The sequence below is a fragment of the Salinivibrio sp. PR5 genome, from assembly GCF_001996085.1.
Classification (GTDB): Bacteria; Pseudomonadota; Gammaproteobacteria; order Enterobacterales; family Vibrionaceae; genus Salinivibrio; species Salinivibrio proteolyticus.
In genome coordinates this window covers 1-57,671 of sequence record NZ_MUFK01000017.1, presented here as the reverse complement: position 1 = coordinate 57,671, position 57,671 = coordinate 1, and the positions used below count along the sequence as shown (strand labels likewise).

General features: G+C 50.0%; 42 protein-coding genes, 1 pseudogene and 1 riboswitch (1 of these 44 running past the window's edge). Of the genes and pseudogenes, 16 read left to right on the top strand and 27 right to left on the bottom strand.

All coding sequences use genetic code 11. The annotated features are described in order from the left end of the window. Window positions 1-2,434: the 3' portion of a type I restriction endonuclease subunit R gene (locus BZG82_RS08290; RefSeq protein WP_077765578.1), read on the top strand. Its footprint begins 791 nt before the window's first position; 2,434 of the gene's 3,225 nt are visible here — the last part of the coding sequence; its start codon lies beyond the left edge, outside the window; it ends in the stop codon at window positions 2,432-2,434. A gap of 100 nt (window positions 2,435-2,534) precedes the next feature. On the opposite strand, the gene BZG82_RS08285 is transcribed toward BZG82_RS08290, so the two are convergent. The 3 genes and pseudogenes from BZG82_RS08285 to BZG82_RS16730 all read right to left on the bottom strand — a co-directional run. Next, window positions 2,535-3,437 carry a homocysteine S-methyltransferase family protein gene (locus BZG82_RS08285; protein WP_077765577.1) on the bottom strand — a complete coding sequence of 301 codons (903 nt, stop codon included), beginning with the start codon at window positions 3,435-3,437 and terminating at the stop codon, window positions 2,535-2,537. Window positions 3,438-3,518: 81 nt separating this feature from the next. Next, the gene (locus BZG82_RS16735) at window positions 3,519-3,938 is read right to left on the bottom strand and encodes a CZB domain-containing protein (RefSeq protein ID WP_443216479.1); all 420 of its coding nucleotides are present in this window, start codon (window positions 3,936-3,938) and stop codon (window positions 3,519-3,521) included. A gap of 21 nt (window positions 3,939-3,959) precedes the next feature. Then, a pseudogene (locus tag BZG82_RS16730) lies at window positions 3,960-4,349 on the bottom strand (methyl-accepting chemotaxis protein); the annotation flags it as partial. A gap of 437 nt (window positions 4,350-4,786) precedes the next feature. Between BZG82_RS16730 and BZG82_RS08275 the strand changes: the two are divergent. Beyond that, on the top strand, window positions 4,787-5,812 hold the full coding sequence (locus tag BZG82_RS08275; RefSeq protein ID WP_077662693.1) for a potassium channel family protein: 1,026 nt from the start codon (window positions 4,787-4,789) through the stop codon (window positions 5,810-5,812). Window positions 5,813-5,895: 83 nt separating this feature from the next. Here BZG82_RS08275 and thiD read toward each other — a convergent pair whose 3' ends face one another. From thiD to BZG82_RS08250, 5 genes are all read right to left on the bottom strand, one after another. Further along, a complete protein-coding gene (thiD, locus tag BZG82_RS08270; RefSeq protein WP_077765575.1) occupies window positions 5,896-6,753 on the bottom strand; it encodes a bifunctional hydroxymethylpyrimidine kinase/phosphomethylpyrimidine kinase in 858 nt (285 codons plus the stop codon). Window positions 6,754-6,814: 61 nt separating this feature from the next. Next, a riboswitch (TPP riboswitch) is annotated at window positions 6,815-6,915 on the bottom strand. 62 nt (window positions 6,916-6,977) lie between these two features. After that, entirely contained in the window at window positions 6,978-8,738 is a 1,761-nt protein-coding gene (locus tag BZG82_RS08265) for a putative bifunctional diguanylate cyclase/phosphodiesterase (protein WP_077765574.1), read from the bottom strand. Continuing rightward, window positions 8,735-10,630, bottom strand: coding sequence for a PAS domain-containing sensor histidine kinase (locus BZG82_RS08260; RefSeq protein WP_077765573.1), 1,896 nt, complete (start codon window positions 10,628-10,630; stop codon window positions 8,735-8,737). The genes BZG82_RS08265 and BZG82_RS08260 overlap by 4 nt, the downstream gene beginning before the upstream one ends. Before the next feature lie 62 nt (window positions 10,631-10,692). Further along, a complete protein-coding gene (locus BZG82_RS08255) occupies window positions 10,693-10,959 on the bottom strand; it encodes a DUF3081 domain-containing protein (protein ID WP_069586758.1) in 267 nt (88 codons plus the stop codon). Between the two features lie 17 nt (window positions 10,960-10,976). Further along, the gene (locus BZG82_RS08250) at window positions 10,977-11,765 is read right to left on the bottom strand and encodes an HAD family hydrolase (RefSeq protein WP_077674454.1); all 789 of its coding nucleotides are present in this window, start codon (window positions 11,763-11,765) and stop codon (window positions 10,977-10,979) included. Window positions 11,766-12,227: 462 nt separating this feature from the next. On the opposite strand from BZG82_RS08250, the gene BZG82_RS08245 reads away from it, so the two are divergent. After that, window positions 12,228-14,495, top strand: coding sequence for a bifunctional diguanylate cyclase/phosphodiesterase (locus BZG82_RS08245; protein WP_158075988.1), 2,268 nt, complete (start codon window positions 12,228-12,230; stop codon window positions 14,493-14,495). On the opposite strand, the gene BZG82_RS08240 is transcribed toward BZG82_RS08245, so the two are convergent. The 3 genes from BZG82_RS08240 to BZG82_RS08230 all read right to left on the bottom strand — a co-directional run bounded on the left by BZG82_RS08240 (window position 14,463) and on the right by BZG82_RS08230 (window position 18,424). After that, window positions 14,463-15,107 carry a GNAT family N-acetyltransferase gene (locus BZG82_RS08240; protein ID WP_241837358.1) on the bottom strand — a complete coding sequence of 215 codons (645 nt, stop codon included), beginning with the start codon at window positions 15,105-15,107 and terminating at the stop codon, window positions 14,463-14,465. The genes BZG82_RS08245 and BZG82_RS08240 overlap by 33 nt on opposite strands. Before the next feature lie 185 nt (window positions 15,108-15,292). After that, a complete protein-coding gene (locus tag BZG82_RS08235) occupies window positions 15,293-16,162 on the bottom strand; it encodes a DMT family transporter (protein WP_077678359.1) in 870 nt (289 codons plus the stop codon). A gap of 285 nt (window positions 16,163-16,447) precedes the next feature. Then, window positions 16,448-18,424 (bottom strand): replication initiator protein RctB domain-containing protein, encoded by a 1,977-nt coding sequence (locus BZG82_RS08230; protein WP_077765571.1) that lies wholly within the window; start codon window positions 18,422-18,424, stop codon window positions 16,448-16,450. A gap of 1,341 nt (window positions 18,425-19,765) precedes the next feature. Between BZG82_RS08230 and BZG82_RS08225 the strand changes: the two genes are divergently transcribed. The 4 genes from BZG82_RS08225 to BZG82_RS08210 all read left to right on the top strand — a co-directional run bounded on the left by BZG82_RS08225 (window position 19,766) and on the right by BZG82_RS08210 (window position 26,165). Next, complete coding sequence (locus BZG82_RS08225) at window positions 19,766-20,974, top strand: ParA family protein (protein ID WP_069586764.1); 1,209 nt, start codon at window positions 19,766-19,768, stop codon at window positions 20,972-20,974. Between the two features lie 9 nt (window positions 20,975-20,983). Beyond that, the gene (locus tag BZG82_RS08220; protein WP_077674460.1) at window positions 20,984-21,958 is read left to right on the top strand and encodes a ParB/RepB/Spo0J family partition protein; all 975 of its coding nucleotides are present in this window, start codon (window positions 20,984-20,986) and stop codon (window positions 21,956-21,958) included. A gap of 98 nt (window positions 21,959-22,056) precedes the next feature. After that, window positions 22,057-24,081, top strand: coding sequence for a tRNA(Met) cytidine acetyltransferase TmcA (locus BZG82_RS08215; RefSeq protein ID WP_077765570.1), 2,025 nt, complete (start codon window positions 22,057-22,059; stop codon window positions 24,079-24,081). A 422-nt stretch (window positions 24,082-24,503) separates the two neighbouring features. Beyond that, on the top strand, window positions 24,504-26,165 hold the full coding sequence (locus tag BZG82_RS08210) for a DUF342 domain-containing protein (RefSeq protein ID WP_077765569.1): 1,662 nt from the start codon (window positions 24,504-24,506) through the stop codon (window positions 26,163-26,165). 24 nt (window positions 26,166-26,189) lie between these two features. Here BZG82_RS08210 and BZG82_RS08205 read toward each other — a convergent pair whose 3' ends face one another. The 8 genes from BZG82_RS08205 to BZG82_RS08170 all read right to left on the bottom strand — a co-directional run bounded on the left by BZG82_RS08205 (window position 26,190) and on the right by BZG82_RS08170 (window position 37,528). Then, window positions 26,190-28,307, bottom strand: coding sequence for a type I secretion system permease/ATPase (locus BZG82_RS08205; RefSeq protein ID WP_077765568.1), 2,118 nt, complete (start codon window positions 28,305-28,307; stop codon window positions 26,190-26,192). Beyond that, entirely contained in the window at window positions 28,300-30,234 is a 1,935-nt protein-coding gene (locus tag BZG82_RS08200; RefSeq protein ID WP_077765567.1) for a bifunctional diguanylate cyclase/phosphodiesterase, read from the bottom strand. The genes BZG82_RS08205 and BZG82_RS08200 overlap by 8 nt, the downstream gene beginning before the upstream one ends. A 6-nt stretch (window positions 30,235-30,240) precedes the next feature. Continuing rightward, entirely contained in the window at window positions 30,241-30,906 is a 666-nt protein-coding gene (locus BZG82_RS08195) for a transglutaminase-like cysteine peptidase (RefSeq protein WP_077765566.1), read from the bottom strand. 19 nt (window positions 30,907-30,925) lie between these two features. Continuing rightward, a complete protein-coding gene (locus BZG82_RS08190) occupies window positions 30,926-31,534 on the bottom strand; it encodes an OmpA family protein (protein ID WP_158075987.1) in 609 nt (202 codons plus the stop codon). Continuing rightward, entirely contained in the window at window positions 31,531-32,835 is a 1,305-nt protein-coding gene (locus BZG82_RS08185) for a TolC family outer membrane protein (RefSeq protein ID WP_077765581.1), read from the bottom strand. The genes BZG82_RS08190 and BZG82_RS08185 overlap by 4 nt, the downstream gene beginning before the upstream one ends. A 34-nt stretch (window positions 32,836-32,869) precedes the next feature. Further along, on the bottom strand, window positions 32,870-34,270 hold the full coding sequence (locus tag BZG82_RS08180) for an HlyD family type I secretion periplasmic adaptor subunit (RefSeq protein WP_077765564.1): 1,401 nt from the start codon (window positions 34,268-34,270) through the stop codon (window positions 32,870-32,872). A 121-nt stretch (window positions 34,271-34,391) separates the two neighbouring features. Then, a complete protein-coding gene (locus tag BZG82_RS08175; protein ID WP_077765563.1) occupies window positions 34,392-35,723 on the bottom strand; it encodes a sigma-54-dependent transcriptional regulator in 1,332 nt (443 codons plus the stop codon). Continuing rightward, window positions 35,723-37,528, bottom strand: coding sequence for a sensor histidine kinase (locus BZG82_RS08170; RefSeq protein WP_077765562.1), 1,806 nt, complete (start codon window positions 37,526-37,528; stop codon window positions 35,723-35,725). The genes BZG82_RS08175 and BZG82_RS08170 overlap by 1 nt, the downstream gene beginning before the upstream one ends. A 115-nt stretch (window positions 37,529-37,643) precedes the next feature. Here BZG82_RS08170 and pdxH point away from each other — a divergent pair, with 115 nt between their 5' ends. Further along, on the top strand, window positions 37,644-38,282 hold the full coding sequence (gene pdxH, locus BZG82_RS08165) for a pyridoxamine 5'-phosphate oxidase (protein ID WP_077479657.1): 639 nt from the start codon (window positions 37,644-37,646) through the stop codon (window positions 38,280-38,282). A 71-nt stretch (window positions 38,283-38,353) separates the two neighbouring features. Here pdxH and BZG82_RS08160 read toward each other — a convergent pair whose 3' ends face one another. Both BZG82_RS08160 and BZG82_RS08155 read right to left on the bottom strand, forming a co-directional pair. Further along, window positions 38,354-39,064, bottom strand: a complete 711-nt coding sequence (locus BZG82_RS08160; RefSeq protein WP_077479656.1) for a helix-turn-helix transcriptional regulator — start codon at window positions 39,062-39,064, stop codon at window positions 38,354-38,356. Window positions 39,065-39,638: 574 nt separating this feature from the next. Then, window positions 39,639-41,483: an SUMF1/EgtB/PvdO family nonheme iron enzyme gene (locus BZG82_RS08155; RefSeq protein WP_077479655.1), complete on the bottom strand. Its 1,845-nt coding sequence runs from the start codon at window positions 41,481-41,483 to the stop codon at window positions 39,639-39,641. Between the two features lie 540 nt (window positions 41,484-42,023). On the opposite strand from BZG82_RS08155, the gene BZG82_RS08150 reads away from it, so the two are divergent. From BZG82_RS08150 to putP, 4 genes are all read left to right on the top strand, one after another. Then, window positions 42,024-42,797 carry a helix-turn-helix transcriptional regulator gene (locus BZG82_RS08150; protein ID WP_069586778.1) on the top strand — a complete coding sequence of 258 codons (774 nt, stop codon included), beginning with the start codon at window positions 42,024-42,026 and terminating at the stop codon, window positions 42,795-42,797. Between the two features lie 232 nt (window positions 42,798-43,029). Continuing rightward, window positions 43,030-46,143: a bifunctional proline dehydrogenase/L-glutamate gamma-semialdehyde dehydrogenase PutA gene (gene putA / locus BZG82_RS08145; protein ID WP_077479654.1), complete on the top strand. Its 3,114-nt coding sequence runs from the start codon at window positions 43,030-43,032 to the stop codon at window positions 46,141-46,143. Between the two features lie 27 nt (window positions 46,144-46,170). After that, a complete protein-coding gene (locus BZG82_RS08140; RefSeq protein ID WP_077479653.1) occupies window positions 46,171-46,881 on the top strand; it encodes an aldehyde dehydrogenase family protein in 711 nt (236 codons plus the stop codon). A 47-nt stretch (window positions 46,882-46,928) separates the two neighbouring features. Further along, complete coding sequence (gene putP / locus BZG82_RS08135; protein WP_077662713.1) at window positions 46,929-48,425, top strand: sodium/proline symporter PutP; 1,497 nt, start codon at window positions 46,929-46,931, stop codon at window positions 48,423-48,425. Between the two features lie 73 nt (window positions 48,426-48,498). Here putP and BZG82_RS08130 read toward each other — a convergent pair whose 3' ends face one another. After that, window positions 48,499-51,339, bottom strand: coding sequence for a ligand-binding sensor domain-containing protein (locus BZG82_RS08130; protein ID WP_077765580.1), 2,841 nt, complete (start codon window positions 51,337-51,339; stop codon window positions 48,499-48,501). 241 nt (window positions 51,340-51,580) lie between these two features. On the opposite strand from BZG82_RS08130, the gene BZG82_RS08125 reads away from it, so the two are divergent. Further along, window positions 51,581-52,264: a GntR family transcriptional regulator gene (locus tag BZG82_RS08125; RefSeq protein ID WP_077479651.1), complete on the top strand. Its 684-nt coding sequence runs from the start codon at window positions 51,581-51,583 to the stop codon at window positions 52,262-52,264. Here BZG82_RS08125 and BZG82_RS08120 read toward each other — a convergent pair. Next, entirely contained in the window at window positions 52,256-52,948 is a 693-nt protein-coding gene (locus BZG82_RS08120; RefSeq protein WP_077765561.1) for an HAD-IA family hydrolase, read from the bottom strand. The two genes, BZG82_RS08125 and BZG82_RS08120, sit on opposite strands and share 9 nt — an antisense overlap. A gap of 157 nt (window positions 52,949-53,105) precedes the next feature. Here BZG82_RS08120 and BZG82_RS08115 point away from each other — a divergent pair, with 157 nt between their 5' ends. Then, window positions 53,106-53,807, top strand: a complete 702-nt coding sequence (locus BZG82_RS08115; protein ID WP_077765560.1) for a fumarylacetoacetate hydrolase family protein — start codon at window positions 53,106-53,108, stop codon at window positions 53,805-53,807. Here BZG82_RS08115 and BZG82_RS08110 read toward each other — a convergent pair. The 4 genes from BZG82_RS08110 to BZG82_RS08095 all read right to left on the bottom strand — a co-directional run bounded on the left by BZG82_RS08110 (window position 53,759) and on the right by BZG82_RS08095 (window position 56,126). Next, complete coding sequence (locus tag BZG82_RS08110) at window positions 53,759-54,325, bottom strand: DUF1415 domain-containing protein (RefSeq protein ID WP_108742971.1); 567 nt, start codon at window positions 54,323-54,325, stop codon at window positions 53,759-53,761. The two genes, BZG82_RS08115 and BZG82_RS08110, sit on opposite strands and share 49 nt — an antisense overlap. Window positions 54,326-54,371: 46 nt before the next feature. After that, window positions 54,372-54,839 (bottom strand): CreA family protein, encoded by a 468-nt coding sequence (locus BZG82_RS08105; RefSeq protein WP_077662717.1) that lies wholly within the window; start codon window positions 54,837-54,839, stop codon window positions 54,372-54,374. Between the two features lie 101 nt (window positions 54,840-54,940). Beyond that, entirely contained in the window at window positions 54,941-55,276 is a 336-nt protein-coding gene (locus BZG82_RS08100; RefSeq protein WP_077479646.1) for a hypothetical protein, read from the bottom strand. Between the two features lie 172 nt (window positions 55,277-55,448). Further along, window positions 55,449-56,126 carry a hypothetical protein gene (locus BZG82_RS08095; RefSeq protein WP_077765558.1) on the bottom strand — a complete coding sequence of 226 codons (678 nt, stop codon included), beginning with the start codon at window positions 56,124-56,126 and terminating at the stop codon, window positions 55,449-55,451. A 345-nt stretch (window positions 56,127-56,471) separates the two neighbouring features. Between BZG82_RS08095 and BZG82_RS08090 the strand changes: the two genes are divergently transcribed. Further along, the gene (locus BZG82_RS08090) at window positions 56,472-56,873 is read left to right on the top strand and encodes a GFA family protein (RefSeq protein WP_077479644.1); all 402 of its coding nucleotides are present in this window, start codon (window positions 56,472-56,474) and stop codon (window positions 56,871-56,873) included. Between the two features lie 11 nt (window positions 56,874-56,884). Further along, on the top strand, window positions 56,885-57,397 hold the full coding sequence (locus BZG82_RS08085) for a GNAT family N-acetyltransferase (RefSeq protein ID WP_158075986.1): 513 nt from the start codon (window positions 56,885-56,887) through the stop codon (window positions 57,395-57,397). The last annotated feature ends 274 nt before the right edge of the window (window positions 57,398-57,671 follow it).

The window sequence follows — 57,671 nt, the reverse complement described above, 5'->3', positions numbered from 1 at the left end:
TAAGAAAATTGCCGGTTATCATCAATTCCATGCCGTGCGCGAGGCCGTCAAAGCAACAGTTATTGCCGCCAACACCGCCAACCAAGTGGCAGAGCCGCGCGCCAACTATGCCAATACCGTTAAGCCTGGCAGTAAAAAGGCGGGTGTGGTGTGGCATACCCAAGGTAGCGGGAAAAGCATCTCGATGGTGTGTTATGCCAGCAAGCTGTTACAACAGCCAGAGATGAACAACCCAACCTTGGTGGTGGTCACCGACCGTAACGATCTGGACGGTCAGCTGTTTAACACCTTTACCATGGCGCAAGACACCCTCAAGCAGTTGCCACAGCAAGCCGAGGATCGAGAGTCCCTGCGCGATTTACTCGCCAGTTGCCAATCAGGCGGGATCATTTTCACCACCGTACAAAAGTTTTCGTTGCAAAACGACGAGTCGTTTCATCCTCAGTTATCGCAGCGTGGCAATATTGTGGTGGTCTCTGATGAAGCGCACCGCAGCCAATACGGCAACAAAGCAAAACTTCGCGAAGTAAGAGACGCTAATGGGCAAGTGGTAGATCACCGCTATGTGTATGGCTACTCACAATACATGCGCGATGCGCTGCCGAATGCCTCTTTTATTGGCTTTACCGGCACGCCTATTTCGCAAGACGACAAAGACACCCGTGGTGTGTTTGGCGATTATGTCTCCATTTATGATATTCAAGATGCGGTCGAAGATGGCGCTACCGTGCCCATTTATTACGAATCTCGCCTTGCCAAACTAGACATTAACCAAGACGACATCGAAGCGCTGAATGAGCAAGTCGATGAAGAAATCGGCGAAGACGAAGAGATCAGCACCCGCGAGAAGCTAAAATCTACGTGGTCAGCACTAGAAAAACTGGTAGGTGCCGCGCCCCGCATTGAACAAGTGGCCGCCGATTTGGTCGAGCACTTTACCACCCGCACCGCGACCTTCCCCGGTAAAGCGATGATCGTAGGGATGAGCCGCGAAATCTGTGTTGATCTTTACAACGCGATTGTTGCAAACAAGCCCGAGTGGCATGACCCTGACCCGCACAAGGGCGCGATAAAAATTGTGATGACGGGCAGCGCGTCAGATAAAGAAAAGATGCAGCCCCACATTTACGATAAGAAAACCAAGAAGCTATTTGAGAAGCGCTTTAAAGACGTGGACGATGAGCTGCAATTGGTGATCGTACGCGATATGTGGCTGACCGGCTTTGATGCGCCCTGCTGCCATACCATGTATGTCGATAAACCGATGAAAGGCCACAACCTGATGCAGGCGATCGCGCGCGTCAATCGGGTGTTTAAAGACAAACCCGGCGGGCTGGTCGTGGACTATATCGGTATTGCTAACGAACTGAAAAACGCACTAAAAACCTATACCAATAGCCAAGGTAAGGGCAAACCCACCGTCGATACCGCCGAAGCCTTCGCGGTGTTGATGGAAAAAATCGATGTGGTCAGAGGCATGTTTGCCACCCCCGTTGATGGTGAGGTGTTCCACTACCGCCCAGATTTTGAAACCCAAGCTATTCGCCTACTGCCCGGCGCGCTGAACCATATCGCGGGCCTGTCGCACCGTAACAGCAAAGGGGAAGAGGTGCGCGACGGCAAACGCCGCTATCTCGATACCATGGCCGCGCTGATGAAGGCGTATTCCCTGTGTAATACGCTGGATGAAGTAGAGGGGTATAAAAACGAAATCGCCTTTTACGGTGCTATCAAGACGGCCTTTTTGAAGCACTCCACCGTGGATAAGAAGCGCAGCGACGAAAGCCGCAACTCCGCGCTGCGTCAGATCCTTGATAACGCCATTGTTGCAGACGGGGTCGATGACATATTCAGCACCGTGGGGCTGGAAAAGCCCAATATTGGCCTGCTGTCGGAAGAGTTCTTGGAAGAGGTGAAAGATCTCAAAGAGAAGAACCTTGCGGTTGATCTGCTAGAGCGGCTATTACGCGATGAAGTGAAAGCGCGGATGAAAAACGATGTGGTACAAGAGAAAAAGTACTCCGACCACATTATGTCAACGCTGCAAAAGTACCATAACCGCAGCATTGAAACCGCGCAGGTGATTGAAGAGCTGATCCGCTGGGCCAAAGAGATGCAAGCCGACGCCAGCATGATGGACGAGCTGGATCTTAATGTAGACGAAATCGCTTTCTATCGCGCACTGGTCGTGAACGAGTCATCGGTGCGTGAGCTAGGCAATGATACGCTCCGGAAATTAGCAATTGAGCTAACCCGCCAGTTACGAAAATCAGCAACGGTTGATTGGCAAAAGCGCGACAGCGTACGCGCACGTATGCGCAATATTGTCCGACGCTTACTCCGCCGCTGGAAGTATCCGCCCGATAAAGCCGAAGAAGCTACCAAGCTGGTATTGGAGCAAGCCGAGGCATTAGCAGACGGTTGGTATAGTTAACGGAAGAGAAACCGGCCAATATGCATTCCCACGCCGGAGCGTGGGAACGAGTGGTGCGTCGGCTTCCGTATGCATTCCCACGCAGGAGCGTGGGAATGAGTTAATCTGCTAACTGCGAAAACTTGATGATCTCGTGAGACTGTTCAAGGGTTTGCGCGAGGTGTTGGATATGGGCGGGGGGGATTTCGCAGCAGCCGCCGACCACGAGGGCACCGTCGGCGATCCATTGTTGTACGCGTTCGGTGTGCACTAGCGGAGAGAGATCTTCACGGGCCTCTAGCGCATCGGCTTTGCTGCCTTTGGCCATATCATCCACAGATTTAAAGGCATTGGCATAGCCACCCACGGTGTGATAGTTCCGTGCCATGTGTGGCATTGCAGTGGTCAATACGGCTGGATCACAGCAATTAAGCATCACCGCTGTGGGGGCGTAGTCGGCCACGGCGCGCATTGCCTCGTTGAGTGACTCGCCAGAGCGCAAGTTACCATCAGCCTCGAGACGAAATGCAACGCCATAAGGCTTACCTTGCTCGCGAGCGGCGGCACAGGCTGCGCGCGCTTCGAGTGTGTTGCTCATGGTTTCGATAAGAAAGACGTCCACGTCAGGCTGTAGGCGCGCAATATGAGCAAACTCCGCTTTCATGTCTTCAAAGCTACGCTGGGGCTGACCAAGATAGCTGCCGACTAGAGGGGGTAAGCAACCGGCAATATCAACGTCCTCGCCGGTTTCGTCGATAGCTTGTTGCAATGCAAAAAAGGCCTGCCGATAGATGGTGTCAATGCTATCGAGCAACCCCGCCTTCGCCAAGCGTGTTGGAGTGGCCGGATAGGTATTGAGAGTATGCGTTTTTGCGCCTGCCCGGATAAAGTCTTTGTGTACGTCTTTAACAATATCCGGATGCTCTAACATTACCGCCACCGACCAAAGCCGTGAGCTCACTTGTGGCGCTCGCTGATAAATTTCTTGCCCTAGGCCACCATCGAGTAATGCAATCGACGTCATGGTAACTTCAGCCTCCTTCGGCTTTTTATCCTTGATTTAGGATGAGATTACCATCTGTGTCGCTATTTCACACTCATCGCGTTACGCGACTTCTTCGCTGCCTTCAATCGCCAGATGTTCAAGTTTATCAATCACCGTCATACTGGCATTCTCCATCCCTGTTAGCGCCGCGATCATCTGCTCGGGTTGCTGTGCATGAAACGCTGCTACCGCCGCTTTCGCGTGAGTGTGTACTTGCTCATGAGGGGCGGCGATAGCTTTAAAACTTTGTAACTGGTCGAAGTACTGTCGTCCTTCGCCGCGGTCGTACCACTGCCCTAAGCGGCACTGGGTATGGTCGGTCACGTCATCGGCGTTCATGCTATCTTCACCGAGCACCACACGATAAATCGCAAACTTAAAACTGATATGGTCGAGTTTTGCCAGTTCACAAAAGGCACGCAATGCCGATGCTTTAATGGTGGTTCGACTGTGCTGCGCCTGCTCACTTTGCGTCGCCATCGCATCTGCCACCTGTTGGCCTTGCTCGCTATATTTGATCGCTTCACTGGCAAGCTGATCGGTTAGCGTACACGCATGCCCACTCCCGGCGCGAATCTTCTCCACCAGCTGAGTAATATCTTGCGTAGCAGTGGAGGTGCGTTCGGCGAGGTTACGGACTTCATCAGCCACCACGGCGAACCCCCTCCCTTGCTCGCCAGCTCGGGCTGCTTCAATCGCCGCATTCAGGGCCAACAGATTGGTTTGGTCAGCCACATCGCGAATCAAGTTCACAATGCCACTGACTTCCTGTGCGTGTTGGTCAAGAGCACGAATTGCTTCCGACGATTGCTGACATTGCGCGGATAATGACTGTACATGGCGAGCAAGATCATTGACTTGTTCGGCACATGACGCCGCCTGATGGCTCACCTCCGTCACACGCTCTTTTTCACCATTAATAGTTTCTGCCAGAGTCGCCAGCGAAGATTGGGTCGAGGTAATCGAATCACCAAAATGGCACAGGTTAGCGTCGATCGCTTTACCGGTTTGGCGTTTTTTCTGTACCACGGCCAGCTCCGATTCTAACGCCGCCTTTTCGCTGTGCAGCGCGTCTATCTGGGCATTGACTTGCTCCAGTTTTAGTTGTAATTCAGTACGTTTTTGTTGTTCTTGTTCGAGTTGACGACGAGATGTAAACACGCGAAGCCCTCCGAGTTGTTAATATACATATTGTACGCCTTATACATACGCATGTGCTTGTAATCGATTAAACTGTGATCCTCTCAACGCCAATGCGTTGATTTACACTGTAAACCCATAAAAAATCCCTTCATACTGGCGTTTCCATAGCGAATGAGCGAGACACTATGACCTTTTGGTTGCTTTTTAAACGTTGGATTATCAGCCACTTCGCCCATTTAAACGGGCGTATTCTCGGATTGGTCGTACTCGCCTACGGCATCATTGGCTGGCTGCTTTTACAATCGGCGGGTGAAACTGAGATGACTCAGTCACTCAGTCGCTACATCTATTACTTAGTGGTCACCGCCTCTACCGTGGGATATGGCGATTACTCACCCGCCACCGAGGCAGGACAGTGGATTACCGCCTTTTGGATCATTCCCGGTGGACTCGGTCTGTTTGCGGTGGTGATTGGGCATGTGACCAGTGCCTTGGTGGATTATTGGCGACGTGGATTACAAGGAAAACGGAGTCTTACTGTGAAAAATCATATTTTAGTTTTGGGGTGGAACGGTCAGCGTACCATTCAGTTAATCCGTTTATTGCAAAGCGGTATTCATGGCGAGCGCCCGATCGTGCTTTGTGTCCGTCCTGAAATGGAAAATCCGCTGCCTGGCGAGGTAGAGTTTGTGCGCGTGACCAGCTTTACTGATGCCGAAGGCATCGCGCGCGCCGGCATCGACAGCGCCGCGAGTATTATTATCGATAACCCAGAAGACGATATTACGCTTTCTGCGGCGCTGTTCTGCGCTCACAAAAACCCTTCCGCTCATTTACTCGCGTATTTTCAAGATGATGCACTCAGCCAAATATTGAAGCAGCACTATCCGCACGCTGAATGTGTGCCGTCTGTGTCGGTGGAAATGCTGGCAAAAGCGGCCGTTGATCCCGGTTCAAGCCAATTACATCACGAGCTATTGAGCACGGCTCAAGGGATGACCCAATACTGTGCCCGCTACCCCACCGATGCGAGTGCAACCGATGTCGGCACCTTGTTTAATCAATTAAAGCATGAGCATGATGCAACTTTAATTGGTCTCGACAAAGGCGATGGGATCACCCTGAACCCTCGCCTACACACTGAAGTGGCACCGGGCGATCGCATCTTTTATATCGCCGCCGAGCGTTTACCACATTGGTCTGCCGCCTAACGGACGCGTCCAACGCATCTTTGCTGTTTTCTTTTCGATGCCGCTGCCCCACTTGGGTTGCAGCGGATCGTTTCCATCTCGTCTCAGGGCAATTCCGCGACAGCATGCTCTGCTGGCGACAGACACAAATTATCAGGGTAAGCGTAAAAATGATGCACCGGCCCAGCACCTCTTCCGACCGTTAGCTGCTGACTATGCGCTAAGGCCTCCGTCAAATACTGCTTAGCCGCTCGCCCGGCCTCGATAGGCGTCATCCCTTGGGCATAAAACGAGGCGATTGCAGCAGACAGTGAACATCCGGTGCCATGGGTGTTGGTAGTTTCAATGCGGCGTGCGCGCAAGGTCTGACAGGTATCTCGGCTAATCCACATATCGACGCTCTGGGGCATCTGGTGTAAATGGCCCCCTTTGAGCATCACGTAAGGACAGCCTAGATGGCGAAGTGCCGGCACCAGCTCATGCATTTGCTCGATAGAGGTTGGCACAGGCCGACCGGTTAAGCGAGCGGCCTCCGGCAAGTTGGGAGTGAGCACCGTTGCTCGCGGAATAAGCTCTTCAATCAACGCCGTCATGGCCTGCTCGTCGAGCAAAGGGTCGCCGCTGGTCGCGACCATCACGGGATCTAAAATCACCGGCAAGTGTGGCGACCGTGCCAGCACGGCAGCGACTTCACGAATAATCGCTTGATTGGCCAGCATGCCGATTTTCACCGCACGCACCGGCATGTCGTATAACACTGCATCTAATTGGGCGCGCACAAAATCGGGCTCAACCGCCGAGACGGCGTCAACACCGCAGGTATTTTGCGCGGTTAGCGCGGTGATCACCGAGCACGCATAGCCACCGGTCGCTGAAATCGCTTTAATGTCAGCTTGAATGCCCGCGCCACCACCGCTGTCTGAGCCGGCAATGGTAAGAATAACAGGTGGAGATAGGTTCATATTGGCCCCTTAATCATCAGGGGCGGAAGGAGACAAAGTACGGCAGTATGCATCACTTTGTGCGCTGATCGTGTCAGTTCCCTCCGCCAGTGCTAACTGGATCAGGTTCTACGGGTCCTGCTTTCGCAGTCTCAGCAATTACTTGCTCCCCGACTAACTGTGTTCAGGATATGCATCCTACGGATAAAGCGCAAGCCTCATCTCTAATCCGATGATGACCACGGCTATCCAGACACGGGCGCACTGATAGCCGTCGCTGGGCATTCACATCCGGTTTGCAGAAGCTGTTCAAACTGTTCTGACCCCAGCGGTTTGGCATACAAGAAGCCTTGCGCTTGATCGCAGCCAATACGCTGCAAAATCTGTTGCTGGCCAACTTCTTCCACGCCTTCGGCCACCACACCGTGGCCGAACCCATGCGCTAGGTCGATCACGCTACCAACAAGGTGTTTGTCACTGGCGTTGGATGCAAGGTCTTGAATAAAGCTACGATCAAGCTTCACCCAATCCACAGGAAGCTGTTTCAAATAGCTCAATGAACTGTAGCCTGTGCCAAAATCATCAAGCGCAATATGCATCCCCGCATCACGGAGCTGTTGTAACTCTTTGAGCGCCACCGACATATGTCGAATTAACGCCGATTCAGTAACCTCAAGCTGAATGATTTGGGTGGGTACTTCCAGCGCTTGGCAGCGGGCAAGAATGCTGTCGGCAAAACCGTGGCGAAGTTGCTGGGAAGAGACATTGATGGCTAAGTGAAACGCCTCGGGCAAGGTGTATTGCTCTCGCCAACGGACCAGCGCGCGCAACGCCATAGAAAAAACTGCATCGCCGAGTTGGATCATATCGGCACTTCGCTCGGCAATGGGAATAAACTCGGCCGGGCTGATCGCTCCCAGTTGCGGATGACGCCAACGCAATAACGCCTCAGCGCCTACCATGGTGCCGGTATTGAGATCCCATTTGGGCTGAAAGACCAAAGACAACCCTCCTTGTTCAAGAGCCGGGCTAAGTCCATTGCGGATCATATGCTCACGTTGCGATTGCGCATCCAACTCTTGGCGATAATGACCCACTTCGGTGTCATCGGTCGGGATGGCTAGAATCGCTTGGCGAAAGAGTTGCTCCACATCGTGATGTTCCCCTTCCGCTTGGGCTATTCCCACATGGCAGTGCATCGACATCAAACGGCCATCAAGGGTGTGATGACCACTCAATAATCGACAAATCCGCTTGGCAAGTGCGTCAATGGCAGTGATATCTCCTTCCACTACCATCACCAAACGTGTGTTGTCCCAGACACCAATACGCCGACCTCTTGCGACCGAGCTACTAGCCAACAGCCCTGCAAGGTGCTTATACAGCGCTTCTGTCATTAAGTGGCCTTGATGCTGTGTTACCGCCTCCATCCCATCCAACGCTATCATAAACACGGTCACCATCCCCTTTGCGAGTTGACGTTCAGCCGCATCCACCAGCGCACGTCGATTGGGTAGATTGGTTAGAGGATCGGTTAAAGACAAGGTACGTAATGCCGCGGTTTGCTTATTCACTAACATTTGCAAACGTGCCGCTTGATCACGCTCTTTCAGGGTTTTGAATTGAAAATGAAGAATATTATGGATGCGCTGAAGCACTTCATGGTGATCAAACGGCTTGGTGAGATAATCAATGGCCCCACGACATAAGGCTTGGTTGCGCAGATTGTTATCACTATCGGCAGTGAGCACCATCACCGGGGGACAGTGCTCACCGAGCGTATTGTTCAACAGATCGAGTACATCCAGCCCCGAGCGTTGTGGCATACGCATATCAAGCAACACTAAATCGGGGACCGGGGAGAGGTAATCGGTCACAAGGCGTGGATCGTTAAGGCCTGTGATGTGTTGATAGCCAGATTGCAGCAACATAGCAGTCAACAAGTCGACATTCTCCGGTCGATCATCAATGATCAGGATCTGCGCTTGGGATTTTTCTCGTGTCATGCCCTGTCCTCCAAAAGTGTTTGCATCGCTCGGCCCAACCCCGTACCCGTTACTGGTGACGCCAACGTCACAATGCTATCGCTGTGCGATTGCATAGATTCGGAGTCCGGCACATTAACCACGATCATAGGCCGTTCCCCGAGTCGTAACTGAACCTGATCTGCCGTGTCATCAAGCACCGCATAGCTGACCATGAATAGCGAGGGCGGTGTGGTATGCGCCATCGCGGCTGCCAACGATAAATCATGGACACAGGTCAAGGTCAGTAACGGCCAGTCTTCGAACCAATCGGCCATCAGGCGTTGTTGTGCAACGTCTGGTTCAATAAAAAGCACTCGATGCGGCTGGGTAAGGGTGAATGGTGTGGATGAAGACGCTATCTCGGTCAACGACTGGCCACGGTAGGGAAAGGTGACGGCAAAACAGCTCCCTTTTCCAACTTCGCTGCTCACGGTGATCTCACCTTGCATTTGCGCAATCAATTGCTGTGTGACCGCAAGCCCCACGCCTGCCCCTTCAATATGGGTTTGCTCGGCCGCTAAGCGATTAAAAGGCTCGAATAACGCGCTAAGCTTATCCTGTTCAATGCCAATGCCTGTGTCCGTCACCGCGATCGTTATCGTTTCGGCTTGCTGACGGGTCGATACCGTGACACGTCCACCGGCATGGTTGTATTTAATCGCATTGCTAATGAGGTTGATCAGCACTTGCTTAAATCGGGTCACATCGACGTAAATATCGCCGTTAAGTGCGTCCGGTAGGGTATGGCGCAAACTCACCGTCTGGCGATGGGCAAGGGGCAACAGCGAATCGACAGCCTCGCAAATCATCGGACGCAAAGGTGCCCAGCTTGGATTGAGGGAAATTTTTCCCGCCTCGATTTTGGCAAGATCCAGCACATCGTTAATCAGGGCGAGTAAATGACGGCCACTTTGGTGTATTTGTGCCACGTATTGTTGCTGAGTGGCCTCTAACGCCGGCGAGGTCGCATTCATTAATAATTGTGCATAGCCAAGCACACAGTTAAGCGGGGTGCGTAATTCATGACTCATTGCAGAAAGAAAGTCACTTTTCGCTTGGTTCGCTCGCTCCGCGTCTTTCATGGCATTAAGAAGCGGGGTGGCATCGTACGCGACGGTAACAATGGCATATGGCTCACCCTCAAGGTGATGGATAAGGGTTTTCGCCAGCTTAAAGGTGCGGCCATCATTCAGAGTTACATCGGTATGCACGGGCTCGCCATTCATGGTCAGTTGATGATCCAGCGCGTTGAGTGTCTCTCGTCCTCCTTTGGGTAATAACTGGGCAAAGGCATCAGCTAACGCCTCCACATTATCGACCCCAACGGCCTGGACACACGCATGATTGGCCATGGTATATCGCCCGCCCAGTTCACGGACAAACACTGGATTAGCAATCGCATTGATGATGGTTTTCAGCTGGTTGCGCTCGTGTTTTACACTCGCTTGCGCCTGCGTGAGCGCGCTAAGATCAGACATGATGCCGATAAACTCACGCCGACTGTCTATCTGTACTTCACTGACCGCGAGGTGTACAGGGACGAGGTGCCCATCGACATGACGGGCCTTAACTCGCCGCCCAGTTCCAATCACTTTTGCTTCGCCACCGGTAAGGTATTGCATCAGATAATGCTGATGCTTACCTTCATGCTCTGGCGGCATCAAGCATTCCACATTGTTGCCCACCAGTTGCCGATGGTCATAGCCCAGCAATGTGCGGGTATAGGGATTGGCATCGATAATCACACCTGATTCATCAATCACCAAAATGGCAGCGGCTGCACTCGCCACGAGTGCTTGATAGTGGGCATCCGTGCCTGTCACTGCGCACTGTTTGTCGGTACGGCTTTTCTTAACGATTTGATTATCCATAACAAACCCTGATCATCGGCCAAAAAAAACGCCCCATGACGGGGCGTTTATCGAATGTTTGGTCACGACTGTCGATAGTTTTTCACCAAGGCATCGACCTTATTCAAGAACTGCGTTTTAAGGTTTTCGTGCTCATAATCCAGGTGATATGTATTGTGAAACCCCACCCGTAACTGTACGCCATTTCCGGCTAAATAAATGGTGTAGCCGTCATAATCTGAGAAGGCTTCAATACCATCTAGGCGATGTCCTTGTTCGGTTTTTTCTCCAAACTGAGTCACTATCTCGTAGGCGCGAAGTAGATATGCAGGATCTAGTTCGTTTTTCACGCTTCCCTCCTGACCGTTTATCGGAATGGCGCATCACCTCCCCGGCGCAAGGAGTGAGACGGCAAAGGCGACGCGATGACCGGATGCGATGGAACAGTGGTTGCTGGTCCCTGTTCGCGTGAATGCACCGGCTTTTCTATGATATTGGGCAGCGTCGCGAGTGTATCAAGGGTCAGATCGGGACGCGCTTTCTCTATCTCTGTTCCGTAATTATAGCCGTAAGTCACGCAAACAACAGGCGATCCGACCGACCTTGCGGCCTGAACATCATTCACCGCATCCCCAACAACCAATAGCTCCGTGGGCGCAACGCGCAAAATCGCCGCGGCCTCATAAATGGCATCGGGACCCGATTGCAAGGCAGCAATCGCATCAGCGCCTACAATCCGCGTGAAAAAGTGACTCACGCCGAGTGCTTTTAACAAACTATTGGCGTGAACAGTTTGCATGTGCGTGGTACAGATCATGGGCAGCTGTCTGCGTGCCAGTCCTTTCAAGCACTCGAGAACGCCCGGATAGAGTCGTGTTTTTGGCGGTTTTTTGCCCAGATAAGAGGACAAGAAAAGCGTGCGCGCCTGATTCAAGACCGCATCTGACACGCGGCCATTGATCTGGCGTGTTAACACCCGGTGGATCAACAAGTCTGCGCCATCACCGATCCAGTCTTTGATCGTATTCGGATCTTCAGGTGGTAGATCGAGCCCTTTCAACATGCCCGATATCGCGTCAACAAGGTCGTCAAATGGGTCCGCTAAGGTCCCATCTAGATCGAAACATACCGCAGAGACATTCTCCAACTTTTTCATGGAACTCCCCCACAATCAATGTGTTATTACTCGGCAGGAACAGAGGTGTTGTCGAGAGTGTGTCATCCATCGACTCACTAGAAGTTAGCAGAGAAGGTCGTGATCCCCTATCGAAAGATCAGGCATAATGTATCGAATCTGCGCGAGAAGAATGAATAATCAACCACCCTTTTCAAAAGTTCGTTTCCTAATCAAGCCACTAACCAATGAGTGATTCACATCACATTTTTGCGTTGTTGCGTCCAGTGATACCGACCTGATGACTGTATAAAAAATACGTCATATTTTTGACGAAGCCGATCGCCGTCAGCACCCAGTGTTCAAACAAGCGTTCACGGAAATGACACAAAATGCCATCAAAACTGTCATCGAGGCACCTTACCCTTATCGCCTCATTGGTTGTCATACGTTGTTTTCTTGATTATGCGCTTTTTGCGATCACAGCCTATTTGGCGATTCGGCGTGGTTATTGCGCTGGCGGGGTTATCCAGTTGGCTGGTTTACACGCTAGACATACAGCGTCAACACGGTTTGTTCTCGGTACAAGTTGAAAAACAGCGTCATGTGCTCAGCAAAGCCTTTTCACATATTTATCAGCTACAACTTTCTGCGCAACTCTTTTTACAGCAAGAAGCTGGCCCTTCCCAAGCGGCATTTCACCGATTCATTGATACCCATACCCGAGATAATGCTGGGATTGATAGTGTGATGTGGTTGCCTCGCGTGAACCGTGCTGAGCTCAGTGATGTTTTTGCCCAACGTCATCCGGTTCAGCCTTATCCGCCATTAAGCCGCAAAGTGTGCCAATGGGTAATGCGTAACGACACCTTCCCCGCACTTTATGTGTCGCCTAAAGCAAAAGAAAATGGCTATCTGGGTTGGCGTGCCGATGCCCAATGTGACAACACTGTGACCATGGAGCGTGCCTATTTCAAACGCCAACCAGAGGCTATGCTCATCAGTGATCAGCATGGGTACGGTGTGCGCTGGTTTGCCGCGATTACCGAACCTGATGGTCAGTTGCGGGGCTATCTTGCGACCACCTTGTATTTCAACTCCTTTTTCCCGGCACTTTGGCAAGGCGACACCCCAGCTCCAGCAATGGCAATGACAGCCAAGGAAGCGTTTGGGCATCAGCAGCTTTTTTCCACCCATTCACCCGCGCAGCTGCGCATCTGGCAAAATCAACGCGCAGATACCGATCTTATTGACATTCCCGGTAGCGAAGAGGGGCTGGTGGTTCAGTTCTTTGATATTCAATCTCGAAGTGCTGCAAGTCGCTATGCCGTTTTAGTCGGCATTTTGGTGCTTGCGTTGGGGCTATCTATTTTGGCGAGTTTCTGGTCCTATGCGAACCGACTCACGCTGGCACAGGCACTAGTAACCAATCAAACACGCCAGCTGTATCATCAAGCTCGGCACGATAGTTTAACTGGGCTGTCCAATCGTGCGGCGCTCGATAGCATACTGGAACGTATGCTGGCGATGTTGAAAGCCCAACGCGCGACAAGCTTTACGTTATTGTTTATCGACCTCGATCGTTTTAAGGCCGTTAATGACTCCCTCGGGCATGTGGTCGGCGATACCTTACTTAGACGTGTCGCGTCGCGATTAACCCGTTACATCCCCGATGAGCGTATCTTTCGCTTTGGTGGCGACGAGTTTATTGTCTTGCTCGAGCAAGATTGTGCATTGGCATTGGCACAAACCAAAGCCAAACAGTTGCTTCGCGCATTGAGTCAGCCTTATTCCGTTGACGAGCATGTTCTCAATATCAGTGCCAGTATCGGCATCGCGACAGTGAATAACGCCAATGCCTCGTTGCTTGATATTATTCAGCAAGCCGATATTGCCATGTATCACGCCAAGCTTACGCGAGAGCGTCTCGCGATATTTCAACCTGCGATGCTGGCCAAAGTACAACACCGCTTTATTGTCGAGCAAGATCTTAAAAAGGCCCTCGTCGAACATCAGTTCACGCTTGCTTATCAGCCTATTTTCGATGGAAAAAATGAAACACTTAGCCACGCCGAGGCGCTATTAAGATGGCACCATCCAACCCTCGGGACCATCTCGCCCGCTGAGTTTATTCCTATCGCAGAGGAAACCGGCTACATCATCGAATTGGGCGAATGGGTATTGGAGCAAGTCGCGCTTAAACTTGATAACTGGAGTGAGCGCTTGCCTACCGATCAGTGCCCAACAATTACGGTTAATGTTTCCGCTAAGCAATGCCAAGCAAGCTCCTTTGCGGATGACATTGCGGACTTGCTCACACGCCATCGATTTGCACCTCAGTGCTTAGCTTTAGAAATGACAGAAACCGCCTTGCTGGAACACTCCGAGTGTGTCGCGACAAACCTCCATCGTCTCCATCAATTGGGTGTGAAGCTCTATCTGGATGATTTTGGTACGGGCTACTCGTCGTTATCGTTATTGCGCCAATATCCGTTCAGTGTGGTGAAGATGGACCGCAGCTTTATCATGGATATCGATCAGCCGACCGGCAAAGCAGCCCCTTTGTGTCGTGGGATTATTGCCATGGCCCATGCGCTTGATTTGCGTGTCGTCGCAGAAGGGGTCGAAACACGGCAACAACTTGCTTGGCTACGTGATCATCAATGCGATTACTTGCAAGGCTATGTGTTATCACGCCCGCTTGAGAGTCACGTCATCGACAAACAGGTGATGCCAGCATCATACCAGCGTATGATGCTTGTGCATGGTTGATGCTGCAGCAAGCGGCGCGGGTTGGGCGTCTAAAGAGACACTATTGATCCCAGGCTGGGTAGAGGCGTGATGTAACCCATACCACTCTTCGCGAAGCACACCGAAACGTAACGCATCATAGTACTCACCTTGAAAGAAGCGCACCGAACGCAACCGGCCTTCTTCTTTCATGCCTAACGCCTTCGCGCAGCGCATCATGCCCGGATTCCCTGACCAAGTAGTCAGCCCTATCCGGTTAAGCGTTTGGCAGCGAAATAACTCATCCACCCACAAGGTCAACGCGCGGCGGCCGATTCCCTTACCCCAATCGGCGGGGTCAAAAATAGTGATCCCCACTTCAAGCCAGCGTGTGCGTTTGTCTTCCCAGTAGAAGGTCACATAGCCCACAGGACGTTCATCCACACAAATGACTTTGGCGCTGTCGCCAACAATAAAACGTCGGAACAGGCCAAACCGAAAGGACCAAAATGAGACAGGTTCGAGGGGAATATAAGGCGCGTCAAACTGCTTCCACGCGCGAGAGTGGTAAATCTGACGCCAGAAATAGGCCGCTTCACGACGAAACGCGGGTCGAATCGTTACCCGCGGCGTCTCCATTTCCTTCACTTCCATGTTCGTAACGATTTCTCCTTGGGTTCACTACCAAATAATCGGTGATGAGGCCGATGACTTCACGCGGCCTTGCGCAGGCGTCACCCATAAAGGCATCCAATCTAACTCAATTAACCACCACATCGCTCACCTCCTATCAACACCCTAGGTTGATACTACGCTCATTTATCAAGTGTAGACGGTTGTCAGCGTGTTGGATGGGTAGATCGTTGCGATAATCCAACGCCGATAAGCACCAAACTGCCACCAATGAGGTGATAGTGCGTTAATACTTCATCAAGCCATATCATGGCAATGCCTGCGGTGAGTACGGGTAATAAGTTCATGTACATCGCGGTACGGCTAGCGCCATTGAGCGCGATCGCATTAAGCCACAATGCAGGCGCTAATACCGACGCGCCGACGGCCGCAAAGCCCACCAAGGGATACGCGTCGGGAACAATATCAGCACTGGGCGCGGCATAAAGCACAGGCAAGAGCATCAATACTGCAAACAATGCTTGTACATACACAGAAACCCAATTGGACACCGACATCGGCCAGCGTTTGAGTAATACACAATACAAGGCATAAGCAGACGCGCAAATCAACATGAGTCCGTCACCGACAGTGACACCGCTTTCAAGCAGCGCCAAGGGCTGACCTTGGGTGAGCATATACCCAAGCCCCGAGAAGGACAATATCGCGCCAGCGATTGCGATACGTGTTAGAGGTTGGTTCAAAAACCATACGCTAAATAGCAAACTGAGCATCGGGACCAACGACATAATTAACGCCATATTGGTGGCGGTAGTCGTTTGTGCTGCGAAATAGGCGACCGATTGGTTGATCACCATGCCCAGTGACGCCAACACCGCTAGGCGAGGTGCTAATTTAAACACCGCACGTCGTTGTCGCCATAAAGTCGGCAGGCAAAAGGGGGTAAGCACTAAAATCGCAAAGAACCATCGATAGAAAGCCATGGCGCCGGGAGCAATCACCACCACCGCCATCTTGTTGACGATGGTATTCATCGCCCAAATCGACACTGCCGCAAAGGGCAAGAAAACAGGCATAGTTCTCCCAAACAACAAAAATCAATGAAGCAAAAGCAGGCAGTTTACACTGTAAACTCACCAATGAAACGCCTAATTTACTGGGCTTTTATGCTAGGAGGTGTTGTTCAGACAAAGAAAAAGCGGGCAAGGGCCCGCTGGCGAGAGAAGTGCCAAAGGATGTCGACGAGGACATCAAATAGGACAAAGGTATCTATCGAGATTGAGTATATCGTCCTTACTTTGGCAATTGTCAGCGCTTGGTTAACTTACTGCTAATCCTTATTGACATGATAAACGGTAAGGTCAACGCCCTGAGGCGATCTCATCAAGCACGCTTAATACTTGCCCATCTAAATGGCCTTCATACACGCGCTGACAGACTTTACGACGTACGGCTAAGCCAGAGATCAGTCGCTCGATGGAAAGATGACGCTCTTGCTGCTGTTGGTTATAAAACTCAATGGTACGGCTTAGCGTCTCGTACGGCACCACATTATCACCTACCATCAGCCAATCCAGCTTTTCTAAATAGCCTTGGCATTCTTCCGTGATCACAGACGCTGGATGCCCCGTCATTGCGGATAACGCCGTGATACTGCGTTGTAGGGCTTCTTCCGAGGTATATTTCGACAACACGATCGTAAGCTCATCCGCGTTCACTTCAACCAAATGCTTGCGTAACTTTACACGCCGCCCTAACCGACCGCTGGACTTTTCTTTGCGCTGAATGGGTTCAAACTCCCCATCAATGATCCCGGAAAGCTGATCAAGGTCTTGTTTGGGTAAAATCTCATTACGCAGCGGGTTCGGCATGGTCGGCGCTAGCGATCGTTTACCTTCGTTATACATCTTGGCCCGTGAATAGCGGATCACTTCATCCACATTGCACTTAATATCCATCCGGTAGTCAGGATACTTTTTATCATCCTCGCGAGTAAGGGTCAGATGATACCCCCACAGATTCACCGCAAACACATCATCCGTCACCTTCCCATCAGCCAGCTTTTTAAGCTCTCGAATGAGATCGCTCGAAAAACGGCGCCATTCGATGTTTCTCGCCATTTTCTGGTTTAGCTCGCTCAGCAACAAGGAATCTTCTAAACGACGCGACAGACGGCTTCTGAAGAGCGAATACAGCTGGAAGACCAAGGTATGCTGACGCAAGATCTCGGGGGGGAACAAGAAGAAATAGTCTCTTGTCATCAACTCTTCGAAGAACGACGGTTCCCACACCAAAATATATAGGTTCGGTTTGATTTTTACTTCACCATCCTCCCCTTCTTTTGGAGCTTCTTCTGACGCTGTGATGGTGCGAGCCAAGAACCGAAATCGGTCACTTTTAAACCCTTCCGGCATGTTTTCGCTCAACCAACGTCCCGTCAGCTCGTGCAACTGAAAGTCGGTGAATTCAATCCGATCGATACTTTCACGGATAGCATCTCGCGCTGGACCACTGTCTTTCTTACCACGCAGCTGCAGGATGTCCGTAATATAAATTGGCGTCTTATTGCCAATGGTTTGGGTCTGCAGTTCATAACTGGGCAGATGATGATCATGGTATTGCACTGTCAGTGTAAATAGCGCGAACAAGGTCATCAGATCGTCCACCGTCATGATAGACTTCGCTGAGCGTGTCTCGATGATCGCTTTGGTGCCACTGATCGCCACCATCGACTTTTGGTAACTTTTTTTCGTTCGCGGCGGTGCCAATGCTTGGTCAATGATCCCAGCCCAACTGGTCGGCGATACCAAGATCTGATCTTTCTCATCCGGCATGGTGGGAGGCGTGCCTAGCCCATGCTCACTGAGCAGTTGGCGATTCACTTGATTTTGTGCCAATGCTTTCGAGCGTTTTTGTTTGACCACATCACGGCTTTTCTCTGTCATTAATCCCGCACTGCCAAGGGTTGAGATTAAACGACTAGGATTGACGAAGCGGTGAAGCATGGTTTTGCCTGCTAAGCCTTCCTCGAACCGCACCGGTTGTTGGACGAATAACCCTAGGCTGACAGCCGCTCGCAGTCGTTGCTGAATCGCGGCACGGGTGAGTTGGCCTTCAGTGGCATCGACCAATTCTGTGGTTGATACATAGCCATCTCGGGAGGAAAAACCACGGACTGAAATCAGGTTCAGTAACTCAAGAATACTTTTGGTTACCCCTTTAAAATGCTCATATTGAGCAAGCCAGTCAACAAGTTGAGCGTGCACTTCAAAAAGATGCCCGTCTTTGTGCGATCGTGGGGCTTTAATCAGTATTTTTTCTGGTTTGGTGCTGCTCATGTGCAGTTCGTTCCTTTCCCGATAGCTTGCTCATTGAAGAGCGAGAATAGTCAAATAAGCAAAGACCGTAAATTGACCATACTTCCAGGTAAATCCTAATAAAAAAAAATCATAAAAGAAAGATCTTTTTTATTGGCGCTTTTAACTGATCTTTATGATTTAACTGATCTAATTTGATGATCTGATCTACTGATCCATGAGGCGGTTTTTCTTTAAGTGTTTGTTTATTAGAGTTTTATTTTTTGACACCCTCGAAAGCATGATCAACACAAGGTCGGAGGCATGATCAACATACGTCTCCAACGATGATCATGTAATGGCCGTATCAATGATCATCAATGGCGCGAAGCGATGATCATCAATCGATTGAAACTATGATCATGGCCCACACACACTTTATCCACAGGCAAGTATTACCTTGTGTGATTATCCTAGCCAAAATACGTGGGATAGCGGCTGTTTATGGTATGGAACTATGATCAAGCTAGCGTCATTTCCAGCTTTTACGGTCAATATTGGTGAGATTGTCACCAGACGAGGAGGGATAGGGAGCGTTTGGCCTTAAAATTGAAATGACATTCACAGTAGATTAGCGAGGCTGAGATATGTGTCCGACTTGCGGAACAATGATCATGATGGCGATCGTGCTGTTGGATCGTAGACGTAGCGATGACTGTGAGCCTACTGTAGCCGCGGAATGGTGATACGATCCTTTGCGATCCCTTGCTGTATCTGACATTCACCGTATTTTAGCCATCTAGCTTCATCGTTCCGGTTAGAATAGGGAAGAGTCCGTTTGTTGTGGTTCACTTGATCATTTTTCCGTGTTCAGCGGTGTTGTTGAGCGTCCATTTGCCGACAAATTCAACGGATATGTCACTTGATCATCGTTCCTTAACAGGGACACTGATAGCGCAAGCATGATCAAGGTTACTACGCTTTACATCGCATCTACCTTGATCATGTTTTCGGGAAAAATGATCAAAAGCCATGTTAAAGGCTATTGGGGGCATCAAACGAAGTAGAAAAGTGAATCGTGCAGTTTCGTCAGACAGACAATTAAGATTGAAATGACACTATCCGTAATTTGTCCATCATGAAATAAGCTTCCGTGAAATGTTTCCGTTTACATTGTAAATAAGTGACAGTGTGACATTTTAAATATTTGGCGCTTTTCCTACACGAGTAGGCTGATTCTGGCGGCCAAAACTGCCCTTATATTCGCTGGAATAACAATTGTGAGCAGGATCTTTATTTGATTGCTATCTGTTCAGCTTTTTATTGTATTTACTTCTTAGTGCTGTACAATCGCCAATTATTCCTCATGATGGCGAAAAGAAGATGGATAGGGAAAAGACGATTGAAAACCTTCGCAATATCGCTGCGCAGACGAAACAAGTTCAGTCTGATCGCGTCGAAATTGTGATGGAAGAGCGACATGATCAGTTGTTTCCACCAATGTCAAAAGCGTTGATGGAAACCCGATCTGGCTTAACCCGTCGTAAGCTAGATGAAGCAATTTCTCGTATGGAGCAGCAAGGGCATCAGTTCACCAAGAACAATGCAAACCACTACTCGATTACCTTAGATGAAGCTCATAAAATCATGGACGCGGCCAATGTCCCTTCTTTTCATGAGCGTAAGGGAAAAGCCCATAAGCCGTGGGTGATTAACATCCAGAACCAGAAAGGCGGAACGGGTAAATCAATGAGTGCGGTGCACCTCGCGGCCTGTATGGCATTAAACTTGGAAAAGCGCTATCGCATTTGTTTAATTGACCTAGATCCCCAAGGGTCGTTGCGTCTGTTCCTTAATCCACAAATCAGCCTGACGGAACAGGAAGGGATTTATTCGGCGGTCGATGTCATGCTGGATAATACCCCCCAAGCGGCAGATAAAGACTTTATGATGCGTAATGTCTTGCTGCCGACGCAATATCCAAACTTAAAAACCATGGCTGCGTTTCCTGAAGATGCCATGTTCAACGCAGAAGCTTGGCAAGCATTGGCAAGTAGTCAGTCGCTCGATGTCGTCGAATTGCTCAAAGAGAAGGTTATTGACCCTATCAGTGATGAGTTCGACGTGATCATGATTGATACGGGTCCGCACATCGATCCCCTCGTTTGGAATGCGATGTATGCGTCGAATGCGTTGGTGATCCCGTGTGCCGCCAAGCGTTTAGATTGGGCATCAACGGTAAACTTTTTCCAGCACTTACCTCAAGTGTATGAAATGTTCCCTGAAGATTGGCATGGTCTCGAGTTTGTGCGCTTGATGCCAACTATGTTTGAAGATGACAATAAAAAGCAAATTTCAGTGTTGACTGAAATGAACTACCTTTTGGGTGACCAAGTGATGATGGCGACGATTCCACGAAGCCGCGCGTTTGAGACCTGTGCAGATACGTATAGCACTGTTTTTGATTTGACCTCGCAAGACTTTGAGGGAGGTAAGAAGACGCTATCAACTGCGCAAGAAGCGGTGCACCGTGTTGGGCTTGAGCTTGAGCGTGTGCTACATAGTCACTGGGCATTGCTCAATCAGGAGTGATAAAGAAGAATGGCGATTAAAACTTCCGATTTGAATGCACGTTTGTTTGCTAAGGCCGATAAGCGACGCGCAACCACCACGCAAGAAGCGCAAAAAGCGGCTAGCGAAAAAGCAGCGGTGATTGAGCTGGCCGTGGCCGGCGAACATACTGTTGAATTTGAGTTAATTAAAGTACCGGCGGCAGATATCGCCGAGAAAACCACGGTATTTGATAAAAACGCCCGAGAGCAGTCGTTTCTTAATGAGCTCGCGCTATCAGATATTCTCACCACGCTCAAAGACCGCGGTCAGCAATACCCCGCGGTGGGACGTTGGTTAGATGATGGACGCATTGAGGTATTGGACGGTAGCCGCCGTCGCATGTCGTGCTTGATTGCAGAGCAAGACTTCCTCGTTTATGTCGCGAAAGGTATCAGTACGCGTCATGCAAAATTTCTCTCCGATGTTGCCAATGCGCATAAGCCTCTGTCGCTCTACGAACGAGGTAAAGAGATGCAAGCTATGTTGGATAGTGGCGAAGTGGCTGATCAAAAAGCGCTGGCAACCGTCTGTCAGTGCAGTGAAGCATTGGTCAGTGGTGCGTTGAAAGCCGCTGCCCTACCCTTACCATTACTGCAAGCCTATCCGAGTGTCGCCGAACTTGGCCGTCCGACCATAGTGAAGTTACATCGCTTGTTCTTTGGCTTAGACAACAGTCAACAGCAGGCACTATTGGATAAACTGGGAAATACCCCGTTGTGGCAACAAGTGGATGCGCAGGGCGTGACGCGTATTACCCGAGAAGTAACCTTGCATATTGAGCAATTCAAGGATGAGTTAGTTGCGCCAAAAGCGAAGCAAAAAGAGCAATCAACGACCTTAGTGGAAGGCCGTGCGGCGTATCGACGCAAAGGCAGTAGTTTAAGCATCAACCTTAAAAAGATTGATGATCAGCAAGCCGAACGTATTCTTGCATTGATTAAAGAGCAGCTCGATAACGCATAAGCCTGGACCTCACGATTGAATATCGGCACGCATTGCGTGCCGTTTTTTTTGCTTTCAGTTATGATCAGCCTATTGTTTGCTACTCGATTAGGCACTTCATGTCGGCCACTTCTCTGTTGTCCCAGTTTTTCTCTCAACTCATTGAAACAGCCCAAGCCCGCTCGCATCGTCAACTGGTGGTCTCAGAGCGGTCGGTGGCTGAGATTCTCTTAGCGTTAGGAGAAGCGTCAGTGCGTCGCGTAGGAAGTCAGGATCTCCCAGATGCCATCAGCTGGCGGCAAACCAAACAATGGTTGGGGCAAGAGTGTGGCCACCTGTTGGTAGACGTTGATGATAAATTTAATAGCGAGGCTTTCTGTGCCATCAGTGGTTGCTGTCGAGCCGGCTCACTGATCATCTTGCAGGTGGCTGACGATGTGGCGACGTTACCGTTATCGGTCAGAAGAATGCTTCGGCTTTTGCAAAATACGGACAGTGTGGCTTGGATTTCACATCAAGGCTGGCGGGCGCCCACCCTTCCGTCTTTATCCGACGTATCTCATCTCGTTTCACAACAGGATGCAATTAACGGATTAAAAAAGGTAGTGACTGGGCATCGTCGTCGCCCCTTATTGCTGACCGCGGATCGCGGGCGTGGCAAATCCGCGGCGATGGGAATGGCGGCAGCGCAGTTAGCCTTACAAGCGCCAAGACAGATTGTGGTGACATCGCCAACCCCCGCTAATGCCACTACCTTGTTTGCCCATGCCAAACAGCAGCTGGGTACAACGGATGTGAATGGGCTCGATGTTGGTGTTGAAGGTAGTCGTATTCGCTTTGTCGCGCCAGATGCGTTGCTGCGAGAATGCCCCGACGCCGATCTTCTTCTCGTTGATGAGGCGGCAGCTATTCCACTGCCAATGCTTAGTCAGATCCTTCGTCAGTATAGCCGTGTCGCCATCGCCAGTACCGAGCATGGTTATGAAGGAACGGGTCGCGCCTTTACGCTTAGATTACGCGCGCTCCTCGATGAAGAACAGCCACAGTGGCGCTCTCTCACCCTAACCGAACCCATGCGTTGGGCCGAAGGCGATCCGGTAGAGACCTGTCTGAATCAGCTTTTCCTACTCAATGTAGCTCACGATGTGATACCACCAAAGGTAGAACCGTGTGCGGATAGCGCTGTGCAGTTTAAAACGCTCAGCGCTGAACATTTATTCCATCATGAACAAGAGTTGGTCACGCTATTTTCTTTGTTGATGACGGCCCATTATCAAACATCGCCCAATGATTTAGCCTTGTTGCTTGATGATGATAGTTTGCATATCGTCGTTGCCAAGCAAGGTGAACATACGATTGGCGTTGTGGTGGTGGCGGAAGAAGGAGGCTTTTCAACTCCGTTAAGTGAGGCAGTGATTGCAGGCACTCGCCGTATTCGCGGGCACTTACTGGCACAATCATTGGCGACTCACCTTGGAGACAAGAAGGTATTAGAGAACAAGCTATGGCGTATTCAGCGCATTGCGGTCGCTCCTGAATGGCGTCGGCACGGTGTAGCAAGTGGACTACTGACGCATCTTCAACAGCAAGCCGCGAAAGAAAATATAACCTGTATAGGCACCAGTTTTGGGGCGACAAAGGCCCTTATTCACTTTTGGCAGAAGCAGGGTTTTGAACCGGTCAAACTTGGCATGAAGCGCGACCAGGCTAGCGGATGTTACTCATTGCAGTTAATTAGGCCGGTAAAGACGATGACATGGATGAAAGAAGCCGTGACGCTTTTTCAGCAAAGCTTGCCCCTTTTATTGATGAGCGCACACCAGAATTTGGAGCCGAATATTGCGGCGACACTAGTCGCATTCATGCCCGCTCGTCCGCTAACCAACGCGGAGGCTCGTCAAGTGCAGGGGTATGCGGCCGGCGGTGTTGCCACTGAAGCGGCGATTGGGAGTTTGCACGCCTGGACTCGGTGGACATTTCAGTCAACGTCGCCTGTCGAGTGGGATTGGCGCGAGGCGCTATTAACCAGTAAAGTCCTACAAGGCCTTTCTTGGCAAACTGTCTGTGCTCGGTTTAATCTGTCAGGTAAGAAGGCGGCAGAGAAAGCCCTGCGTGATTACGTGGCTTTTCGATTGGATAATTAGCCCCTATTTACAGTGTAAATTTGACTTCATACCGCTGCCCCTATTTACACTGTAAATCATTGCCAAATCGCTACTCCTAGGCTTATTTTTATGGTGACAGAGATTTCTTCGCGCTAAATGGCACCCATTCTGACCGGAATGAGTGATATGCAATAAGGCGTATGCACCTCACCGCATCCTCACACTTTTTTATGATAAACGCTTACTACCTCACGCTTTTAGACGTGACCCCACTTCCATGTGTGCCAAAAGCCCTATAATTTATTATTAATGAGACAATTGCGCGCGGCTGCGTTTAATGTCAGCTAGTTTATAAGAAGCTACCTGAAAGATGTCGCCTCGATGAAGGTTTAAACCAATGACGAGGATTGTTTCGCGTTGACGATATCGTTTCCAAAAGGACTTAATAGGCAGGGACCAAGATGCTAGACGAAATCCTACGTATATCGCAGGATGGACAACGAGTATATCTATCAATAGGCGGGCGTCATCCAGATGATGAGCCGATTGATAAACATCAAATCAAAGACTGGTTGGTTGCCAACCAGGTCGGTAGTTTCTTTTGCTTTGACGATACGATTCAATCAGCGCTCGCAAAACTCAATGACAGCACAGAGCACGATGAGTCTGAAGAAATCATTATCGCAGAAAGTCGTGATGCGACAGTCGAAGCACGTATTGCTGACGATAAAATGACAGCCTATCTGGTCGTGAATGGTGCCTGTGGGGGGAACGGTCTTAAAGCAAATGACATACTTTCCACGTTGCGTGAAGCCAACATTGTGCGTGGTATTAAAAAACCTACCTTACAAAAACTCCTCTCAGCTTCCGGCCGCTTAAAGCCGGGTGAATATCTAGATGTCCCGGTTGCGTTTGGTCGTCAGCCAGTGCCCGGTGAAGATGCCCATATCGTTTATTTAATTGAAGATCCCGCCGATCGCGTTCGTCGACCAAGAGAGCGTGATGACGGGCGAGTCGACATGCGTGATCTCGGTGAGATGGTGATGGTGAAAAATGGTCAGCCGCTCGCCAAGCTGGTGCCTGAAACCGCCGGTTACGAAGGCTTCACCGTGACGGGGTCAGTATTACCGACCACTCCGGGCAAACCCATGACGCTTAATGCGCATGATGGTAGTGAATTTAGTAATAAAGACCCTAATATCTTGGTGGCAACCATGGCAGGTATCCCGCGTTTATTGGATGACGGTGTTGCGGTGGATGATGCCTTGAGTTTGGACGCGGTCGATGTGGGGACAGGGCACGTTAATTTTGAAGGGAGTGTGGTGATTAAAGGCGACGTCGAAGTTGGAATGAAAGTAACCGCAACCGGCACGGTTACCGTCGGTGGTGTGGTTGAGTCATGCACCATTACGGCAGGCGGAGACATTATCGTACAAAATGGCATTATCGGCCGCCAAGTCGCCTCTGACTCAGAAATCAATTGTACTCTCGTGGCTGAAGGCAACATCGTTGCTAAGTTTGCGCAGTATGCCACCTTGTGTGCCAACCATAATCTCGAACTCACGCTGCATGCGATGCACTGCCAAACCCATGTGGGGAAATCTCTGATAATTGCCGATGCCACCAAACGAAAAGGGACACTTGCAGGGGGTAAACACGAAGTGGGTGAAAAAGTTGAGGCGGTGATCATCGGGGCGAGTGCAGGGGCACACACATATATTCATTGCTTCTCACGCTTGGCGTTATTGAAACGTGAAGTGGTCGATCTCAATAAACAATGGGAAGAGAAAAAAGCGCAACTTAACCGCATCAAAGCCGCAGAAGCCAAGCTTGAAGCCTTACCGGCTCACAAGCGTGATGCGGCGATGGTAGAGCGTATTACTACCACGCGCGATCATCTTTTTGAAGAAATAGACAGCATTGAGTATGAGATTGAAGTAACGGATGCACAAATTGCGGCGGGCTACCGAGAGGCAACAATTGTCGCGACCAAGTCTCTTCTGAGTCGCGTGCATTGCACTATTGGGGAAGAAAAGCATTCTGTCGACTCTGAGCACGGTCCTTCTATTTTGATGTATGAGAATACAAAAATTCAGCTTAAACCTTATCAAGCGAAAGCTTAATCGCGAGTTTACACTGTAAACTGGTTAACTCACCTTCCTTATTTTCCCTTCTTTTAATGCTTGTAAAACGGCCTTCTTGGGCCCATCAGCAACCACGCATCCTTGTTCCATCACAATGATGCGATCAACCACATCGAGCATACCGGTTTTATGGGTGTTCAGGATCAGTGTCTCCTCTCGGCGAAGATCTTTGAGCTGGGTCTTAATGAACTGCTCGGTGCGGTTATCCATCTGACTGGTGGGTTCATCCAAAATAATCACGGGTGGTCGGCCTAACAGCGCGCGTGCGAGCGCGACAGCTTGTCGCTGCCCCCCTGACAACAATGCTCCACCTTCACCCACTTGACGCTCTAAACCGGCTGAATCGTATTGGGTGAATGCGAGGACTCCCGCTCGTGTCGCTGCATCCATAATATCGATATCGTCGGCAAGTGACTGCCCAAGAGTAATATTGTCACGAATCGAACCAAAAAAGAGGGTTGGTTCTTGAGGCACAAAACCGACGTTACGACGTACATCAATGTAATGGAGCTGGGAAATGTCGGTATCGTCAAAAGCAACTGATCCTGACGTTGGTTGATAGAGCCCCACCAACAAGCGTGCGATGGTTGTTTTCCCAGAGCCCACTCGGCCGATGATTGCGACTTTTTCTCCAGGGTAAATGGTAAACGAGACGCGACGCAGTGCTTGAGAGGTGGCGTTGGGGTAGTGGAAGTCAACGTTATCAAGCTCGACTTTACCACGCATCATCGGACGATGAATGTAGCGTTTTCCCTCCACTTGCTCTGTGGGAAGGGCCATGAGCTGTTCGATAATATCTAGTGCGGATTTAGCTTGGTGATAGCGCGTTGACAATAAAGACAGCTGAACCAAGGGGCCGACTGCGCGAGAGCTTAGCATGCTGGCTGCTATCAGTCCGCCCATGGTCAAGGCGCCTTCCGCGATTTGATAGACACCAAACACTATCATACTGACTACGACAAACTGTTGGACAAAGCTTGCAGAGTTGTGGACGGAATCGGTCAAGCGCCGAGTTTTGATGCTCCAATTCGCCATGTGTGCCACGGCCTCTTCCCAGCGATATTGGAATTGGCTTTCAGCACCAAAAATTTTAATCGTTTCTAGACCGACGAGGCTTTCAATCAGGTTGGCATTCTTTTGGGAAGATAAACGTGTGCCTTCTTCAATTGTGCGCCGTAGCGGTTTTTGAATCAGCATGGCGTGGATAATAAGCAAGGAGACCGCAATCAAGGGCACAATCACCAGAGGACCAGCCACCAGCCAGATGACGAAGAGAAAAATCAACGCAAAGGGGAGGTCAATGAGCGTTGAAATCGAGGCTGAGGTAAAGAATTCGCGGATAGACTCAAACTCTTGCATATGTCGCGCAAACGCACCTACGGACGGCGGCCGCGCTTCCATCTTGATCCCTATTACTTTGGCGTAGATACGTGAAGAGATCAGCAAGTCGGTTTTCTTACCCGAAATATCGATAAAGTAACTACGCAGTAGCTTGAGTAATAGGTCAAAAACGAAAATGACGAATATGCCACTCGCCAGCACCCAGAGGGAATCAAACGCAAGGTTTGGGACTATCTTGTCGTAAACCAGTCGTGAAAATAACGGTACGCTGATGGCAAATACGTTGATGAATAGAGAGGCAATCAGCACATCGCGATAGATGTGGCGAGACTGCCAAAGTGTGCCCCAAAACCAATGGCCTTCATCTTTTACTTGCGCTTTTGGAGAACGCTCATCATATCGAAATTGTTTTTTAAGTAAGAAAAGCCGTCCGACATAGGCGTCATTGAGATCAGTTAGCATCACCCATTGAGGGGTCATATCCGCGTGAGGTAGAACAATCTCTGCTTGGCCAGCCTCTAAATCTAATCCCAGTAAGACGCACGCATCGTTATCTTTCATCAACAAAATGGCAGGGCAAAGCAGAGGCGAGACATCTTTGATGGCCATGGTTTCTTCTTTGGCAACAATGCCAGCGCGCTCGGCGGCGCGCGGAAGGAGAAAGGGCGATAGATAACCATCGGAAATGGGTAAGCCCGACACCAATGCGTCTGGTGAATTCGCGTTACCGAAATAACGCGACACATAGATGAGAGATTGTAGCAGCGGATCTTTAACCATTGCTGTCCTTAGATTTCTCGAAGATATAGCCTTGGAAGCCGTTCACGAATAACTCAGAAAGGCGAGCAAGCTGTGCTTCAGTTTCGACCCGTGTTGCTATGGTAGTGATGTTGAGATTGTGGGCCGTTCGACACACTGACGCCAACACATGTCCCTGAGCATCGTCATCGATATTATTGGTATAGGCAAAATCGATTTTCACGTAATCGGGCTTGAAGCGTTGCAAGTAATCGAGTGACTGGAAGTTACGCCCGTAGTTATCCACCCCAAATTGGAAACCCGCTTGGCGAATCTGATCCGTGATCAGACTGGTGTGGTCGGCATGGCGTACAAAGGCCACTTCCGGGATTTCAAATAACAGACGACCGGCAAGTCCTCTGTTTTGGTACATGGCGCTGCCTAACCAACGAATAAAGGATGCATTGGTGATACTGCTTAGGGTTAAGTTAACCGCCAGTGGACCGGCACTCTTATCTTGAGAGAGGTTTTTCATAATGTGGGTGATCACATATTTATCTAAGGTCTCACCCAGCTGAAGTTGCTCTACTGCCCCCAAGAAGTGGCCGGCGCCGTAGTATTCGCCGTCTTTTTCAATCGCAGAGAAGACCTCTTGGTGGAGCAGTTTTGAGGTGCTGTCACTGACAGACTGAAACTTAAATACAAAGAGCTCTTTCGCCACCGCTTCATGAAGGAGTGCTTTCCATTGCTGTTTACCCATCGCCGCATCGCCCATCGACTGGTCAATCAGCACCACTGGATGATCGGGAGTATTCCGCGCTTGAGAAAGCGCATTATCGGCTTGCGAGAGCAAGATACTGGCGTCACGGTTCCCGCCGCCATTTACGGCTAAACCGACAGCCACTTTCGGGGGTGTGAGCCCCATAGGATCGGCTTGCATATCGACCACCATTGCTAGCACACTTTCACCGAGTAAACGCAGATCATCGGCATCGGTATTGGGCGCTAAGATCACAAACTCGTCCTTGCTCAAACGGGCCGCTGTCATGCTGTCATCGGTAATAATGGTAGTGGTGAGATTATTGGCAAAACGTTCCACCAAGTTATCACCCGCTTCGAACCCTTGTTTTTTGTACGCTTCACTGATCAGATCAACCTTAATCAGTGCCATCCCGCCAACGCCCGATTCGGTGAGCCAAGATTTAAGTTGGCCAACGTAAAAGCTACGGTTACCGAGCCCAGAAACAGGATCGCGGTAAGCGGTTTTACGTAATCGGTCGGCCTCTTTGGCTTGTTGCTCAAAATAGCTTTTCAGCTGTTCGGTCATGACATTGATGGCCCTAACCACGGTTTTTAATTCAATGGTTGGGGGAAGGGGAATAGGGTCGCCAAATCGGTTCTTAGCAATCTCGCCTGCTTTTTGGGTGATGCGAGCCAAGGGCTTGAGAGAGCGGCGCAATTGCCAGCCGATCACGACCGATGCGATCAGAAAAATGACCGCCATACTCGACCCCAATTGCACAAACGACTTCCACAATTGTTTGTAGGCATAGCCTGGATGGGCCACCACCTCCACTTCTGCCAATTGCATCCAGCCACTGGTAATGGTTTGCTTTTCCGTAATCACCGGAAAAATATCGAGGTCGATAAACCATTGCGGGACACCTTGAATTTGAACCGGATATTCGCGCACAATTTCGCTGTTGTCGGAAAGCAACGTGAGGTTAACCTCACGGTAAAAGCCACCGTCAAAAAACGCATTGATCACGGATTCGGCCGCCACCTTATCGTCTGATTCCAAGTAAGGGGCGAGGGCCAAGCCCATCGAGTTCACGGTATTGTTCACATCTGCGGTTTGCTGGTTGAGCAAAAAGTTGCGCGTGGTGTTGAGCTCGATACCGAACACCGACAACACCAAGAAGAAGAAAATGACCAGCATCCAGGTGAATATTTGGTTGAATAACGTCATAGGTCGTTACCTATCAAAAAGTTTAACGGGTTTTTGCATTTTTAACGTGTCGACGCGGTTACGTAAGTCATTCCATAGTCCGAGTCGTGAGGAGTTACCGGCCAGCTCCCCTTGGCCTCGCTCTTTCATCAGCCACAATCGGCTACCATTAAAGCTGTAGATAGGTAGCAAATCTCGCCGCAATGAAGCGCGTTTTATTTCTGGGTCGAGGTTATCGAGCAACACAGGTTCTGATGACGGTGTGGGATAGTAAGCGACAACCATATGGAACTGATCCAATCGAATCGCTTTGACATACACCAACCGTAGTTTCTTATCATCGACACCGAGTTCTCGCAGTGAGAAATACTTGGCGATACTAAAATCCTCACAATCGCCTGCGCTGGTGCCGAGAAACTCAAGGGGCGTCGCCCAATAGTCTTTTTTTCCCCATAGCTCGATATCATCAACAAAATACAATTGGTTAAAAAAATCATTTACCTGACGCAGCTTTTCTTGCTCCGACAGACTTTGTGTATTCGCGACCATATTGCGCCAGGCCAATACGCGTTTGCCCGCACGCTCACCGTAAAACGCGGAGACCTGCTGGATCCAACGCGATTCAGTGTTAGTCAAGCCGCCGACACTCATCGACAGCAAAATGGTCAATATGGCGACGCCCCATCGCTTCATAGATATAAGGCTCGCTGTACTACTGGGGCCGGCGAGTGAAGATTGTCCACGCTTTCTCTACATCTCCTTTAAAGTTCAACAGCTCTGCACTCACGCGCCGGTCTTGTGGCGCATTCGGATCGGTTTGCGTGGCAAGGGCTTCTCCCAATGCATCAATGTCAATGCGGTTTGGATCAATGCCGGCGCTGACGAGCTCGGCTCTGACCGAACGTGCACGCTCTCGCGATAAGCGTAAATTATACTCAGGCGAGCCAATGGCACTGGCATGGCCGGTTAAACGCACCGACACGCCGGGGTACTGAGTAAGAAAGTCTGCCATAGCCGTTATATCAGTGACATAGTCGGGGCTGACTTTTGCGGTATCATTGGCAAATAGCACCCGCAACGATGTGGCTGGCGTCTCTGACGCTTGAGCGGTGGTGTTGGGCTCCACATAACTGGGACACCCTTGATTATCGACTATGGCACCGATTGGCGTTTGCTCACAGCGATCACGCGCATTGATCACGCCATCCTTATCCGCATCGGCAACGTCGTGTTTTTGCAGGGCCACCGGCGGTGCCATAATGGCATAACCGCAGCCACTGAGGAGGCTGATACACACAGCGTAAAATAGGACGCGCATCATTTGTGGTCCTCCGCGTTGACTTGCCATTCGGCAGGGATCGTCACCCGCAACGCATTTAATAGATTACCGGTGTTATTTAATAGCCGGTATTGCGCTAAAAGATGATCAAAGTTCGCGTCAAGGTAAGCGCGACGCGCTTCAAACAACTCGTTTTCTGTGTTGAGCAAGTCCAATAAGGTGCGTCGGCCGATACGAAACTGTTTTTCATAGGCCAGCACTGTATCAGAGGCCGCATCCACTTGTTGTTGGAGAAACACTTTTTGTTGGGTGGTTAGCTGGTAGGCGCTCCATGCTAAGCGCGTACTTTCTTCCAATTGCCGATAGGCATTTTCAAAGGTGTCGCGTGCGCGATTCACCTCATACGCGCCTCTGCGAATAGTGGCCTGATCGCTCCCTCCATTAAAAAGGTTATAACGAAAACGCACCATTGCGCTAAATTCATCACTGGTATCGTTCACCCCACTTACTTGATCAGCCCAAGTTTGACTGACTTCCAAACTGACGTTAGGCAGATGATTGCCTTTAAATTGCTCGTATTGAGCGCGAGCCGCCTCAATGTCGTACCGTGCCAGTTTTAACAATGGGCTGCGGCTGACGGCTTGCTCTAACGCTGTATCAATGGAGGCCGGTAAGGCAAGGTTATCGACAACGGGTTCAATTGGCTCGTTAGCAGGCTCACCCACGACGCGGAAAAACGCAGTAAAGGCATCTTCGAGATTGGTTTGTGCCGAGAGTAAATTTGCGTTGGCACGCGCGACACGTGCCTCGACTTGGGATAAGTCAGCCGTTGACCCGATTCCAGACTCGGCGCGGCGACGAATATCAGAGAGAATTTGCTCATGCACAGCCATATTGGCCTCAGAGAGATCCAATACTTGCTCTGCCTTAAGCACATCCAGATAGACCTCGGCGACTTGCAGAGCTTTGTCTTCAGCATCCGAGAGCAGTTGAAAGCGCTGACTGTTGGTTTCATAACGTGTGCGCCTCACATTGTGTGAGGTTTGCCCATCCCATAACAACTGGCGAAGGCTTAGTGTGGCGTCCTTGCGATCAAAGTCGATATCACCTTGTGCACGGGTGGAGTCATTTTCGATACGCTCATAGCCAATGCCTGCGTCTAAATCGATATCGGGAAGGTAGTCGCCTTCACTGTTTTTCATTCGCTCATGCAAACTCATCAGCTCGTGAAACCCGCCACGCAATTCCGGATCGGTGGCGAGTGTGGTCACCACCGCCTGCTCTAATGATTGGCTGTGGGCGGTGGGGAGCAAACTAAGTGCCGCTATGATAGCCGCGCTCATACGTATCCAAACTGGCATCATTTTTCAGTCATCCCTATTCCCGTAATGCCGTGTTTTGTGCCCTAACAATAGGATTAATCAGATAATCAAGGACGCTTCGTTTCCCGGTAATGATGTCAACAGACGCGGTCATCCCGGGAATAATCGGCAGTGTTTCTGCGTCACCGATGTTGTTTTTCTCGGTGCGTACCTTGACCAAATAAAAACTGTTGCCTTCTTCGTCTTGAATGGTGTCTGCACTGATGGTTTCTAACTGACCGTTCAAACCACCATACACGGTAAAATCGTAGGCGCTAAACTTCACCACCGCTTCCAACCCAGGGCGCAAAAAGGCAATGTCTTGCGGCGCGATTTTGGCCTCAATGAGCAGGTTGTCTTCCGAAGGGACAATTTCAATAATGTCCATCCCCGGCTGAATCACGCCACCGACGGTGTTGACATGTAACTTCTTCACGGTGCCATCAACTGGGGAGGTCACCACGGTGCGTGCGACTCTATCTTGTAGACTCACTTTTCCCTCTGTCATCGAGGCGATTTGCTGTTCGACTTGGTTGAGGGTCTCTTGTTGTTCCGTTCTGAACGTTAATGCGACATCCAAACGTTGGAACACTGCCTCACGCATTGATGACACCACTGAGGGCAATGATAACTGTGCAGAGGATAGCTCACGTTGGGTATCGTTGAGTTGGCGCTGTAGTTTAATTAAGTCAATTTGAGGCACCACCCCTTCTTCGGCGAGAGGACGAGTAATGTTGAGTTCTTCTTGTGCGAATTCCAAGCTTTGCTCGAGGTTGTCGATGCGTGACTCAAGCTCGATCAGTTCTTGCTCTTTTTGGCGAATTTTTTGTGCCGTCACGTACAGCTGGTTTTGAATATTCGATAGCTGCTCTTGATAACTGGCTTGGGCTTGGTTCACCAGCCCCGGACGAGCTGCGGCCAAGTCGCTGGGGACTTGGAGCGATTGACGATTGAGAATGATGCTGTCACGCCACTCTTCCAGTGCAGCAGTGTCATTAATTTGTACTGACTCGAGCAATGCGCGAATGCGAATTTCATCGGCGCGTAAGCCATTGAGTTCTTGCTCTCGCTCTCGAAAATCCGACCGGAACAGGGTGTCGTCGATAAGGATTAAACGTTGGCCACGGGCGACTGTATCGCCTTCTTTTACCAACAGCTCTTTAACCAGCCCGCCTTCAAGGTTTTGCACCACTTGCAGTTGCGATGAAGGGATCACTTTTCCTTGCCCGACCGTCACTTTATCGAGTTGCGCTTGAGAGGCCCAAATGGCGGCTGCGATAAGAAACAAAGCGATTGTCCACAACAAGATACGCGCACTTTTTGGCGCGTTTAAGAGCAAAGCTGCTGTTTTATCATCGATGTAATCGAGATGTTCGTCTCTGGGCAATACTGCATGAGACTTATCGCGCCAAGCCATGTCTCTCCCCATGTAGGAAACCGCTCTTAAAAGTCTAGTCTATGCTGCTGATTTTTTGCTTTATTTGTCGGTTTTTGTGCAAAGCGATGTATTACTGCGCGATGGTGATACGAAAGTGCCACTAATAGTGGCTACGTTTAAAATTTTCTTTATCTAACTGATACTTGCGCATTTTATCGTAAAGGGTCTTTCTCGCGAGTCCCAATTCTTGTTGTACGTCTTTTAGTCGACCCCCATGTCGACGTAATGCGTCGCTGAGGATCTCAAACTCAAATTGACTGACACGGTCCGTCAGTGTGGGCAATTTAGACTCTGTGGTCGCGGAAGGCGCTGCGTTGTCTAGCCTATCTTCGCCAAGTAGGACCAATCGCTCGGCGTAAGCGCGAAGCTCTCGCACATTGCCCGGCCAGCTGTGTTCGCATAAACGTTGTTGTTGTGGCGAAGATAATGTTGGGGCTTCGATGCCATAGCGTGACGCAATAGTTCGCGTAAAATTCTGAAATAGCGGGATAATGTCATCACAGCGGTCACGCAATGGTGGCATCAACACTTGGCCAGTCAGGAAATGTTGACATAATGCGGGATCGAATTGCTCACGTTGTACCCTCTCGGCCAAATCAAATCGTGATGTGACAATCAGGCGAACCTGACTGGTTTGGGAATGTGCAGGATCATCACGCAGCTGAATATAGCGATATAACCGTTGCTGGAGAGGGATAGGCAGCGCCTCGATGCCGTCAATCAACAAACAGCCACCATTCGCAGCATGTAATTTCCCAGTTTTATTCGCCCAGTGAGGCAACTCGCCACCAAATAACGTTTGCTCCAGCAAATGGGTAGGCAATAAGCGGCATTTGAGGGTAATCAAGGGCGTGTTCTGCCATTTGCCATGGTCGTGAATAAAGCGAGCGGCCAGCTCTTTCCCGGTGCCTTTTTCTCCGACTAGTAATACATCATCGTCTGTTTGCTGGTAGTAGCCCAGCTGACGACGGGCGGATTTCACTTGCGGATGGTTGCCTAAAATGCGCGGGCCGGGGCCACTTTGCGCTGCAAGCTCCTTGCGAAGTTCGCGGTTTTCGAGCACCAGAGCACGTTTGTCATACGCACGTTTTAACACGTCCAACAGATGATCGGTTGAAAAAGGTTTTTCGATAAAATCGTACGCACCCAGCCGCATGGCTTCGACTGCGGTAGAAATATCACCGTGGCCGGTAAGCATGATCACTTGCATCTCACCATCGAGCGCTAATATCGCTTGCAATAGCTGCATACCGTCCATGACGGGCATATTAATATCGGCAATGATAACGCCCGAGAAGTTGGTGGTTAAGGCCGCTAATGCCTCTTGTGCGGTCGCAAACGCGTTGACATGCCAGTCATCAAGGTGCAGTGTCTGCGTAATGGCATCGCGGACCGCTGGCTCATCATCGACCACAATCACCGTCGGTTCCATTATTCACTCTCCTTAGTCGGAACGGGCAGACGAATTATCATGATGGTTCCGCCTGTTGGGTTGGTGTTTGCGATAAGTTGACCATGTAGGCTCTCGATGATCCGCTTAGAAATCGTCAGCCCAAGCCCGAGTCCTGTTTCTTTAGTAGTAAAAAAGGGTGTAAAAACCTGTGCCAGCGTATCACTATCCATGCCTTTACCATTGTCTATCACACGCAGTTCAAGGCTGCTTGCATCGTGTTGAGTGTCAACCCGAATGCAAGGGTCGGGAGTACTCGATACAGCGTCTATCGCATTGGTGAGCAAGTTGACTAACACTTGCTCGAGCAAGATGGCATCCGCGACAACATAAAGCGGGCTTGAGTGCGAGGGAAGCTGTACCGTGATACCTTGACGAAGCCAGCGGCTTTTGGTCAACGAAACAGCGGCATGAAGTAATGGCACCACATCGAGGGTACCTGTTCGGGTTTGTGATTTTTTTGCGAAGATCTTAAAGCGCGCCACAATGTCATGGATCATTTGAATCAATCCGAGCGTTTTCGCCAAATTATCTTCCACGTCTTGATAGCGTGCTTTGGCCATTAAGCGCTGACTGTTTTCTGTGTAGGTGCGCATGGCCGCAAGTGGTTGATTGATTTCATGGTTGATCCCCGCAGACATCTCTCCAAGGGTCGCCATTTTGGCCGCTTGTACCAATTCTGATTGTGTTTGCTTGAGTACTTGTTGCGTGCGCTCGTATTGATGAAGGGTGTCACGCAATTGCTGGTTGGACGCTTGTAACGATTGTGTACGGCGAGCGACTTTGCGTTCAAGGCTCTGGTTTAATCGTGCAAGCTGGCGCTGAGCAGCAAGACGCTGCCACCATGCTAAGACAATCACAGCGACCAAGAAATAAAACGTGATGAATAGTATAACCGCCTGAAAAACGTAAGGGTAAAGGGTGCTGATCGGGGTAAGTCCATAAAGCTGCCAGTCTGCTTGGCTGATGGTGTGTGTGGTCATCAGCATTGGCTGACGTGCAGAGACATCTAGCCCCAGAGAAATCACCGTGTTATCTGCTAGCTGACGAGGATGCTGAAACTGGCTCAGTGGGATAAGTGGGGTGTCGCCATAACGCCTCGAGCGTTGAATACTTTGCTTTTGAGGCGTGGGCAGCGTAGTGAGTGTTTGGTACACCCAGTCGGGATTAGAGCTGTAAAAAATAACCCCTTGCGGGTCGGTCAATAGGTAGTCAAAGGTTTGATATTTCCATACTTGTTCGATAATAGACAGGTCAACCTTGATGACGAGCACCCCCAGTAAATCCTGTTGATTTGAGTCTCGGACGGGATAGGAAAAATAGTAACCGCGCTTTCCTGAACGAGTGCCCAAGGCATAATAAGCGCCTTTTCCCCCTTTTATCGCTTGTTGGTAATAAGGCCTGTACGCATAGTTTTGACCCACAAAGGAGGCTTGGCTCTGCCAGTTACTTGCCGCGATCGTGGTGCCTTGTGTGTTCAACAAGTAGACGGTGTCGGCTTCAAGACGCGAAGCCCACCGAACTAATAAACGATTGATCTCTACGACTTGCTGTTTGGGCGCCGAATCAGCCAATAAGGTGATTAAGCGTGGATCGGAGGCGAGGACGGCGGGTAACTCACTGTATCGAGCCAGCTCGGCAGACAGCTTATCTTCGAGTTGTCGAACATCCTCGCGCATTTGCGCAATTAACTGAAACTTGGTTTCGTTGAAGGTGACAATGCCAACGATCACGGATAAGACCGTGCCGAGTAGGGTCGCTGATAACACAAATTGCGACTTTTTCACCGTCTTGCTCCTTGGTCATTGATCGGAGTCGGTTTAATACCGTACCCGAGAATATCCTTGTCTATCTGGCGCAACCTGCGCAAAATAACGAAAAATGAATGAATTGGAGAATGCAATGGATCTGTCTGACATTCGAAGAGAATATACGCGAGGCGGTCTACGCCGCAATGATTTGCCTGATAGCCCACTACAATTATTTGAACACTGGCTCAAACAGGCCATAGAAACTCAGGTTCCTGACCCTACCGCGATGACTATCGCGACAGTGGATGAAAACGGTCAGCCTTTCCAACGTATTGTGCTTTTAAAAGACTACAGTGACGATGGGTTCGTGTTTTACACCAATCTAGGCAGTCGTAAGGCCTTGCATTTAAAGAACAATAGCCAAATTAGCTTACATTTTCCTTGGCATTTTATTGAGCGCCAAGTGCATATTACCGGCGACGCTGAGCCATTGACTAAAAAAGAGGTGTTTAAATACTTTACCTCTCGTCCCAAGGAAAGCCAGATCGCTGCATGGGCGAGTAAGCAAAGCGAGCGTCTGACGGCACGCTCCGCCCTTGAAGGCAAATTTATGGAGCTAAAACAGCAATTCGCAAAAGGTGAAGTGCCAGTGCCCACATTCTGGGGGGGCTATCGTGTGAAACCGAAAAGCATTGAATTCTGGCAAGGCGGGGAGCATCGGCTGCATGATCGCTTTTTATACCAGCGCAACGATGACGATCAATGGGATGTTGAACGCCTTGCGCCCTAAGCCCTATCTCTTAGCCAATGTAAGCAATGAAAAGTGCTGCTTTGTGTAGCACTTTCCCTCTCCTCTGAACGTTAATCTCGCAATACCACCGACACTTGCTTGGTGAGCAACCGCTCTGGGATCACAGAGCCGAACCCCAACGCCAACGCCCGTTCAATTAAAGCTGCCTTGGACTCAACACTGAACTTTTCCCGCAGGTGTGCAAAGTGGTTTTCAATCGTTTTAACCGACACCCCTAGGGTTTGCGCAATTAATTGGGGCTTTTTGCCATACAGATGCAGAAAAAGTACTTCAGACTCTCGCGCGGTTAAATGAATGTCGGAAGGATGTGACGGTGCGTCGAGCGGATGATCATCTGGATGCGTTACTGCACGGCATATCCAGTGTCCGACTTCCAATATCGCCGTGTCACTCAACTCTTGACCACAAAATACGACGCCACAGATATTCCCCGCTTCATCGTACCAAGGCGTTTTGGTAAAAAGATGGGCGTACCATCGGCCGTTTGCGTAAGGGTGAATATCTAATACTCGTAGACGTTTGCCGGTTTCCATCACTTGTTTATCTTGCGCTTGAAATTGATCGGCACAGGCGATGGTTGGGCAGGGCATGTCGTGATCCGTTTTACCAATACTCTCTTGAGGGTGCTTGAGGCCCACGAGTCGGCAGTATTCACTATTTGCGTAAACAAACACGGAGTTTTTATCTTTGCATCCCCAGCACCCTGGCAGCTGTTCAAGCATTGAGAGAGAGGGAGGCAGCATGGAAACCGGTTGCATCATAAGGCCTACACGATCGAATGTTATTATTATTGGACGCCATTGTCCGTTTGAACATAAAAAAACAGGCAGGCTTATTTGAGCACAAAAAAATGCCGGCATAAAGCCGGCAAAGACAAGAGTCGCCCTTTCGGGCTGTATCCTGTACGACGTGTAGAAGAGGTTGTCTAAATAACCGAACGAGTCATGAGGGTTGTTGACCGCCCTAGTTATCGTTGACTGCACCTAACAGTGTTAGGATTTACGTAAAAGCATTTATCGGGACAAATACTGTTTACGCTTGCCACTATATCCAGAAGCCTAGACGTTGGGTAGGGGGGATTTGACCCATTGACACAAGATAAAGTGACTTTACTTAAAGATTGTGGTTAAGATCAATCTATGCTGCAAAGTGTAAGTAACTGATAAACGCTTTCTTAACCAGTGTATTGTTCTGCTGTTGATTCGGCTGGGTTATGGACAGTCGTGGTACGTCGGCAAGTCGTACCGTGCGGATGATGCTTACCGATAAAGTAAGCAGAAAAAAAGCCGCTTGAGAAAGCGGCTTTAAGGGACTTAGATACTATCGCTTGTCAGACTAGATTTTTCTGATCACGCGGAAACCAAGGTAATTAGCACTCATGTTTTCGCCGACGTCCAAGCGCTCTGATGCGCGAGCACGTTGCGGTGAAAAGTTCCAAGCACCACCACGGGCAATTGGCTCTTCACTGCTTACCCATTCCCAGACATTTCCGGCTGTGTCATAGACACCAAAGGGGTTGGGCGGGAAGCTTTTAACCGGAGAGGTTCGTGTGTTTGACCATACGGTACCGCTCCAGCCTGTGTTGGCGTTGCCGACACCAATTTCGTTGCCCCACCAGAAATCGCTGTTTGTGCCGCCACGGGCCGCCACTTCCCACTGCACATCGTTCGGCAGTGCGTAGTTATGGCCGGTTTGTTGGCTTAGCCATTTGGTATAAGCGTTGGCATCTTTCTTGTTCACACAAACAACGGGTGAATCTGCGGCTTGGTCAAAGCCTGGCTGACGCCAATCTGATTCCAAGCTTTGGCTGATTTCACCACTAACCAGCATATTACAACCATTACCTTGTTCTGCAGCGGTGACATAACCGGTCGCATTCACAAAGGCATCAAATTGCGCCACGGTGACAGGCGTAGAGCCAATCGCGAACGAGTGACGTACCGCAACGCTTTCTCGCGCGTCTGGGCCTACTTTGTATTCACCTGCCCCAATTACCACCATTTGCGGGGCTTCAAGGTTATTGGATACAGGGTCAGTAAACTTTTTTCCCGGGCTAGGTGGACGATTGGGTTGCTCTTCGAGCTTGGCCCATACGACCTGATCTTTACCCAGATAAACCTCGCGGCTATAAGGTATAAATCCGGGCTTGCTGACCGTCAGTTCATGGGTGCCAACAGGAAGCATCAGCTCAACAGGTGTGCTGCCATAAGACACGTCGTTAATTTTAACGCTGTCGTCATAACGGTTAGAGCGAACAGTGACATTGACCCAGCGTTTTGCTTGTTGCTTATGCTTGGCTTGCTGCTGTGCTTGTGTGGTTTCAACACAGTAGCGATCTTCCAAATCTAACAAGCGACAGGCAGCTGTTTTACCCGGACGACTGACCAGTTCCGCTTTAATGCGGGTGGTGTAGTCGGTGCCACCGGTAAACCCTGCATCAACCACTTCACTGTTGGTAACGTGAATGTTGAAAGCAACCTTATCGATGTTTTGCTTCACCGCCGCCGATTCGGTGACAAAGTCGGTGACTTGGCCACGGAATTCGCGAATGGCTTGTTGCATTGTCAAGGTCTTACCTTGATTGGCACAAGCGGCAAGCGTCATATTGGGCGCACAAGTCACACTGTGGACAACCTCAATGGTGTCTTTTTGCGTCAACTCTTTACGCAAGCGCTCAGCACGTGCTTCACGCATAGCCTCGTGCAGGTTTTCCAGCGTGGTGGCTAATAACGCCTGCTGGCGCTCTTGCTGCGCGAGCAACTTTTTCTGCTCGATAATCGCTGATTCGTTCGCAGCTTGTTCTTGTTGATGGTTATTAACCTTTTGCCAAGCTTGTTGGTACGCTTGCTGATAAGGACCGATGTCGGTACTTGGGTCAGCTATCAAGTCTTGAAACTTGGCGTCCAGCTGGGCTTTAGCCTCACTACGCTCGCGTTGAAGCTGACTTAGCTCGTCATCTAACGTGGCGCGTTTAACTAAAAGGTCATCAAGCTTCGCCTGCTGCAGGGCCAGCTCATCGTTTTGAGACTCCAGCACATCTTCTTTTGCGCGAAGTTTCTCAACCAACTCACTGACCGGATCGATGTTATCCGCGGAAGACGCGTTTTCAGCGAACGCCAACTCGGTTAGCAGTAGGGGAGGGAGCGCTAAACATAGCGCCTTTATGTATTTCGTTGTCATAGTTCCCTTGCTTACGCATGTGTCGCAATAATAATACCTATGTCCAAAAAGTAGACTATCACGGAAACCAGTGTTGCCACGCAAACCGTGTTAATTATTTGACGGCAGTCAGCATTCTGCGACGTGATCGGTGCAACTGTGTTCATTGTTTTTAATATCCACGCGAGATTACCTTAAGCGCCGCCGCGCTTCAAATAAGATTGTGTGACGACGCGTGTGACGGAACCATGATCAAGGCTAAGATCGCCATTGATCGCCTCGAAACGATGATCAAGCAGAGAGGTTTCTCATCGCATCGCCTTTAACCGCTTTATAGACAGTAGCTTAGCAGCTGACACTGTCATTGTTTTCTTGTCTTTTTTGTTCTTCTACGCTGATCTATTAATCAAAAATGAGGGATCTTCCGCATTTTTTTAGTCCAAATGACATCGGCCGTAAAAATAGAGGTTCTTGATCATAGTTCCGAAAGATGATGATCGCGTGCTACTGATAATCGTGACAAAATAATGCGACATAGGTTAACGGTGATAGTGACGGTCAATGGCAAAGACGCCGAAAGTGTCTGAAGTGATAGCGTTACCCAGCCAGCAATTGCACCATAGCCATGATTACAAACAAGTGGTGATAGGGCTGCAAGGACAAACGGAATTTGATGTCGGTGGGCGAGGAAGCCTCGTTGGCCCGGGACAGGGGTGCTTGGTAACAGAATCTGAAGAGCACGCCTTTACCGGTGTGGGACGCAATGAAATATTGGTGATTAACTTACCGTATCAAGAATGGGTTGGGCATGCGTCGATGCATGACAATATCGCTCGTCTTTTTGAACGTGATGCGTATTTTCAGCTCGACACTCAGGCTCAGACCTTGATTAAAGCGTTAACGGCAGAAATGATTGCTAATCCAACCGATTTACTGCTCAGTCGGGCGTGTGCCGATACTCTGATGTGTGTGTTGCACCGCCATTTTCGTGACCATATTTCGCCACGTCGAGATGGTCATCGGCTCAACATGGATATCATTGACCGCTATATTCACCAACATATGAGTCGTAAGATTACCGTCGCCCAGCTAGCTGGTAGTGTTTTTCTTGCAGAAAGCCAATTCCATCAGCTGTTTAAAGAACAAGTTGGGATGACTCCCCATCAATATGTGTTGGAAAAGCGGTTCGCGTTGGCGAAGCAACTGATTAAAGAAAGTGATTTGACGATGGCGCAAATCGCTGACAGTTGTGGCTTCTCCAGTCAAAGTGGGTTTACTAATGCGTTTTCACGCTATTTTGGTGTTTCACCCGCAAAGTTTAAGTTGACTCCTTAGCGTTTGTTCACAACGCGATCTCGTGCCTATTTTTATCGTCGTCATGCGTCCTATTTGTTATGGAAGCATGGCGATCGACAGCTTTGTTTGTTAATTACCGGAGGATTTTGCAATAATGCCGGAGCTTTTTGTAAGACCCTGACGATAGACCCCGCATAGAATCGATCGCCAAGTAACAATGACGTAACATTTTCCTGCCCAAGTTGGGAAGGACGTGAGTGAGGATACCACTATGTTTAAAGCCATCGATGCTATGCAGCCATCGTTTATCGAGCGTCCGCTAGCGCAGATTTGGTCTGAAATATCGCCACTTTACTGTGTTGATGAAAGTGAATGGCTAACCCAATTGATCCCTCTTGCTGAGCCGTCAGAGACAGAGCGTGAACAAACACGCCGCCAGGCGACCAAGCTCATTGAACAAGTTCGTGCGGATAAGAAAGCCGTGCAAATGATTGATGCGTTGTTGCTGGAATACAGCCTAGACACGCGCGAGGGTATTTTGCTGATGTGTTTAGCAGAAGCACTGATGCGCATTCCTGACGCGCATACCGCCGATGCACTCATCCGTGACAAACTCAGCGTTGCCGATTGGAAAGCACACTTGCGTCATTCTGACTCGCTATTCGTGAATGCCTCAACGTGGGGGCTGATGCTAACGGGAAAAGTGGTGACTTTGGATGAGAGCACCGAAGGAAAACCTGCATCTGTGATCAATCGTTTAGTGAATAAGCTCTCTGAGCCTGTGATTCGTCAAGCGATGCATCAAGCGATGAAAATCATGGGTCACCAATTTGTGCTGGGCCGAGATATCGACGAGGCGTTAAAAAACGGTGAGACGCCGCGCAGCCAAGGCTTTACCTATTCCTTTGACATGTTGGGAGAAGCGGCCCTAACGGCCGATGATGCGCGCAAGTATCTCAATGATTATTTACAGGCCATTGATGCGGTTGGCGCGGCAAAATCGAGCTACTCAGGACCGTCGCCGTCAGTCTCCATCAAGCTCTCTGCGCTGCATCCACGTTATGAAGTCGCGAATCAAGATCGTGTGATGACAGAAATGTTTGAGACGGTATTGGTTTTGCTTAAACGTGCACGAGAAAAAGATGTCGCCATCACCATCGATGCCGAAGAAGCCGATCGTCTCGAGCTGTCTCTGGCTTTGTTTGAAAAACTCTATCGTGACGATGCCGTCAAAGGGTGGGGCAAGTTTGGTCTCGTCGTGCAAGCTTATTCTAAGCGTGCGTTACCTGTCATCACTTGGCTGGCGGCGCTGGCGAAAGAACAAGGTGATTTGATCCCAATGCGATTGGTGAAAGGTGCGTATTGGGACAGTGAAATCAAACTGTGTCAGCAAACCGGTCATCATGGCTATCCGGTATTTACCCGTAAAGAAGCCACCGATGTGTCCTATTTAGCGTGTGCACGTTTCTTGCTGAGCGATCACGTGCGTGGCCTCATCTATCCTCAGTTTGCCAGTCATAATGCGCATACTATCGCGGCGATTGCGGCAATGGCGACCCATCAGGATTTTGAATTCCAACGCTTACATGGCATGGGTGACGCCTTGTATAACCATGCCAAAGGCCTATTTAATAGTGATGTGCGCATTTATGCACCAGTGGGTAGCCACAAAGACTTGCTGCCCTATCTTGTCCGCCGTCTGTTAGAAAACGGCGCCAACAGCTCTTTCGTTCACCGTCTCGTTGATGCACGTTGCCCTATTGAGGATCTGATTGCCAGCCCTGTCGATATCTTGCGAGGGCATGCGACGTTGCACAATGATCGCATTCCGCTGCCGAGTGAGATTTTCGGACCGACCCGTCAAAACTCACAAGGCGTTGCAACGGACATTGCGTCTGAATGGCAACCATTCACCGATAGTGTCGCGCCCTTTATGGGAGATTACCAATGGCAAGCCGGCCCGATTGTGAATGGCGAACGACCATCAGGTGATAGCCACCCTGTGCATGCTCCTTATGATCGCAACGAAGTGGTCGGGCGTGTGGATTGGGCCACGGCTGATCAGGTTAACCAAGCGCTGGATAATGCGGCGAGAGCTTTCCCTGAATGGCAAAAAACCGATGTGAGCGAGCGTGGTAAGTACTTACTTGACCTTGCTGATAAACTGGAAGCGAATTTGGGCGAGTTGGTGGCTATATGTCACCGAGAAGCAGGGAAGACTATTCACGATAGTATTGATGAAGTGCGCGAGGCTGTTGACTTCTTGCGTTACTACCCGCAGCAAGCGATGGAGCTTCAGGCGGCTCCGTTTAGCTACCAAGGCTTTGATGGTACCCAACAATCGGTGAGCTATCACGGACGCGGTGTCTTCACCTGTATCAGCCCATGGAACTTCCCATTGGCGATTTTCTTGGGGCAAGTGAGTGCCGCTCTGGTTGCTGGGAATACAGTGGTTGCTAAGCCTGCAGAGCAAACTTCGATCATTGCTTACCGCGCTATCGAGTTGTTGCTTGAAACGGGGATCCCTGCGGGCGTTATTCAACTCTTGCCGGGTAGTGGGCCTGTGGTTGGCGCTCCCTTGACGCAAGATACGCGTATTGCGGGTGTGGCCTTTACGGGCTCGACGCCAACGGCGCAGCGTATTACGCGTACCTTGGCAGAGCGAGATGCCGACCCTGTGCCTGTGGTGGCAGAAACCGGCGGTCAAAATGCCATGATCGTCGACAGCACCGCCTTACCCGAGCAAGTGGTACGTGACGTATTGCGCTCAGCATTTGCGTCGGCAGGCCAGCGTTGTTCAGCGCTTCGCGTGCTTTATATCCAAGAAGATATCGCCGATCGTGTAATTACCTTGATCAAAGGCGCAATGGCTGAACTGTCTGTTGGCCGCCCAGAATTGCTGTCGACGGATGTTGGTCCAGTCATAGATCAGACCGCGAAGGACAAGTTGTTCGCGCATATCGAACAAATGAAACGCAGTGGCAAGTTAGTCACGCAAGTTGCGCTCTCTCCTGAGTGTGACCAAGGAACCTTTGTGCCGCCAACGGCCTTTGAGATCCGGAGCATCGATCAGCTCAGTGAAGAGCACTTTGGTCCCATCCTTCACATTGTGCGCTATCGCGCTGAAGAGTTGGACAAGGTGATTGATGACATTAACCGTACTGGCTTTGGCCTGACGATGGGCGTACATAGCCGTAATGAAACCACCTGTGCGCACATTGAACATCGTGCACGCGTTGGTAACTGTTACGTCAACCGTGACCAAGTTGGTGCTGTGGTTGGCGTTCAGCCATTCGGCGGTCGTGGTTTATCGGGCACTGGTCCGAAAGCGGGTGGCCCGCATTACTTGTATCGCTTTACTCAAGCGACGGTGAATGCCCAATAAGTCGGTTGAAAGGATCAGGAGAGAAAAATGAACCAATTAAATAGCATCATTGAGCAATGTGAAGCGGTATGGGAAGACTGGAACGATCAAGGTGTCGCAGGCCGTATCGCGCTATTGCAGCGTTGGTCTGACACAGTGTCAGCACGAGGTGAAGCCTTTGCAGACGCAGCAAAAATGATTCGATTTCAGTGTGATAATGCCGAGCGTTTGCTCGATAAAGTACACGAGTTACCTGGCCCAACCGGGGAAACCAACGAGCTGTATACCGTTGGTCGCGGGACGTTTGCTATCACAGGTGATGCGTCGTTGACGCATGTCGCACTGTGTGGGCAGTTAGCGGCTGCGTTGGTGGCAGGTAATTGTGTGGTGGTGAGTGTAGAGGGCACTCACACCGATATGGCGGATGCCGTGTTGGCCGATTTGGTTAAAGCAGGGTGTCCGGACAGGGTTGCCATTCGTGTTGACCTTGATACCAACGCGCCGCTCTTGGCGCATCCCAATATTGTGGGTTTAGCGACGACAGGCACGCTTACACACGTACGTGATGTCAATCGTCAGCTTGCACAACGACAGGGTGTGATTGCAGCACTGGTCGCAGAGTCCGATACCCAGCTGTATCCGGTTATCGGCGCGCCTGACTATGTGCTGCGTTTTGTGACCGAGCGCACCCGCACAATTAATATCACTGCTGTAGGTGGTAATGCCACGCTTCTGGAACTCGGCAGTGGTGAACATTAACTTTCCAGAGATGGCCCCGGAAGGGGCCACGTAATTGAGGGACAGATATGATAGACAATAGCTATGCCATCAGTGCCACGTTTCTTGCATATCTCATACTGATGCTTGTCATTGGTATATATGCGTATAAACGTACCTCCGACTCCGAGGATTATTTTCTCGGTGGCCGCTCATTAGGTCCTTGGCCTGCGGCACTGTCGGCCGGTGCGTCAGATATGAGTGGTTGGTTGCTGCTTGGCCTTCCTGGCTATGCCTATGCGGCTGGAATGGAATCACTTTGGTTAGCAGGCGGTTTGCTGTTAGGGACCTACCTCAACTGGCTGATTTGTGCCAAGCGCCTGCGTACGTACAGTATTGAAGTCGACAATGCATTGACATTGCCTGAGTTCTTCTCGCGTCGCTTTGAAGACAAGTCAAAGCTTCTGCAAACGATCTCGGCCTTCTTTATTTTGCTTTTCTTCCTTTTCTACACCAGTTCAGGCTTGGTGGCGGGTGGTAAACTCTTTACTACCGTCTTTGGTTTTGATTACACCACCGCGGTTGTGATCGGCACGATTTGTGTTGTGTCCTATACCTTGTTTGGTGGTTTCTTAGCCGTCTCTTGGACCGACTTGGTTCAAGGGCTATTAATGGCGGCAGCCCTACTGATTGTGCCCTTTGTTATTATGGATGGCAGTGTCTTCAAACTGGGCAATGATGTGGCCGCGATCAATCCTGAGCTGATGACACTCTGGCGCGATGTTAACGGTGAGCCGCTGACGTGGATTAGCATCATCTCATTAGCTGCTTGGGGCTTGGGTTACTTTGGTCAGCCTCATATCTTGGCCCGTTTCCAAGCGACGCGTTCAAACAAAGACATCACCACAGCGCGTCGTATTGCGGTGGGTTGGTCTGCGTTGTCGATGTTTGGTGCGGTGTTGATCGGTTTGGTTGGGATTTTGTACGTACAAAATGACATGACCGGTGATTTGAAAGACGGCGAGAAAATTTTCATGCTGTTGGTGAATGCTGCTTTCCATCCCGTCATTGCAGGTATTCTGTTAGCTGCTATTTTGGCCGCGATTATGAGTACCGCCGATTCACAGCTACTGGTTTCTTCATCGGCATTGGCAGAGGATTTCTATAAGCAAGTATTCCGTCCTGACGCGTCCACACAAGAAGTGGTGATGGTCGGTCGTGGTGCTGTGATCTTGCTTTCTGCGATTGCGCTGGGGCTTGCGATGGATCCAGACAGTTCGGTACTCGGCTTGGTCTCTTATGCGTGGGCAGGCTTTGGTGCCGCCTTCGGTCCGGCCTTGCTCCTGAGCCTTTTCTGGCGTGGAATGAACCGTAATGGTGCACTCGCTGCCATCTTGATTGGTGGGATCACCGTGGTCGTTTGGAAGCAGATGTCGGGTGGCATTTATGATTTGTATGAAATCGTCCCTGGCTTCTTCTTGGCCGGTCTGGGTGCGATCATCGTCAGCAAACTGACCGGTGGTCCAAGCGAGTCAGTCTCTAAGCAATTTGAAGGATACGAGAAAAGCTTAGATACCATGCCTTAATCGTGATGGCATGAGACTGCAATGAACCATGAAAAAGGGAGCGTCAAACGCTCCCTTTTTAGATCTCATCGCTCTACCAAGCAATTGCTTCACTCTTGCTTTGGCGGACACAATTGCGGCCATCGCGTTTCGCTTTGTACAGCGCCTGATCGGCGCGTTTGAGCCCATCGACATAGTCACTGGCTTGCTGATTACCCGCCATGCCAATGCTGACCGTAATCGAGAGCGTGGTATCAATATCAGACAGGTCCAGCGCTGCGATTTGGCGGCGCAGGTGGTCAAAATAGCTGAATCCGTCGGCAACGCTGCCAGCAAACAGCAGAGTAAACTCTTCGCCTCCCCAGCGCGCCACATGGCGTAAGTATTTTTGTTCTTGATTTAAAAACGCACCGACGCGTTGAATAATGAGATCGCCCACTAAGTGGGAGTAATGATCATTAATCCGTTTGAAGTGGTCAATATCCAGAATCGCGACCTGCAATGGCTCGCCCGATTCACGTGCTTGGTCAAAGGCACGGTGCCAATATTCATCAAACGCACGACGATTTGCGAGCCCGGTGAGAGGGTCTTCTTTGGATAACCGTTCAAAGTCATCGGCTTGCGCTTGCAGCGCCTGCGTTTTCTCTTTGACCAGGGCTTTCAGCTGCAATTGCTTTTGTTGTAAGCGTTGAATACGCCATAAAAAGATGCCGTACGCCGCACTGACAAAAAGGAAAAAGCCAAGTGCGCGTATGTCCGAACGTTGCCACAGCGAAGGCTCTAAAGTGAACTGGTAGCGCAATACATCGTCACTCCATTCCCCATAAGGGTAGCGAGCACTCACTTTAAAGGTATAAACCCCCGGCGACAGGTTAGTGTATTCCGCATCATGACTCTCGTGCCGGTAGGCCCAATCAAGCTCAAACCCCTCCAACTGGGTGCGGTATTGGATTTGTTCTGGCATCGAATAGCCGAGCGCAGCGTAAGAAAAGAGAACGCGATTGGTACCCGCTGGCGCGATGTCATTGGCTTCGGGGTTAATATCCTTGCCATCAAATTGGACTTGTTGCATCACGATAGGCAGTGGGCGACTGAGCAAGCGCGCAATCCGCTCCGGACTTACACTGGCCACGCCTTTGGCGGTTGCAAACAGTAAGGAGCCGTCTGGTGTTATCGTCGCTGCGGGTGACGAGCCGCCATTGGCTTGGTTATTTGCCATGCCATCGCTTTGATCATAATGCTCAAAGTCGATGCGTTGGCGCGTACCGTCGGCCACTTGATGCGCTTGTTGATAGTTAATGCGCCAAATACCACGGTTACTCGACAACCAAAAATTATCGCTATCATCTTTGATTATTTGGAAAAATTTATCGATCGGTAGTCCCTGCGGGCGACCAACAAGCGCAAGGCTTCCATCGGTTTGCGAGTAACGAATCACGCCTCGGTCGGTTGCCATCCAAACAAATCCCGGCTCAATATAAAAGCCAAAGACATACTGAGCTTGCTCTTGTTGTGAGAGATCAAGTGTGTGGAGTTGACCCGCTTCGATATAGCTGACCCCACGTCCGGTTCCTACCCAGACTTTACCTTGTTCGTCGCTCGCCAGTGCCATGACATAACTGCCGGGCATATCGCTATTTTGGCTATCATAAAGCTGGGCTAGATTCCTTTGGTTGAGTTTCGCTAATCCGCGAGGTGTGCCAACCCATAAGGTGTTATCAGGCATCTCTAAAATCGCTCGGACTTCATCATCTGGCAAGTGACCATTGATGCCGCGCGGCGTATGCAGCGTGCCGTTTTGCCAAATCCGGAGTCCATGCTGATAGCTTCCCACCCAGAGTCCACCTTGACGGCGGTGGGCAAGACTGAGCACCGACACATTATCCGTTAGTATTCGAGCACTACCACGCTGTGTATCTATCTGGCTAAGCCCCTCACTCGCGCCTACCCAAACGTGATGGTCTTGGCCTGCTAAGACGGTACGCACGTAATTTCCTGCTAACCCTTGGTCTGCGGTCAGGGTGACAAAGGGGGCATAGCGTAAACGCATGACCCCGCCGTTGGTGCCAATCCAAATACTGCCTTCGCTGTCTTCAAACCAAGATAAAATACGGTTGTTAGGCAGCCCTCGATGATTGTCGAGAAAATCGAGTTCGCCATCGCTCAGGTGGGCGACGCCACGACTCAGCGTACCAAACCAATAAGCCCCCTGACTGTCTTGCTCTACCAGAGTGACGGCTTGGTTAAGCAAGGCGCCATCGAGTGGTGTCCACCGCTGTTGTTGATATCGCCAAGCGCCATGCTCAGAGCCGACGAGGAGAGCACCATCGTTAGCGGTGGAAACGTAGAACACTTTTTCGAACAGGTTATGATGAGAGATGGGTGTGGCACCCTGCTGTGCCGATAAGAGATAAACCCCTTTCTCTGTGGCGGCATAGATATGCTTGTTGGGCGCTAACGCGAGACGATAACTACTGATTGTCTCGATAAATTGAGTAGGCTGGGGAGTGGGCATTTGCAGCTGTTCAGCCGTGTAATGGACAACACCCATGCCTTCGATAGCGAGCCAGAGGCCGCCGTCAGCGTCACGTAGAATATCGTTCACTAAACTGGGTGCGGTCGGTAAAGCGTGCCATGAAAACCCTTGTCGCATCACGACACTGCCGCGCACGCCACCCGCGTAGAGTTCATTTTTAGGGCCAACCGCCAACGCGCGTGTGCCGGAATCTTGCATCTGGGTTTTGGGGCCGCGATCGAAAAGAACAAACTCCAGCCCGTTGTAACGGGCTATGCCTTCCCACGTTGCGAACCACAGGTAACCATCTGTGGTTTGTTCAATCGCGTTAATGCTATTGTGAGGCAGGCCACTTGCAGAGGTCCACGTTTCGATAAAATAATCGGATAGCTGGTTATCATCGGCATGACTTTGGGTCATCAAGCTGAGAGAAACGAATAGCCAACTACACACTAAAAGTGTGAGTGTGTGGCATGGTCTAATCCTTGATAAAGCCTGCTTAATCCGTTGGCACATCTTTTGTTCTTGTTTGCAATTCCAAGTAGACTGGCGATTCTATCTTAACCTATGTCTAGTTCTGGCACCTTGAGGTCAGGTTTTAATAGGCAAGTTGAGAAAGATCACATTAGAAACGCAAACCTTGGCTAGGCGTATTAATTCAATGATGCAGTTTATGGCGATCCGCCAGCAACTCTTAGAGCAAATCAACAGTGGTCAACTCGACCCCGGGCAAAAGCTGCCTTCAGAGCGGCAGTTAGCGGAAGCTTTCCACACGACGCGTGTCACTTTGCGTGAAGCACTCGCGGTTTTAGAAGCAGAAGGGCGTATCTATCGGCTTGATCGCCGAGGTTGGTTTATTGCGCCGAACCCTTGGCGGTATAACCCCAGTGACTTGATGGACTGGACGACTGATTTCGCCGCACAAGGCGGACAGTTTGCGATTCAAAAAGAAACGACAACGCTAGCCAGTGCAGAAATGAGCCAACAGATGCACTTGCCACCCTTTAGTGCGATTTATCAAGCAGAAGGCATTGTCTCATCGGTGGGTGTACCTGTGGGGTATGTTCGCACTTACTTACAACCTGACTACTACCCACAATATCAGCAGCAGACGATGAGCGAGAAATTGTCTGCCAATGTAACCATTCATCAATGTCACTGGACCAGCCGTTGGGAAGCCTTAGAAGGGGCGCCGATGGCGGCACTCAATGTGGCGGTTGGTACACCCGCATTGAAATTGGAGCGGCATTGGTTGATTGAGCGAGCAGGTCAATTACAGGCCATTCGCGTCGACGAAGAATGGTGGCGCCAACATGCGATTGCGCTAAGTAGCCATTCAAGGTGAGATCGCTACATACGCCTTTGAAAACAATTGCTTTAGCCCCTCAGCTGAGTATTCGCGGTGCACCAATGGGTGGGTCGTGGTGAGCGCGTTTGGGTTAGCGTTAAAGTGTATGGTACGCATGTTGGCGTTAATACCCGCTTGAATGCCGCGATTGGTATCATCAATAAAAATGCACTGTTGAGACGGGCATGCCATATTCATGGCAGCATAATGAAGCAAGTCTGGCGCAGGTTTCCAGCTGTTGGTATCAAAGGCGCTAAAGAGTCGGTTTTCAAAATAAGGCATTAAGCCGGTCAGGGTTAGCGCGTGCGCCATCTTTTCGGTCGGCCCATTGGAGGCAACACACATCTCAATGCCTTGGGAGACCAGTGTTTTTAGCACTTCTTCAATACCTGCAGTGGGTTGTAAAGATTGTTCAAATAGCTGGTGGCACAAGGTACGGAATCTTGGTTCTAGTTGGTCGATAGGAAGTTGCACGGCATAGCGCTCACAGGTTTGGCGCAACACGTCGGTGAGTTTGCCACCCTCAAAATGATCCAATGATTCTTGCAAGTCAATTGCCACGCCGAAAGACGCAAATGTAGCAACTAAGGCTTGGTGAGAAAGTTTCTCTGAATCAACCAAGGTGCCATCGCAGTCAAAGATAACGCAGGCAATTGGTTCATCTAAACTAAAGTGCTCCATAGTGGCTCCCTTGTGTGCCTCGCTTTATCGTTAGCGCTGAGTTGAAAATCAACAAGTCAGCGACCTTTGAAATGCTAACTGTGTCTTGCAATCTGTATTAATTCGTTATCAAAATTGGTCAGGGATCGACTTTTAAACGACATGGATTCACAAGGGTATGGATTATCAACACCAATGGATAAACGGGAATGTGATCGCACTCCCAGTCGGACAGGTTTATTGTGTCGGGCGAAATTACGCGGCGCATGCGGCGGAACTCAATAACCCGCTTCCAGAACAACCGGTGATTTTTATCAAGCCGCCAAGCGCGATCCAACCGCTCGGTCACTCTTTGACGTTGGCAGAGAAGTTTGCGCCGGTGCATTTTGAAACCGAGCTGGCAGTTCTGATCACCCAGCCGTTGTATGAGGCAACACCGTCGGAGGTACAATCTGGTCTGGGGGCCATGGCGTTGGGACTGGATTTAACGCGACGTGACCAACAAAGTTACCTAAAAGCACAGGGGCTGCCGTGGGAGAGGGCGAAGGCGTTTGCGGGTAGCGCACTGTTAACCCCCTTTATGGCAACCCCAAAGAATTGGGACGATGTTTTCTTTTCACTGGCGATCAATGGCGAACTCCGACAGCAAGGCCATACGGCACACATGATGACATCGGTCGTGTCGCTTATTGCTCATATGAGTGACACCTTTCCGCTACGTCCTGGGGATGTGGTGTTTACCGGCACCCCTGAAGGGGTCGGTCCCCTTGCTAATGGGGACAAGTTAACCTTACGTCTAGGGAAGTGCGATTTGGGTGAAACGCGCGTCGTTTATGCGTCTTCGTCAGTGGATAACCACGGAAATAACGCGGCTCGCTGAGAGGCAGTGAGTGCAGAGACACAGGCGATATTGCGTGTCGGAATCGCCTCGGGATCCTGACCGTAATGTGCAAGTGCTCGCGACATACTGTCTTCACGAATCAAATGAAAGCAGGGATAAGGCGCACGATTGGTGAGGTTCTCTGCATCATCAGGTTCACAGCCAGCAAAGCAATATTGCGGATGAAAGCTGGCGAGTTGGAAAGTCCCTCGCCAACCAAAATGATCGATAAGGTTCTCGGCCATCGATAGCACATCGAGATAATGTTCAAAATCATGGAGTGCGTCTGGGACGACGAGAACGGTAGTGTCTGTGATCGCCGGATCTGTCTGCGCCAAGTCGGTGAGTGCTTGGTATACGGCTTCGAGAATATCTGCATCGTCACACGCGGTGCAGATATCTATTTTGATTTGTTGATTTCGGCGCGGTTTGGCAGCAAAGGGACACAGGTTTAACCCGATAACCACTTCATCTAACCACGCCTCGATACGAGATTCTACCGTTTTCATCGCGAGCATCTTTAGTCTATTGGCCCGCTATGGTAGCCGCTTATTCAGTGAATTGTTAGCCTTTTTGCGGCGAGAGTTGATACGCCTTGGTACCCCATAACGGGACGGTCGACAAGCTATGCTTAAAGCTACCAGAGGTTTCTTTGGTGGAATAGGACAGGTACATCAAAGTTTGGTTTTTGGCATCGTAAATACGACGGATCTTCATAGACTTAAAGAAGATACTTTTTGATTTACGGAACACTACTTCACCGGAGTCGCTTTTATCAATTTGTGCGATCATCTCGGGCGTAATCTCACCGGTTTGTCGGCAAGAGATTGCACTGTCGCTGGGATCGGCAAAGCTGAGGTCGGCTTCTACCGAGGCGACATGGCAGGTAACGCCTGTGACGATAGGATCAACCAAGTGATTGAGTTTGATGTCTTTCATGGTGAACATGCCTAAACTCACATCGCCTACCTCACTGTTATCACAGCCGGATAGCATCACGCTTAATGCAATGAGACAAAGTGCTTTTTTCATAACTGTCTTATGTTTTGCCCGAATAAATGTTGGCAAGCAGTCTAACACAGTCTGATTTCTGTGTGTTTTTACGCCAAATGAATAAGGTGGGAAATGATGACTTACTCTCGAAACTGTGCATCACCATCTTTACTGGATAGCGATTTGGGCTCAAAGGTAAGGAGCACATCAGCCGCGTCACAGTAGCTACCGGTTTCCGCAAACGCCTCTCGTGCCGCCGCAATTTTTCGCTCCGCAATACGGCGCACTTTTTTGTCGTTGTCCTGATCGCTAAATGTCATCTGCTGATTGAACATCTCGCGACTAAAGGTGGTTTTACAAATAGACTCGTTTTTTTCGGTCACCACTTGGCCCGTGTTAGCTGGGGTGTCGGACTCGGGTTGAGCATACACACAAAATGATAACAACGCCAACAAGGCGAAAAACGACTTAGTCATATATGAGTTCCTTAACCTATTCACACTAATAATAGCATTAAGCGGCGGTGTCGACTATCGCCGACATGGTCGTCTAGCTAGCTCATCAGTTTGGTGTTTAAGCAAACATAAAAAAAGCGACCCGTTGGCCGCTTACATTTTGTGTCGCTTATTACGCTTAGGTTTATTGCGGTTACAGCGAAAGGTCGTTCTCAGATACAGAGTGAGAGAGTTGCGTCTCGCCGATCGTTTGGGCGCGACGTGCTTCAAACCAATAGCCGAGTGCCGCGATCCAAATCATGGCATACGCCATCAGCTCAGTGCTTTCTTCTGCAATGCTTTTCACATCACGCACGTAATTGGCGCCCATCGCTTGCTCCCAAAGCACGCCCATGCCAAACAAACGCGAGTAAACGAGTAACAGCGCTAAGGCGACCATCAGTACGGGAGCGAATTTAGATGTGACGATCCTTGCCAGACTTTCAGCCGTTTCACGCCAGTTTTTGGCTGCTGGCCAGAGAGCGAGTGCCGTGACGGTGAGCGCCGGGATTTTCCAAAAACCGTGGAAAACCACATCTAATGTTGCATCAAGCTCACGGATCATTAGGACTAAGAAAAAGGCACTCATTAGCGACGCAGCCGAGCTGTACGCGCGATTCACATACGCGACACGTCGAAAAGTAAATACGGACGCGGCCAATAAAATAAGCTGGGAAAGCTCAATCAATGACGCCTCAGAGGCAACGTTATGGGCGGCGACGCTGTAATGAATAATGCCAGCGATAGCCGCAAAATAAAGCGCAATAGCTAGGAATTGCCCGGCACCATGAAACACGGTCCGAACGGGGGAGGAAACCTGTGCCAATTTCATATCAACCTCAGATGCTCGAATACAAATAGTCCGTCCGATGGGAAACGCTAGCGGCACAACTGTGACGTTAGTCTCACTAATCTGTCCGTCGCGACGGATATTACGGAGGGATTCATAAAATCGCAATAATTATGTGAACAAAGTCACCTTTTGTTCAGGGTTGAGACAGGTAATGGACACTATTTACAGTGTAAACAGTGTTATGTTGCCAAGGCTCACTCGCGAGCAAAGAGTAAGGAGGACATTAAATAATTGTTTTACATCAGCATTATCAGGAATAACGATCGCTTTGTTTCTAGTGTTTTTATACACTGGCGTTAAATTCGTTGGACAAGGATAAAGCTGATGAAAACGCTCAAAGCGAGTTGCCTGTGCGGAAAAATACACCTCTCATTCCCAGATGAATTTCTTTATATGGGGAATTGCCATTGCTCTGAGTGCCGCAAATTTACTGGCGCTGATTACTCATCCGTGGGTGGCATTGAAAAGAGTAAAGTGATGATTGTGTCGGGCGCGTCAGATATCCGCTATTACCCCAAAAGTGACGAAACCGAACTTGCCTTTTGCGCGCACTGTGGGGCGAGTTTGTTTTCACATAAAGTGAAGAAAGGGCTGCTCAATATTCGGCTTGGCATCCTCGATACGCCACCGCGCCATGCACCGGATTTTCACATTCATACTGCGTCCAAAGCGCCTTGGCACTCGCCCAATGAAGCGTTGAAACAATTTGAACATGGACCTGACTGATGGGAGAGACTATGCAACTGTTAGTGCGTCCACTGACGACCCACGATCGAGAGGCTTTGCTCGCGTTTGAGCAGGTTAATCGAACCTATTTTGAGACCTTCGTTGATAGTCGCGGTGACGCTTTTTATAGTCTTGACGGGGTTGCTGAGCATATTGAGTCACTGCTTATGCTTCACGCGCAAAACGAATACATTCCCATGCTGATTACTGATGCGAGCCAAGCCATTATTGGTCGCGTTAATATTAGCCAAATTGATGCGGTATCAGGGACAGGGTCGTTAGGCTATCGTATTGCTGAGGAGCAAACGGGTAAAGGCGTGGCCTCTCGCGCGGTCAAATATGCGATAGATGTTGCACGTGAGTATGGGCTAAATACACTGCATGCGCTGGCTGCGACCACCAATATTGCTTCTCAAACCGTACTAACACGCAATGGTTTTGTTGAGTGTGGCACGGTATCGAATATCGCCCGTGTCGCGGGACAAAGTATGGATGGTATTTGTTACCAAAAAGCGCTGAGGTAGCGTTAGATTCGACCGTGCGGATGATATGACGGTAAATATCACAATATGACTACAACTGGATACATTCGCACATCGAACTCATCTTACCAGTAACAAGATGATAACACGCATTGGGAGGGGCTAGTTTTGCAATAATGTATAGGTCATTAATTTTAAAACAGAAATTTTACTAGCTGCCGTCCGTGTACTTATATGCCTTTTCGACACACTCATACTTTCCACGTCTCTTTTGATTAATTAATGAACTAACTTAACCCTCACATTAGTACTGATA

What these genes read in the sequence shown, in the direction of transcription:
- BZG82_RS08285 (WP_077765577.1), bottom strand. Translation starts at nt 3,437, where the DNA reads ATGACGTCGATTGCATTACTCGATGGTGGCCTAGGGCAAGAAATTTAT.
- BZG82_RS16735 (WP_443216479.1), bottom strand. Translation starts at nt 3,938, where the DNA reads ATGGCGACGCAAAGTGAGCAGGCGCAGCACAGTCGAACCACCATTAAA.
- BZG82_RS08275 (WP_077662693.1), top strand. Translation starts at nt 4,787, where the DNA reads ATGACCTTTTGGTTGCTTTTTAAACGTTGGATTATCAGCCACTTCGCC.
- thiD (WP_077765575.1), bottom strand. Translation starts at nt 6,753, where the DNA reads ATGAACCTATCTCCACCTGTTATTCTTACCATTGCCGGCTCAGACAGC.
- BZG82_RS08265 (WP_077765574.1), bottom strand. Translation starts at nt 8,738, where the DNA reads ATGACACGAGAAAAATCCCAAGCGCAGATCCTGATCATTGATGATCGA.
- BZG82_RS08260 (WP_077765573.1), bottom strand. Translation starts at nt 10,630, where the DNA reads ATGGATAATCAAATCGTTAAGAAAAGCCGTACCGACAAACAGTGCGCA.
- BZG82_RS08250 (WP_077674454.1), bottom strand. Translation starts at nt 11,765, where the DNA reads ATGAAAAAGTTGGAGAATGTCTCTGCGGTATGTTTCGATCTAGATGGG.
- BZG82_RS08240 (WP_241837358.1), bottom strand. Translation starts at nt 15,107, where the DNA reads ATGGAAGTGAAGGAAATGGAGACGCCGCGGGTAACGATTCGACCCGCG.
- BZG82_RS08235 (WP_077678359.1), bottom strand. Translation starts at nt 16,162, where the DNA reads ATGCCTGTTTTCTTGCCCTTTGCGGCAGTGTCGATTTGGGCGATGAAT.
- BZG82_RS08230 (WP_077765571.1), bottom strand. Translation starts at nt 18,424, where the DNA reads ATGAGCAGCACCAAACCAGAAAAAATACTGATTAAAGCCCCACGATCG.
- BZG82_RS08225 (WP_069586764.1), top strand. Translation starts at nt 19,766, where the DNA reads ATGGATAGGGAAAAGACGATTGAAAACCTTCGCAATATCGCTGCGCAG.
- BZG82_RS08220 (WP_077674460.1), top strand. Translation starts at nt 20,984, where the DNA reads ATGGCGATTAAAACTTCCGATTTGAATGCACGTTTGTTTGCTAAGGCC.
- BZG82_RS08215 (WP_077765570.1), top strand. Translation starts at nt 22,057, where the DNA reads ATGTCGGCCACTTCTCTGTTGTCCCAGTTTTTCTCTCAACTCATTGAA.
- BZG82_RS08210 (WP_077765569.1), top strand. Translation starts at nt 24,504, where the DNA reads ATGCTAGACGAAATCCTACGTATATCGCAGGATGGACAACGAGTATAT.
- BZG82_RS08205 (WP_077765568.1), bottom strand. Translation starts at nt 28,307, where the DNA reads ATGGTTAAAGATCCGCTGCTACAATCTCTCATCTATGTGTCGCGTTAT.
- BZG82_RS08200 (WP_077765567.1), bottom strand. Translation starts at nt 30,234, where the DNA reads ATGACGTTATTCAACCAAATATTCACCTGGATGCTGGTCATTTTCTTC.
- BZG82_RS08195 (WP_077765566.1), bottom strand. Translation starts at nt 30,906, where the DNA reads ATGAAGCGATGGGGCGTCGCCATATTGACCATTTTGCTGTCGATGAGT.
- BZG82_RS08190 (WP_158075987.1), bottom strand. Translation starts at nt 31,534, where the DNA reads ATGATGCGCGTCCTATTTTACGCTGTGTGTATCAGCCTCCTCAGTGGC.
- BZG82_RS08185 (WP_077765581.1), bottom strand. Translation starts at nt 32,835, where the DNA reads ATGAGCGCGGCTATCATAGCGGCACTTAGTTTGCTCCCCACCGCCCAC.
- BZG82_RS08180 (WP_077765564.1), bottom strand. Translation starts at nt 34,270, where the DNA reads ATGGCTTGGCGCGATAAGTCTCATGCAGTATTGCCCAGAGACGAACAT.
- BZG82_RS08175 (WP_077765563.1), bottom strand. Translation starts at nt 35,723, where the DNA reads ATGGAACCGACGGTGATTGTGGTCGATGATGAGCCAGCGGTCCGCGAT.
- pdxH (WP_077479657.1), top strand. Translation starts at nt 37,644, where the DNA reads ATGGATCTGTCTGACATTCGAAGAGAATATACGCGAGGCGGTCTACGC.
- BZG82_RS08160 (WP_077479656.1), bottom strand. Translation starts at nt 39,064, where the DNA reads ATGATGCAACCGGTTTCCATGCTGCCTCCCTCTCTCTCAATGCTTGAA.
- BZG82_RS08155 (WP_077479655.1), bottom strand. Translation starts at nt 41,483, where the DNA reads ATGACAACGAAATACATAAAGGCGCTATGTTTAGCGCTCCCTCCCCTA.
- BZG82_RS08150 (WP_069586778.1), top strand. Translation starts at nt 42,024, where the DNA reads ATGGCAAAGACGCCGAAAGTGTCTGAAGTGATAGCGTTACCCAGCCAG.
- putA (WP_077479654.1), top strand. Translation starts at nt 43,030, where the DNA reads ATGTTTAAAGCCATCGATGCTATGCAGCCATCGTTTATCGAGCGTCCG.
- BZG82_RS08140 (WP_077479653.1), top strand. Translation starts at nt 46,171, where the DNA reads ATGAACCAATTAAATAGCATCATTGAGCAATGTGAAGCGGTATGGGAA.
- putP (WP_077662713.1), top strand. Translation starts at nt 46,929, where the DNA reads ATGATAGACAATAGCTATGCCATCAGTGCCACGTTTCTTGCATATCTC.
- BZG82_RS08130 (WP_077765580.1), bottom strand. Translation starts at nt 51,339, where the DNA reads ATGACCCAAAGTCATGCCGATGATAACCAGCTATCCGATTATTTTATC.
- BZG82_RS08125 (WP_077479651.1), top strand. Translation starts at nt 51,581, where the DNA reads ATGATGCAGTTTATGGCGATCCGCCAGCAACTCTTAGAGCAAATCAAC.
- BZG82_RS08120 (WP_077765561.1), bottom strand. Translation starts at nt 52,948, where the DNA reads ATGGAGCACTTTAGTTTAGATGAACCAATTGCCTGCGTTATCTTTGAC.
- BZG82_RS08115 (WP_077765560.1), top strand. Translation starts at nt 53,106, where the DNA reads ATGGATTATCAACACCAATGGATAAACGGGAATGTGATCGCACTCCCA.
- BZG82_RS08110 (WP_108742971.1), bottom strand. Translation starts at nt 54,325, where the DNA reads ATGCTCGCGATGAAAACGGTAGAATCTCGTATCGAGGCGTGGTTAGAT.
- BZG82_RS08105 (WP_077662717.1), bottom strand. Translation starts at nt 54,839, where the DNA reads ATGAAAAAAGCACTTTGTCTCATTGCATTAAGCGTGATGCTATCCGGC.
- BZG82_RS08100 (WP_077479646.1), bottom strand. Translation starts at nt 55,276, where the DNA reads ATGACTAAGTCGTTTTTCGCCTTGTTGGCGTTGTTATCATTTTGTGTG.
- BZG82_RS08095 (WP_077765558.1), bottom strand. Translation starts at nt 56,126, where the DNA reads ATGAAATTGGCACAGGTTTCCTCCCCCGTTCGGACCGTGTTTCATGGT.
- BZG82_RS08090 (WP_077479644.1), top strand. Translation starts at nt 56,472, where the DNA reads ATGAAAACGCTCAAAGCGAGTTGCCTGTGCGGAAAAATACACCTCTCA.
- BZG82_RS08085 (WP_158075986.1), top strand. Translation starts at nt 56,885, where the DNA reads ATGCAACTGTTAGTGCGTCCACTGACGACCCACGATCGAGAGGCTTTG.